This window comes from Gluconobacter sp. DsW_056, assembly GCF_002153595.1.
In the GTDB taxonomy this organism is placed as follows: Bacteria; Pseudomonadota; Alphaproteobacteria; order Acetobacterales; family Acetobacteraceae; genus Gluconobacter; species Gluconobacter albidus.
Genome location: NZ_JOPF01000010.1, coordinates 1 through 57,671 on the forward strand (window position 1 = coordinate 1; position 57,671 = coordinate 57,671).

The window sequence follows — 57,671 nt, forward strand, 5'->3', positions numbered from 1 at the left end:
GCCAGACAAGTGTCTCGGGGGCATGCCCCCGAGACACTTGTCATCCCATCAACCCAAAGCCATAAAAACACGAAAATGATGCTGTTCAGCATGCGACGGTCATGAACGCGAGGTTTACCGTGGCTCTTGGGAAAGAACGGTCGCAGGCGCTCCATCTGATCGTCCGTCAGTCAATACAGGTCAGTCATCTTCAGTCTCCTCAAGGAGCCTGAATCACATCCAACTACTCATATCAATGGCTCCTGAACCTAAGGACATATAATCCTAGATATCCTTCCTAGACGCTGGTCGTGGGTGAAGCACCTGTTTGCCGAGGGCACCGCTTTTGACATCTTCCAGTTGATGGACAAGGTCGCCTTTCTCGATTGCACAGTCGGAATTATCCGACGGTCAGATGCGACAAGAGGGCGCTCATTCTCACGAATGTTTAATTCTGAGAGGAAATAACTGAAACGCTTTTTTCTTCAACCTTCGCAAGAAGAAAAAGTATTTGCTTTCAAATTAATCTGGATCTTATTTTCATGGTTGCGTATTGTCACCTGAAATTATATTTGCCAGTATTTATAAAATTTAATTTCTTCCCCTGACAAACAAGGAAAAACTTAAATGATATGCAAGAATATCTCTATAAATGACTTAAAAAAAATCAAAGAAAGATTTTTTATCGACAATATAAATTATATAAAAAACAACTGCGATCGGGAAATTATACAATATGTAAATGATTTCTTAAGTAGTAATTACTATTATTTTGATTTTAATGAAGAAAATATAACACAAGAAAAGGATTTTTTTAATAAAAAAGTGATTTATGCCTGCTTTAGAGAAAAAAATAGACACTGGAAGGGTTTTTTTCAATCAATAAAAAAAGATATAATTGAAAAAAAATTATTAACAAACAAAAAAATATTTAAAAATACTCACGCGGAATGCATTGGCATAAGACAATGCCGTCCAGATAAAAAAGAATACACAATTGACCAATATCATAATGTTGGTTTTTATAATAAAAATCCTTTTTATGAATACATAAACTATGATGAATATAATGTATTTAGGTACCTAAAAAAAGAATTTGGAGATGTTGTTGTAAACAATTTTAATTATATAAAAAGCAACGAAGCGAAATCTGATTTCTTCCTTTCTGCCATTTTATATAAATCTGGTGGAATTTCTTCAGACGTCTGCTCTGTTGCAGAGTGTGATATCACACCTCTCATCGAAGGCGTGGATATTACTTTTGTTTACGACGAACAGGGAATAAATAAAAAATTCCTTTTTTCGAAGCCGTATGAAGATTTTTTTGGAAAATATTTCGAAAATCTGAACGAAAAATCTACCGTTCCAGGCATTCATGATCAGAGAACAGGCTTTTCCGACCGTGAACAGTTTAATAAATTTTTCTTGGATTACTTCTGCTTTTTTGGATTCGAAAATAAAAAAATAAATTTTATCCATAACTCTGTTTTTGAAGCGTTTGTTTCGCCATCCGAAGCAGAAGAAAATATTTTTGAAAAGCAGGAACAAAACATAAAAACAAAATCATTAAAGGGGATATTCCGAAACGATGCTTATGGTTTGCCAGAAGGAAAGAAGAAATATTCTGACCATAATAATTTCTTCATGCCCAAAAGCCATAATGTACAGCTTGTCGGCCTGGATGTGACGCCTCATATCTCCCAGAGACATACAAAAAGCTATTCTCTCTCCAGTCGTGATGTATTTGAGATGGCAAATGTAGCCCTCTCTGGACATGCATGCCTCTGGAACGATGGGTTTCTTTTAGATTTAGAATCCGACTTGTGTACTGTTGCCGAGAATGAAGCACATGCTGGATTTTGGAAAAAACCAACTTCTGACAATATCACAAAGAAAATAGAGGAAGATTGTATTATCGCTTTCAGCCCTGGTTACGGGTGCTACGGACATTATCTTGTTGATGATCTTCCGCGGATAGGACTCATACGGGACCATATTGGCCCTCAGGCATTCAAAGAAAAAAAATTCATTATCCCAAAGGCTACACCCTCGTGGGGCAGAGATCTTTTAAAATATTTCTTTGATCTATCAGAAGATAATTTTCTATTATTCGAGCACACACAAGAAATATGGGAAATTAACAGGGTTCTGATTTCATCTTATCCACATAAAAATTATAATTTCCATCCTTATATTAAGGAATTTTATGCTAAATATAAAATGAATACAAACAAACCTTATCGAAAGGTGTGCCTGTCGAGAAAAACCTGGGAACCAACCAAGCGTGGACAGCGAGTTTTTCGGCAACAGAAATTTTTCGAGGAAATGGCATTAAAGCTGGGTTATGAAATCATTGAGCCGGAAAAACTCAGTATTGCGGAGCAGATAAAGCTCATGCAGGAAACTGTTTGCCAGGTTGGCGAGCATGGATCTGCACAGCATTCTTCACTCTTCAATACAAACGGAATGACAATAGGAACAATTCATCCTCGTACGGAAGTCCAGATTGGAGTTGGTCGTATATACAACGATGATAACATCATATGTTATGCTGACTCCGAGAATACGGATCAGAACAACAACATATTCTATGATTTATCCGAGGAAAAAATAATTGAATTCTTCGATGCTGTGGAAAAAAAATACGTAGCCCGAATAAACAAAGATAAAGCTATGATTCCAGAGCTCTGCGGAGAACTATCCGATACACAAGAGCGCTAATCAAAGCAGTTTTTACTACCATTTAAAAAGATTGAAAAACCGGTAACGACCTTAATTGGTCGTTACCGGTCCATAAGTCTGCCTGATACGACGGGCCTGGTGAATGAAATAGAGCTTGGCGCCCGTCATGCGGACAGAACGAAACACCAGATAAAGCGGCGCCGTTAGGGCAGTCCGGGAGGACAGCGGGATATAGGCCACCTGTCCAGCATGATGCTGCTGCATGGACTGTGGGACGAGGGAGATCCCCAGTCCCCCAGCGACCAGATTGAGAGCTGCCAGAAGCTGCGGACCTTTCTGATGCACCCGTGGTGTAAAGCCCGCCCCCAGACAGGCATCAACGATCGTCTTGTACAGGCCGTTATTATATTGGCTCTGATACAGGATGAAGTCTTCGTTTTCGAGTTCAGCAAGTTTCAGCCCAGACGCCGGCGCTTCTTTCGCCAGACGGTGCGTCCGGGGAACCGCCACCACCATGGGTTCTTCCACGATCAGTTCGACCACAACATCCGACACATCTGGAATGGACGTCCGTACAAAAGCAACATCCACGGTGTCTTCACGCAAGCCTCCCAGAAGCTGACTGGAATTGCCCTCGGTCAGCGTCAGGCCAACGTCAGGCCAAGTTTCGCGGAACTGTCCCAGCATGTCCGGCAGGCTGGGATGACAGAGGGCTGAGTTGGTGAACCCGATCGACAGCTCTCCGGTCTCGCCACGCACAATACGGCGGACATCCTCGACCGTCTCATCCATACGCGCGATAACATCATACGCCCCCTTGAGCATGCTCCGCCCTGCGGACGTCAAGCGCATGCCTCTTGCGTGGCGCTCGAAGAGCTGCACCCCCAGTTCCTGTTCCACTCCCCTGAGAAGCCGGGTCAGCGGAGGCTGCTGAATTCCCAGCCGCTCGGCAGCCCGGGTGAGGTTGCGCTCCTCAGCGATGGCGATGACGGCGTGGAGGTGTCTGAGTTCGATCATTCCATACCTTTAAAGTATGATGAAACCCTCCCGCAAACATTGGTTCAGACACGGAACTTCTTTAAGGTCCGCCGCGTCACAGACACACTCCCAGCCACTCCTTGACCGGACAGGAACGCGCCATGACCAAGACCATTCCCGCCACACTCATTGCCGGTGACGGAATTGGCCCGGAAATCATGCAGTCGGTCACGACCCTCATGGACGCCCTTGAGGCCCCTTTCCTCTGGGATCACCAGAGCGCAGGCGTCGGCGCCTTCGAGGAGCACGGAACCGCCCTCCCCGAGGCTACGCTCGACAGTATCCGTCGCACTGGCCTCGTGCTGAAAGGCCCTCTGACCACGCCGGTGGGCAAAGGTTTCCGCTCCATCAACGTCACGCTGCGTCAAGCCTTCGACCTGTATGCCAATGTCCGTCCGACCCAGACGATCGTTCCCGGCGGACGGTATGAGAACGTTGATCTGGTCGTGATCCGCGAGAACATCGAAGGCCTGTATGCCGCGATGGAGCATTACATGGCCGTGGATGGGGACCCGGAAGCCGTGGCGTATGGCGCCGGGTTCAATACCCGCGCCGAATGCAACCGGATCGTCCGCTTCGCCTTCGAATATGCCATCAAGAACAACCGTAAAAAGGTGACGCTCGTCCACAAGGCGAACATCCTGAAAATCCTGAGCGGCCTGTTCCTGCATGAAGGCCGCAAGGTCGCTGCGGAATATGAAGGCCGCGTGGCGCTGGAAGAACGCATCGTCGATGCCTGTGCGATGGAGCTTGTGATCCGTCCGGAGAATTACGACGTCATCGTCACGACCAATCTGTTTGGCGACATCCTGTCCGATCTGACGGCCGGTCTCGTAGGCGGTTTAGGTATGGCGCCGGGTGCGAATATCGGCGAGAAAATGGGCATTTTCGAAGCCGTGCATGGGTCCGCGCCTGACATTGCCGGACAGGGCATCGCCAATCCGCTGGCGCTGATGATGGCGGGCAGCATGATGCTCGCCCATGTCGGACGGCTGGACCTGTCCGAGCGGCTGGACAGCGCGATGAAGCAGATCCTTCAGGTCGAAGGCCTCCGCACCCGCGATCTGGGCGGCAAGGCCACCACGCAGGACGTCACGCAGGCCCTTTTGCGCGCCATCCAGTAATTTTCTGACAGCCCTCCAAGGAATATTCCCATCATGAAACAGGTTGGACACGACCTTCTGGACTGCCAGCGCGACCTTTCGATCGAAGGCCGCTCCTATCGCTATTTCTCCCTGCCTGTCGCGGCTGAAAAGCTGGGCGACATCTCACGACTGCCCGTCAGCCTGAAAGTGCTGCTCGAAAACGTCCTGCGCTTTACGGATGGTTCGACCTATCGCGTCGAAGACGCACAGGCGATCGTTGACTGGACGAAAGCCGCGCACTCCACCCAGGAAGTTCCGTTCAAGCCCGCGCGGATCCTGATGCAGGATTTCACCGGCGTTCCGGCCGTCGTCGATCTGGCAGCCATGCGTGATGGCATCGTCTCGCTCGGCGGTGATCCGCAGAAGGTCAATCCGCTCGTGCCCGTCGATCTGGTCATCGACCATTCCGTGATGGTGGACGTCGCCGGACGCAAGGATGCACTCCAGCAGAACGTCTCGCTGGAATTCGAGCGCAATGGTGAGCGCTACGCATTCCTGCGCTGGGGTCAGGAAGCGTTCGACCAGTTCCGCGTCGTCCCGCCGGGTGCTGGCATCTGCCATCAGGTCAATCTGGAATATCTGTCTCAGGTGGTCTGGACGGGAACGGTCGGCGACGTCACCTATGCCTATCCCGACACGCTGTATGGTACGGATTCCCACACGACCATGGTCAATGGTCTGGGCGTTCTGGGCTGGGGCGTTGGCGGGATCGAGGCCGAAGCCGCCATGCTCGGGCAGCCGATTTCCATGCTCATCCCCGATGTCGTGGGCTTCCGGATGGACGGACGACTGCCGGAAGGCACGACCGCGACCGATCTGGTTCTGACGGTCACACAGATGCTTCGCGCCAAGGGCGTGGTCGGCAAATTCGTGGAGTTCTTCGGCCCGGCGCTGGATCACCTGCCGGTCGCGGACCGCGCGACCATCGCAAACATGGCCCCGGAATATGGCGCGACCTGCGGATTTTTCCCGGTCGATGCGCTGGCGCTCGACTATCTGCGCCAGACCGGCCGTGACGAACACCGCATTGCACTGACCGAAGCCTGGCTGCGCGCGCAGGGCATGTTCCGCGATGTCTCCACGCCGGAGCCGGTGTTTTCGGATGTTCTGACGCTGGATCTGGACACGGTCACGCCCTGTATTTCTGGCCCCAAACGCCCGCAGGACCGGATCGAACTCTCCGCCGCCACCCCCGCGTTCGAAAAAGCCCTGACGGACGCGCTGGGCGTCAAACCGGATGCTGTCCACAAGACCGCCCCCGTCGCTGGCACGGATTATACGATCGGACACGGCTCCATCGTCATCGCCGCCATCACGTCCTGCACCAACACGTCCAACCCGGCCGTTCTGGTCGCGGCCGGACTGGTGGCGCGCAAGGCCCGCGCACTCGGCCTGATGCCGAAGCCCTGGGTCAAGACGTCCCTCGCACCGGGATCGCAGGTCGTGACAGACTATCTGGATCGCGCCAATCTGAGCGCCGATCTGGACGCGCTGGGTTTTGAGACGGTCGGCTATGGCTGCACGACCTGCATCGGCAATTCCGGCCCGCTGGCGAAAGAGCTTGTGGACGCCATTGAAGGCAATGGTCTGGTCGCAACGTCTGTCCTGTCCGGTAACCGGAACTTCGAAGGCCGGATTTCACCCAACGTCCGCGCCAATTATCTCGCAAGCCCGCCGCTCGTCGTCGCCTATGCGCTGCTGGGAACGATGCGCGAAGACATTACGACGGCCATTCTGGGACACGCGCCCGACGGCACGCCGGTCCATCTGCGCGATATCTGGCCGACCAACCACGAGATCGCAGAACTCGTCGGCTCCGCCGTCACACGCGAAGCCTTCGTCGAGCGCTACAGCCATATTACGGAAGGCACGAAGGAATGGCAGGCGCTGGCCTCGGCCGGGACTTCGGCGACTTATGACTGGCAGCCGGGTTCGACCTATGTGCAGAATCCGCCCTACTTCGACGGTCTGACCGCCGAACCCGCGCCCACGAAAGACATTTCCGGCGCGCGGATTCTGGCACTGCTGGGCGACAACATCACGACCGACCACATCTCCCCGGCCGGTGCGATTGCGGCCTCTTCGCCTGCAGGTGTGTACCTTCAGGACCATCAGGTCGCGGTGAAGGATTTCAATTCCTACGGCTCACGTCGCGGCAATGACCGCGTCATGGTCCGGGGAACCTTCGCCAATATCCGCATCCGCAACGAGATGGCACCGGGGACCGAAGGTGGCGTCACACTGCATCAGCCCGATGGTGCGCAGATGTCCATCTATGATGCCGCCAGCCGCTACGCTCAGGACGACGTGCCGCTCGTGGTGTTCGGCGGTAAGGAATACGGGATGGGCTCGTCCCGTGACTGGGCCGCGAAGGGCACGCGCCTGCTGGGCATCAAGGCCGTCATTGCCGAGAGCTTCGAGCGCATCCACCGCTCCAATCTCGTCGGCATGGGCGTCCTGCCCCTGACCTTCGAACCGGGCACGACGCGCAAGACGCTGGGGCTGGATGGAACGGAGACGATCGCCATTCACGGCATCGAAACCCTCACGCCTCGCGCAACCCTGACCATGACGATCACCCGTCAGGATGGCAGCACGCAGGATGTCCCGCTGCTGTGCCGTGTCGATACGGTCGATGAAGCGGAATACTACCGCAACGGGGGCATCCTGCCCTACGTTCTGCGGGGAATGGCTTCAGCGGACTGAGAAATGGCGGGGCTTCGGCCCCGCCATTTTAATGATGGGCGATGCCGTAAGACAGGACGGCACAGGTTGCTCCCACGACGAAGCAGATCATGAAGAGATAGGCTTTGGTCATCGGTCAGGCCCGCCGGCTCAGGGCCAGTTTAAGACTGAACGCCAGAAAAATACTGCCTGTCAGCCGGTCCATGCGCCGCACAACCGTGGTGCTCGACAAGAACCGCCCGAGCGGTACGGTCATGGCGACAAGGAGTGCCAGCCACGAGAAGGACAGCACGGCCTGAATGGCCGTCAGGAGCAGCGAAAACTCTTTCACATTCACATGCGGCGGAATGAACTGCGGCATGAACGTCATGTAGAAAATGCCGACCTTGGGATTGAGCAGATTGGTCAGCAGTCCACGGCGGAAGGCCGCGCGGGCGTCATCATGCACCGGCGCTGCACCCGCTGTCCCCAGAGAGGCACGGGGATGCAGGATCAGCCCGATCCCAAGCCACGCCAGATAAAGCGCGCCGGCCCATTTGACGATGGTAAATGCCGTTTCGGACGCCGCCAGCAGGGCCGTCAGGCCGAAGGCCGCCGCGAGCCCCCAGATCCCCAGCCCCAGACAGATCCCCACAACAGCCGCCAGACCGGCCTTCCAGCCGGACGTCGTGGCGGTTCGCAGCGTCATGGCCGTGTCGAGGCCCGGCGTGATCGTAAAGACCGCAGCGGCAGCGGCAAAGGTCAGAAGCGGGATCAGATAAGGATGCATGATCGAAACCTACACCCGGTTTATCAAATCCCCAATCCCCCCTTTTTCTCAGGCCTCCTTTGCCGGAACCGGCAGACGGATCAGATAATCGAATGCTGACAGAGAGGCCTTCGCCCCCTCCCCCATCGCGATGACGATCTGCTTGTAAGGCACAGTCGTCACGTCCCCTGCGGCAAACACGCCGGGGACGGATGTGGCACAGTGATCGTTGATGACGATCTCGCCATAAGGGCTCAGTTTCAGCGCGCCTTTCAGCCACTCCGAATTGGGCAGCAGGCCGATCTGAATGAACACGCCATCCGTCTTGACCTGATGCAGGCCGCCATCGCCGTCGCTATAGGTCAGGCCGGTCACTTCCTTGCCGTCACCCTCGATCTTCGTGGTCAGGGCATTGGTCAGGACTGTGACATTCGACAGGCTCAGCAGCTTGTCCTGAAGCACCTTGTCCGCCTTCAGATGCGCGCCACGCTGAAGCAGGGTGACGTGCGACACGATCCCCGCAAGGTCGATCGCCGCTTCCACGCCGCTATTGCCGCCACCAGCCACCACAACCGGACGTCCTTTGTAGAACGGGCCATCGCAATGCGGGCAGTAGGCCACGCCCTTCGTGCGATACTCGTCCTCGCCCGGCACACCCAGATGCCGCCAGCGCGCACCAGTTGCAATGATGACCGTCTTCGAGCGCAGGGTGGCCCCGCTTTCCAGAACGATCTGGTGCAGACCACCGGCTTCCTCAGCCGGGATCAGCTTTGCCGCAAGCTGGGACGCAATGATCTGCACATCATACTGCCGCACATGGGCTTCAAGCGCGGCCGAGAGCTTCGGCCCTTCCGTTTCCTGCACGGAAATGAAGTTCTCAATCCCAGCCGTGTCCATGACCTGACCGCCAAACCGCTCCGCCACAAGACCCGTGCGCAGCCCCTTACGGGCAGAATAGATCGCCGCCGCATCGCCCGCAGGCCCGGCACCAAGTACCAGCACGTCAAACGGCGCCATATCGTTCAGCTTTTCCGCCGACCGGGCAACAGAAGCGGTGTCCAGTTTGGCGAGAATATCCGCCACTTCCATCCGCCCCGACGCGAAAGGCTCACCATTCAGATAAACCTGCGGGACCGAACGGATGCCGAGGCGTTCCACTTCTTCCTGAAAATCCGCGCCATCAATGGCGGTGTGATGGATCTTCGGGTTCAGCACACTCATGGCGTTGAGCGCCTGCACCACATCCGGGCAGTTCTGGCAGGACTGGGAGAAATACGTCTCGAAATGGAAGTCGCCGTCCAACGCACGGATCTGTTCGACCACATCCGCCTCAATCTTCGGCGGATGGCCGCTGACCTGAAGCAGCGCCAGAACGAGCGACGTAAACTCGTGCCCCATCGGCAGACCCGCAAAGCAGACCTGAATATCCGTCCCGGGGCGGCGAATCACGAAAGAGGGTGTCCGGGGGCCATGCCCCTTGTCCGAAAACGTCACCTTGGGGGACAGGCTGGCAATATCTTCCAGCAGGCCGCGCACTTCAGCAGAGCGGGCATCCGCGCCAAGGGTCGCCTCAAGCACGACCGCATCACGCAGGTACTCCATATAGGCGCGCATCTGGGTTTTCAGGTCGTCCTGAAGCATCTTTTCTCTCCGGATTTCGGAATTTGGAAATTTGGAACCGGAAGACTGTCCGGCTCAGCCGCCTCCATGAAAGGAGGCGGAGGGTGGTGGAACCGGAAGGTTCCACCACCCTCAGATCCGGGAAGGATCAGATCTTGCCGACGAGGTCGAGGGACGGCTTCAGCGTTTCGCCGCCTTCCTTCCACTTGGCCGGGCAGACTTCACCCGGATGGCTTGCGACATACTGCGCAGCCTGGATCTTCTCCAGCAGTTCGGTCGCGCTGCGGCCGACGCCACCCGCGGTGATTTCGATGTACTGGATCTTGCCTTCCGGATCGATCAGGAACGTGCCGCGATCGGCCATGCCGGCTTCTTCGATCAGCACATCAAAGTTGCGTGCAATCGCGCCCGTCGGGTCGCCCAGCATCGTGTACTTGATCTTGCCGATGGCCGGGGACGTGTCGTGCCAGGCCTTGTGCGTGAAATGCTTGTCCGTGGAGACGGAATAGATTTCCACGCCCAGCTTGTCGAAAGCGGCCTGGTTGTCGGCGAGGTCTTCGAGTTCCGTCGGGCAGACGAACGTGAAGTCGGCCGGATAGAAGAAGAAAACGGACCATTTGCCGCGAACGTCGGAGTCCGTGACCGTGAGGAACTCACCGTTGCGGAAAGCATCGGTGGAGAAGGACTTCAGCGGGGAGTTGATGCGAACCATCAGACTGTCTCCTGACCTTGGGTTGGTGTTGTGTTGCGGACTCTGTGTCACACAGAAAGAGAGAGACAGGAAACAGTTCCTGTCAATATGACTGATCGCTAAAACCGAACTTGTGAGATGAAGATATCAAGACTGCCGATCATGATATGGGCCATACCTTCAGGAAACGGCCTTTTGCGATGCAATTTTTCCCTGACAGGCAAAACCGGACTTCCCCATAACGTTATTCGATCCTATCTATAAAATATGAGCTATGTTCCCCTCTCCGGCCTGTCCCTGCGCGATATCGAATATGTGGTCGCGGTCGATGACCTGCGCAACTTCTCCCGCGCGGCCGAACGCTGCGGCGTCAGTCAGGCCGGGCTGTCCGAACAGGTCCGCAAGCTCGAACAGCTTCTGGACGTCACCCTTTTTGAACGCTCACGGCGTCACGTTGCGCCAACCCCCGATGGCGAGCGCCTGCTTGCACTCGGGCGCGAAGTTCTCGCGGCGGCGCGCAATCTTCTTGAAGTCGCCCGCGCCCAGACCGGCCCGATGGAAGGCGCGCTGCGGCTTGGCGTCATTCCCACGCTCGGCCCATATTACATTCCGGGCCTTCTGCCACGCCTGCGGGAGCATTATCCGGCGCTCAGCCTGCGCCTGCGCGAAAGCATGACAGACACACTCGTGCATGCCCTGCGCAACAGCGAGCTGGACGTCGCCCTGATGGCATTGCCCGCGCCTTCTGAGGCTCTGGAAAGCGCACCAATTTTCGAAGAGTCGTTCCTCGCCGTATTTCCCAACACGCATGAACTGGCCCAGAAGCCGAAACTCTCTCTCAGCCAGCTCGGCCGCCCGGATCTTCTGCTTCTGGAAGACGGGCACTGCCTGCGCGATCAGGCCCTGTCCATCTGCCCGACGGTTCCGCGCGAAGGCGAGCAGCGCCTGGCCACCAGCCTTGAAATGCTGTGGTACATGATCGGAGCCGGCGAAGGGTTTTCCCTCATCCCTCAGCTTGCGCTGCGCAACCGGGTGGATTTCGAGGATCTCATTACCGTCCGTCCGCTCCCCGAACCCGAAGCACGCCGCACGATCGGTCTGACCTGGCGCGCATCGGACCCACGGGCTCCAGTCTTTCGCGATTTCGCGGCATATCTTCGCAGCATCACACCAGAGCACTGCCACACCTGTGGCTGAAACCCTTGTGAAGCCTTCCCAATCCCCGGCTCCACGTTCCGCTGAACCGAACATCCTCGGAACAGCCTATGGCGTTGTCCTGTGCGTAATGCTCAGTGTCATCGCCCTGCAGGCCGCCATTCTCCCGGCTTCTGTCTGGCAGGGAGACGAATACGACTACTTTGCCAATATCCGGGAGCATGGTCTGGCCTTTCTGTCGGACAGACTGCTGCACTGGAGCCCACGTCCATTCTCGGAAATTGTCATATTCGCCTACGGAACGCTCGCCAACGCCGTGCATAAGCCACTGGCATGGGTCTTTCTGGCCCTCACATGGCTGTTTTGTGCTGCGATAGCCTTTGCTCCCTTCCTCCGTCGAAGCGCTGCACCTATCCCGATGCGCCTGCTGATTGCCGTGTCCCTCGCAGCCATTTTCATGCTCGGCCACCCTTCCGCAGACCTGTTCTACTGGCCGATGGGAACCATTGCCCATCTTCCCGTCCTTGCCGCCGCCTGTGGGCTGATCCTGCTGAAGATCAGCAATACCCTGTCTCTCCGGGCCGAGGCTCTGTTGCTGACCCTGGCTCTGGCATCAAGCGAAGCCGGAGTGTTTTTCGGAATGCTCTGGCTGGGAATGCGCGGATTTGAGAGCCTGAGCGGCCGTCGGACCTTCCCGCTGGGGCGGAGCAGATGGCTGCTCCTGCCGACGGGTGTTGGACTCTGTGTGTTTACGATGATGATTTTCAATCACAGAATGGGCGGCAGTGGATTTCCCTTCACGCCCACCCATGGACATATCAGAGCAAGCCTCGCTGCGGCATTTCGCCCGTTTCTGAAAACGCTGTTCGCCCTTCAGCCGGACGAAATGAGCTCGGGGAGCCTCTTCACCAGGAAAGCCCTTGCCAGCGGGGTGGTCCTGAAAGCCCTCCTGACCGGCGCATTTACTGCACTCTTCATGGTCTGTGGCATCCGACCGGCCTTGCGTACGCTTATGGCCCCAGCCCTTGCACTTTCAGGCACAATGTACCTGACGATCGCCGCCGCTTTTTACGCATTTGGCTTTCTCTGCTGTCAGCGCCATGAAACTTTCCGGCTGGACTTCTCCATCCTTCTTGTCCTGCTGCTTGCTGCGGGACTCAGCACGATTTTATCGGAAAAATTCAGGATATCTTCTGACGACCGAAAAAGAGAAACGACCCTCCAGATCTGCGCGCTCGCAGGGCTTCTGCTGTTTACAGGATGGACAATGCGGTGGCGCCTTTCGGACCTGTCACTGGCTCTCGCAGGTCTGCCGCTGGAAGAAGCCGCTCATGACCGCGTCTGGGCGTCAGGCCTGTCGGCAGGGACCGAGATGACCTATACGCAAGGCACGGCTTCACCCGCCTTCTACTATTGGCGCTGGGAGCCGGGCACCTACCATGTGGGTGGAAGCGGATGGGAAGTTCAGTCCGCGATGCGGTATTTCGGCAAGACAACGCTTCATGTCCTGCCGCCCGCCAGTCTGCCCCCCCCTTCCCGCCGTACCTTGAACGGGAAGGAAACAGGGTCTGAAAACCAGACCTTATTCGGCCGCGTTGCAGCGATGGGTCGAACCGGGGAAGTCTGAACACTCGCCCTTCACGGAATCCCAGCGGAAATCCATTTCGTCACCCGCCATGCCGTTCTTCTGGAACTCGGTCGTCACCGCGCTCACATTCGTGACATGGCCTTTGGTATAAACCAGTTCGACATAGCCGTTATAGAAACCCGGGATTTTGCCCACACCTTCGAAATAGGTCGGTTTTCCGTCTTTTCCCGGCACCGCGAACAGTTTGATGACCTGAGCCGGAGTGGCATGCTCCAGCTTGCGCAGGAATTCCGGCGACAGGGTCTGGCAGCTGATTTCCGGGCGCGGGTCCTCGCCGACATTCGACTGCCAGCAGGCCGTCTGGCCCGGCAGCGGCGTCGCGGACGCAAGATGCGGAGCAACAAGCGCCGCTCCCAAAGCCGCGGCTAACGTGACATGCTTCAAACGTACCATCTGTAAAATGCTCCAGCAGAACTCTCTGTTTTCCGAACCTATCACAGCCCTCTTTCGGAACCCACAGACCCTGCCCAACACCTTTTGCGGAGCTGGCGTTTCAAGGGGCTTTCAGGCAGGCGGCGCTTCATCAATGGAAGGCTTTTCGGGGTAGAGCCAGCGCACCACCCGCCCCATCGTCAGACCCTGAACGATGATCGTAAACACCACCACCCCGTAACAGACGGGCAACAATGTATCGCGTAGTTCTCCCGCCGGGAGCCCCAGCGCGAGCGCAACGGAAATACCGCCCCGCAGCCCACCCCATGTCAGAAGCCCAAGAGCGCGCCCGCGCTCGCCGGGTTGCAGATGCACGGGAATGGTCGACAGGAAAACACTTGCGCCGCGCACCAGAACCGACAGCGGAATTGCCACCAGCATCATCAGGAACGGCGCCAGATGCGGCCGGATTTCCAGCAGTTCGAACCCGATCAGCAGGAACAGCAAGGCGTTCAGGATCTCGTCGATCAGGTTCCAGAACCCCACCATTTCCTCACGGGATTTCTGCGTGATGGCGCGGTGCCCCGCCTTGCTGGCCAGGCTCATTCCGGCGACCACCACTGCAATCGGCCCGGACATGTGCAACCCGTTCGCAAGACTATACGTCCCGGCCGCGAGCGCCAGAGAGCCAAGCAGGTCGATCTGCGCGTCCTCCACGCCGCGAAGCAGCAGAAGCGCCAGCCAGCCCGTAAAAGCGCCGAACAGCCCGCCTCCCACGGCTTCAACTAGAAACCGCAAAACGAAATCACTGGCCGAAACGGACGCAATATCACCCGTGGCCAGCCCGATCATCGTTCCATAAAAAACGACACCCACGCCATCGTTGAACAGGCTCTCCCCCGCGAACGTCGCCTGAAGCGCGGGTGGCAGTCCCAGACGCCGCAGCATGCCCACCACCGATACCGGATCGGTCGGCGCAAGCATCGCACCCAGCAACACGCACCAGCTGAAAGGCACGGAAAGCCCGAATACAGGAAAAATAAACCACACCGGAACCGCCATCAGCGCCACGGCCAGTGACGTCCCGACGATCGCCAGCGCCGCGACCGACTTTCCGCGCGACACCAGCATCCCCAGATCAACCTGCATCGCCCCTGCAAACAGCAGGAAGGACAGCGCTCCATCCAGCAGGGTCCGGGGCAGGTTGATCGTTCCCAGAAGGTTCTGCGGAACCTGCTGAAGATCATATCCAGGAAACAAAGGGTTCAGGAGCATGACGATCAGGGAGATCACCATCGAAATCAGCAGAATTCCGATGGCCAGTGGAAGTCTGAGGGTCCGGTAATTGATGATTCCGAGCAGGGTCGCCACAGCCAGCAGCAGAGCAAACAGCCCCAGAGAATTCATGACCGCATTTCCTTCCCCGATCTCTGCTCCGGCAACGACTCAGGCCATGACAGGCCGCACGCAGACAGATCCACCCTACTTAACTGCTCGGGGTATACCGAAGTTTCTTCCGAAAACCGCAACAGCTCTTTCGGAGGTCACTTCTCACAGGCCGTACGCTTACGCTTCCTTACCGTTCCTGACATGACAGACGTTACGGCAGAACGCACTCTTCGGCATATCAGCAACCGGAGGAAACGGATTTCGTGAAAAAGACCTGCACCGTCGCCGTTTTCATCCTGCTCGCAGCCTGCGCCTCACACGCCCCGCCCGACATGACGTCGGCCAACGGTGACGACGATGATCCCGCCTATACGGTCAAAAGCGACCACACCCACGGTGGTGGTGGCATGGGCGGCAACGGCAATCTCTGGGGAGAAGTCTTCAGAACCGCTCTCCAGACCGGCATGGGCTTCGTCCACCACTAAGTCTCAGTAAACGAGACGCCACTCCGCCGGTTCGGCCTCGGCCAGCGCATACCATTCCCGCAGCAGCGGATGATCGAGCATCGTCCGCACCCAGGTCTTCACGACCGGATCAACAGCCAGTTCAAACGTGTGAATGCGGATGGCAACCGGCGCATACATGCAGTCCGCCACCGTCATCCGCTCCCCGAAGAGGAACGTCGTCGGCGCGCCAGAGCGGAGAAGCGCGTCCTTGAGCGTGCGGCTCAGCAGCGCCACATCGGCCGCAAGTTCCTCGCTGATTTCCGGCAGAGGCGCGGGAGTACGCTCAACATCCATGGAGCAGTTCTGGCGGATCGGGCGGAAACCGGCATGCATCTGCGCACTGATGCTGCGGGCATGGGCCCGCACGATCCGGTCTTCAGGCCAGAGCGAGGGTGCGATTTCGGCACAGTATTCGCAGATCGCCAGACTTTCCCAGACATCCGCGCCGTCATGTTGAAGATACGGCACCATCCGGTTGGGCGAGCGCGCATGGATCTCTGTCGTCCGGCCAGCGCCCTTGAGCGCAATGACCTCTTCCGTCACGTCCAGCCCCGCCAGCCGCACAGCCAGCCAGCCCCGCAGAGACCAGGACGAATACCGACGCGACCCCAGAAGCAGCATACCTGCCATCAGGCCTCTCCCGCAGTAATGAAGCCGCCACCCAGCACACGGCTTCCATCATACAGCACACAGGCCTGACCGGGCGCGGGCATCGCGGCCTCGTTCAGTTCCACCAGCGCACCACCATTCTCCAGCGGCTTCACAAGCGCCTCACGGAGCTTTTCCCGCGCGCGGATCTGTACGCCACAGCGCACGCCCTCAGCCGGGGCGTCGATCAGCCAGTTCATGTCGCGCAGGCGCACGGTCCGGCGACTATCGGCTTCCGAAAGCTGCACGCGCGGCCCGACCACGATGCGCCGCTTCGGGACATCAATGCGCGTCACCATCTGGCGCTCGCCCGTCGCGGTGTGGATGTCCCCCAGACGCTTGCTCTGCCCGACCGTATAGCGCGCCACGCCTTCGTGACGCCCCAGAACCTGGCCAGCCTCGTCTACAATCTCGCCCTCGCCCCGCACTTCCGGACGCAGCTTCTCGACCAGTTCGGCATAGGAGCCGGTGGGGACGAAACAGATGTCCTGACTGTCCGGCTTGGCGGCGATGGAAAGCCCCAGCTCTTCGGCCAGCGCACGCACATGCGCCTTGTCCGGCATTTCGCCCAGCGGAAAGCGCAGATAATCGAGCTGGTCTTTTGTCGTCGCGAACAGGAACCAGGTCTGGTCCCGCTCCGCATCGACGGGACGGTGCATTTCCGCCCCGTCAGGCCCTTCGATCCGGCGGACATAATGCCCGGTCGCCATGGCCTCGCAGCCCAGATCCCGCGCCATGCCCAGAAGATCCGTGAACTTCACGCCCTGATTACACGCCACGCACGGAACAGGCGTCTCGCCCCGAGCATAAGCGTCCGCAAAGCTCTCGACCACGCTGTCTCGGAAGCGGCTTTCCGCATCAATGACATAATGCGGAAAGCCCAGACGGTCCGCCACGGCGCGCGCATCCATGATGTCACGCCCCGCACAGCACGCGCCCGGCTTGGCCGCCTGCCCGTGGTCGTAGAGCTGGAGGGTGGCGCCAATCACCTCGTGGCCCTGCCGTTTGAGCAGCGCGGCCACTACGGAACTGTCCACGCCTCCCGACATGGCAACGAGGATCCGCATGGTGCTCAGCCCGCCTTCGGAAGGCGAACGGTCAGGCCATCCAGCGCATCCGTCATAACGATCTGGCAGCCCAGACGGGACGTCTTTTCCAGACCGAACGCCAGATCGAGCATGTCTTCCTCGTCATCCGTCGGCGTGCCCAGCTTGGCGGCCCAGTCCGGATCGACGACCACATGGCAGGTCGCGCAGGCCAGCGAGCCTTCGCAGGCGCCTTCAAGGTCAATGTCGTGCTTGTGCGCGATTTCCAGCACCGACAGTCCGACAGGCGCGTCCACGTCACGACGGGTTCCATCACGCTCGATAAAGGTCATCTTGGGCATAGTCGTACGCTTTTTCCGGTTTCAGTTGGTTTGGCACGTCCGCGCGGCTGCGATCAGAAGCCCGGCCGCACGGTCAATATCGGCCTTGGAGGTAGAGCGTCCGACCGACAGGCGCAAGCATTGCGACGCCTTCTGGGCAGAAAGTCCCATCGCCGTCAGGACATAAGAGGGTGCAATCTCCGCCGCCGTACACGCCGATCCGGTCGAAGCAGCAACATCCGGACAGGCTTCCAGCACGTCCAGCGCCCGGAGTCCCTCGGGCAGACAGACATTCAGCGCCCCCGCCAGACGCGGCACGGTGCGCCCGTTCAGGACAATCCCCGGCAGGCCGCCCTGAAGCTGCGCCCACAGATCATCCCGCAGCCCCGCCTGCCGCACAGCTTCTTCGGCCATGCTCACCGCAGCCAGCTCCGCAGCCACTCCAAACCCGACAACCAGCGGTGTCGGCAGCGTTCCGGAGCGGAACCCGCGCTCCTGCCCGCCCCCGGAAAACAGCGACTCCAGCCGGACACGCGGACGGCGGCGGACATACAGCGCCCCGATCCCTTTCGGCCCGTACATCTTGTGCGCGGACACGGACGCCAGATCCACATCCTTCAACGATACCGGCATTTTCCCGGCCATCTGCGCCAGATCGACATGCATCAGCGCGCCCGCCGCCTTCACGATCCCCGCAAGCTGCGGAATATCCTGCAAGACGCCGGTCTCGTTGTTAGCCGCCATGATACTGACCAGCAGCGTCGGCACCTCCAGCGCCTTGCGCAAAGCCTCGGGATCAACCCGCCCGTCAGCATCCACGCCCAGCACAACCGCCTCAAAGCCTTCAGACGCCAGCGCCCGCACCGATTCCAGAACGCATTTATGCTCGGTTGCGACTGTGATGATCCGCCGTCGCGGATCGCCCAGCCGCGCCAGATGCCGCGCCGCCCCCTTGATGGCGAGGTTGTTCGCTTCCGTCGCACCGGACGTGAACACGATCTCCCGCGCTTCCGCCCCGATGAGCCGCGCCACGCTCTCCCGCGCCCGCTCCACGGCCTGCGCCGCTTTCCGCCCCGGCCCGTGCAGACTGTGCGGATTGCCGAAATCCTCCCCGAACCAGGGCAGCATGGCCTTCACGACCGCCGGATCACACGGCGTTGTCGAAAAGTGATCGAGATAGATCATGCCCATTGCCCCGATCATTTCCGCAGACGACGCGCCATCGTCTCATACGCCTCACAGAACGCCTCGACCTGAGCCTCCTGCACATTCCAGGGAAGCGAAACACGGATGGCCTGCGCGGCACCCTCCGTCTCTCCCATCGCCCGCAACACATGCGAAGACGACACTTTCCCTGACGAGCAGGCCGACCCCGCAGACACGCAGAACCCTGCCAGATCCAGCGTCATGAGCTGCACCTGCGCCGCCACACCGTCCAGAATCAGACAGCTCGTATTCGGCAGCCGCGCCACCTCCTCCCCGGCAGCCCGCGCACCAACAGCTTTCGCCGCGGCTTCGACCCGATCCCGGAGACGCTGTATGGGAGCCCAGTCCTGCAGACGCGCCGCATCAAACGCCGCCGCCATGCCCAGAATGGCCGGAAGCGCCTGCGTCCCGCCCCGGCGGCCCCGTTCCTGACCACCCCCCGCCACAAGCGCATCCATGGGCTCATCTTCCGCCAGCAGCAGCGCGCCAGCCCCTTTAGCCCCCCCCATCTTGTGCCCCGACACCGCAACACTGCACCCGCCCAGCGCGAACGGCACCCGTCCCGCACTCTGCACAGCGTCCACATGCAAATGCGCACCCGAGTCGCGACAGACCGCCAGCACATCCTCAAGCGGCGAAAGCACCCCCGTCTCGTTATTGGCGGACATCACACAGACCAGTGCCGGGCCGCTCTCGCGCAGCCGAGCCCGGAGGTGTTCCACATCCACAATCCCGCCCCCGTTCACAGGCAGGATTTCAGCTCCGGGCGCGGCCTTGAGGATGGCATCATGTTCCGTAGCCCCAACAAAAATCCGGCGTCCCTGCCCGAAAGCATGAACCGCCATCGCATCGGCTTCCGTCGCCCCGGACGTGAACACGCAGGTGCCAGAAATCCGCCCGAAACCCGCTGCCATCCGGCTGCGGGCGTCTTCAAGGAACCGGCGCGCTTCCCGCCCTTCAGCATGGACCGAAGACGGGTTTCCCGACAGCATCATCCCCTCCAGCGCCGCCTCCTTCGCACAGGGGCGCAGCGGCTCGGTGGCATTGGCGTCCAGATAGGTCGTCCCGGAAACAGTTTTCAGCGCAGTCATCATGTTTTCCAGATTGGGCAAACGGGCGGAAATCGCAATGGCATGTCGATTTTGGTGGAAATCGGCTTTTGCGAATCGGTATACACAGCACCACCGGACGGCAGAGTTCCAATCCTGCCTGACACAGCGCGAGAGTATTCATGCCTGAAGTGATGTTCGCCGGCCCAGACGGTCGGCTTGAGGGTCGTTACCACCACTCCAGCGAACCCAACGCTCCGCTTGCTTTGGTGCTGCATCCCCATCCGCTCCACGGCGGCACCATGAACAACCGTATCACGTACACGATGTATCGCAGCTTCGAGAAAATGGGTTTCTCGGTCATGCGCTACAATTCGCGTGGCGTCGGCCGCTCCCAGGGCCGTTATGACGGCGGTATTGGCGAGATTTCCGATGCGGCAGCAGCCCTCGACTGGATGCAGATGGTGAACCCGAACTCCACCGAACTGTGGATCTCGGGCTATTCCTTCGGTGCCTTCGTCGGCATGCAGCTTCTGATGCGCCGCCCTGAAATCAGCGGCTGGATCAGCGTAGCTCCCCCGGCCAACGACTACGATTTCGGCTTTCTGGCCCCCTGTCCCTGTGGCGGCCTCATGATCGCCGGCGGCAAGGACGAAATGGCGCCCGAACCCGGCATTCACAAGCTGGTGGACAAGCTTAACACCCAGAAGAACGTCACCGTCGACTACCGCATTTTCGACGACGCCGACCACATCTTCGCCAAACAGGCCGACCGTGTCGGCGAAGCGCTTGAAGACCACGTCAACACGATGCGCGGCCGCAAGGCACTGGCTCTGGCCGCAGACTGATCCGGGACATAATTCCCGCCAGACACCTTCAAAAAGGCTCTCCCTCACGGAGAGCCTTTTTGATTCCGGCCCCCGGATTTTCTTGCCCTGTCCAGACAAATATGTAACCGGATATTTCATGCAAGACCGAAACATTCTGCACCCCGGCGCTCCCCTGTCCCTCCCCGTCGAGGTCTCGCACCTCACCAAGAGCTTTGGCAGTTTCAAAGCACTGGACGACGTCTCCTTCTCCATCGCGCAGGGCGAAACCGTGGCCCTTCTGGGGCGCAACGGGGCCGGGAAATCCACACTGATTGGCTGCCTCATGGGCTTCCTGCTCGCGGATGGCGGCAGCATCGACATTTTCGGTCACAGCATCGCAGCTCTCCCGCGTGAAATCCGGGCCAGAACCGGCTTCGTGCCCCAGACCATGACCGGGTTCGGCAATTTCCGCGTCGGCCAGCTCATGGACTATATCGCCGCGTTCTACGGCGAACTTCCTCCCGTTGATCCTGCCCTGATCGCCTGGGCAGACCTCGATCCGAAAAAACAGGTGCGCGCGCTGTCGGGTGGTCAGAAACAGCGTCTGGCCATCGTTCTCGCCATGCGTCACAATCCCGAATTTCTGGTTCTGGACGAACCCGTCGCCAGCCTGGACCCCCATGCCCGGCGCGACTTCATGAACCTGCTCGACGCCTACACGCAGCGGACGGGCGCGAGCATCCTGATTTCGTCGCATATCCTGTCCGATCTTGAACGTATGTGCTCGCGTCTGCTGTTCGTCCGGCAGGGTGGCGTGGTGCTGGACGTGCCGACCGGGACGTTCCGCGCCACCACACGCTGGCTCGAACACCCCGCGCCTGCCCAGCTTCTCGCGCTCCTCCCCCCGGACGTCCAGATCCTCGGAGAGCGCCCCGATGCGCTGCTGGTGCATGGCTGGACAGGAGACCTCAGTCTCCCCGAAAATACCCTGACAGTCGTGCCGGATTTCGAGGACGCCTTTCTGGAAATCACAGCCCCCCGCACGACCCCGGCCCATGCTGAAGGATCGGACAGCGCGGCATGATGAGTTTCCTGCCCTCGGGCGCACTGGAACGCAAAGACACGATCCGCGCGCTGCGGCTGTACGGCACACGCGTTTTTATCGTCGGCAATCCGATGGTCTATACGGCCGGATTCTTCATCTTTCTTGCGGGCATGACGGCCCATGATCTGCACACGGCCCTCCTGACGCAGGGGCTGGAAAAGGCGCTTAAACACGCCAACGTCTTCAACGCCGCCATCGCCGCAACCTTTATACAGAACTGCCTGCAAACCCATTCCGGCAACCAGATCGGCGCGTCCCAGGCCCCAGCCATCCCGGGCCTGCTTCACGCCGAGGCCCGCGCCGCAGCCCTGACGTCCATTGTGGCCATCATCGCCCTCGCAGGCCTGCTGGCCTGGAGCGGACTGCCCCTGCATGACACGCTGTTCTACACCCTTCTCAACACGGTTCCGGCCGTCGTCCAGTGGTACGCCCCGCCGCAGCAGACATCCCGCAGGGTCAAGGGCATCATGACGGTGATTGGCGTCACCCTGCTGCTCGGCCTGGTGCTCCTGACCTTCGCAACAGATTTTCCGCTCTGGGCACTCACGCGCCCGGCCGTCCTGACCATCCCGGCCGATCTCGCCATGATGAGCCTGCTGACGGCGGCCATCATGACGCTGCCCAACCGTCTGCACTCCCCGGCCATGCTGGCACCCACGGATGGCGTTACGGCATCTGCCCCGGAATTTGCGATGCCTGACAGCGCCCCGCGCGTCGCGCCGCAGGATCTCAGCTTCTATCAGCTCCGGCAGATGCTCCTCTCCCCAGCCTCCCCGACCAGCCAGCGCAACGACCTGCTGATCAGCCTGATCATGCCTGCCAGCATCATCCTGTTCATGGGCAGCCTGCCACTCGGACACGGCTCTTTCGGCACCCGGATTGCCCATCTGACGCCCGGCATGACGATCCTGATCGCCCTTCAGGACGGCTGGATCAGCAACCGCAAGCACTGGCCGCTGCTCCTGACGACGGGACGTTTCGGCAGCCGGCTCAGTTTCGTGCGCTCAGTGTTCGCCGCCAAAGCCAGCAGAATTTTCATGACGGCCCCGCTCCGGACGCTGAGCCTCATGCTGCCGGTCACGCTCTTCAAACCCCTTACCCCCACCCATGCCCTGCTGGACGGCGCGGAACTTCTGGTCGCAATGCTCGGGGTGACATTCTGCTGCCCGCTGCCGTTTCTCGTCATGAAGCAGCCTCCGCAGGGCATTATCGTTGCGGCCAGCATCGCCCCGGCCTTCCTGCTCCAGATCTGCAACCCGTTCATTCTGGGAACCCGCATCTTCGGGCCTATCGCTCTGGCTCTCGCAGCCCTTGGGGCGCTGTGCTTCTTTGTTGTTCCGTCGCGCATGGCCCGCTCCGACTGGCCTTACGAGACCGAGTAAGCGTCGAATAAGCGCCCGGCCCGATGCCTCGCCGGGCTCCGGAGTTTCCGCTCCGGTCCCGGTCATGCTAGGGTTTATGTCCCTTCTTTTCAGCAGTAGCGTAGCAAGACCGACCCATGACAAAGAGTCCGTTCCTTCTCGAAGCCCAGGCCCGCGGCCTGATCTTCCAGTGCACCGACCTCGACGCCCTCGACGAGGCCCTGCTGGCCGGACCGATCACCGCCTATGTGGGTTTCGATCCGACAGCAGACTCCCTGCATGTCGGCAATGCGCTCTCCATCATGGCGTTACGCCTGCTCCAGAAACATGGCCACCGCCCGATCGCCCTGATGGGCGGCGGTACGGCCAAGATCGGCGATCCGTCCTTCCGCGACGAGGCCCGCTCCCTCATCACGAACGAGACAATCGCGCACAACATTGCGGGGATCGAAAAGTCCCTGCGCCAGTTCATCACTTTCAGCGATGAAGACCCGTCCAGCGGCGCCATCCTCGCAAACAATGCCGACTGGCTGGACAAGCTCTCCTACATCGACCTGCTGCAGGATGTCGGCGCGCATTTCTCCATCAGCCGCATGCTGTCCTTCGACAGCGTGAAGCAGCGTCTGGAGCGGGAACAGGGCCTGACATTTCTGGAGTTCAACTACTCCATTCTCCAGTCCTACGATTTCCGCGAACTGAACCGCCGCCACGACGCTGTTCTCCAGATGGGCGGTTCGGACCAGTGGGGCAACATCGTCTCGGGCATTGATCTGGCCCGTCGCACCGATGGCAAGCAGATCTTCGGTCTGACCACGCCGCTCGTGACCACCTCCTCGGGTGCGAAAATGGGCAAGTCCGCCAACGGCGCCACATGGGTCCGGGCGGAGCGTCTGCCGGCCTTTGAATACTGGCAGTTCTGGCGCAACACCGAAGACGCCGATGTCGGCCGTTTCCTCAAACTCTTCACGGACCTTCCCGTCGAGGAATGCGAACGTCTCGGCGCGCTTGAAGGCGCGGACATCAACGAGGCCAAAAAGATCCTCGCAACCGAAGCCACCGCCATCTGCCACGGCCGCGCCGCTGCCGAAGAGGCCGCTGAGACGGCCCGGCGTGTGTTCGAGCAGGGTTCCACACAGGCTGCCCTGCCGGAGATCGACCTGCCCGCCACTCTGCTCGCCGAGGGCCTGCCCGTATTCCGCGTTTTTCAGGAAGCCGGACTGGCCGCAAGTGGCGGAGAAGCGCGGCGCCTGATCCGTGGCGGCGGCGGTCGCGTCAATGACGTGGTGGTCTCGGACGAGAACCAGACCTTCACCCTCGACGATCTGCGCGATGGCGTCCTGAAGGTGTCGTCCGGCAAGAAAAAGCACATCCTGCTCCGTCCGGTCTGAAACCCCTCATGACCAATGTCATCCGCCACTCCTGACAGGATACCCTGTTTTTTCTCCTTCGGAACGGGCATCCTCGCCGCAGGGTGCCCAACGGAGACACAGCGCGGATGATGACGGAACGCAAAAACTGGCGTGGTCTGCTGACTGACTGTGCAGGACTGGCCTTCGCCGCCGTCTGGGCCACGCGCGGCGCACAGGCGGCCAGTCTTCCCCCGGCCTTGACCGTCGCGCTCATCGCCATCCCGACGCTCCTTCTTGTCCTCGGGTTCGCCCGCCGCGACCTCATCCTCCGACGCCCCGAAATCTCCGTTGACCCGAAGCTGACCCGTCGCATCAAGATCCTGCGTTTCGTAGGGATTTTCGCTGCCGCATCATGGACCCATTCCCATCACCGGCTGGACCTGTTCTATCCGATGCTCGGGGCCATCATCGGCCTGTCCTACGTCCCGCTGGGCCGCGCCCTGCAAGAACCGGTGCATGTCTTCATGGGGGGCGCCATTGTCCTGATTTCCGGCCTTTCCATGCTTCTGCCCGAACCTCACCATCTGGAAATCGCAGGTTTTGGCACGGCCGTTGCCATCTGGGCCGGAAGCGCGGTGCGACTGTGGCGGTCCGGCCTGTTCCTGCCTGCGGAACCGGCTTCCATCACCGTCACCTGATGGCCGCGGATTCCCTCTCCCGCCATCTGGCGGATCGCAAGACGCCCTGGCCGCACTTCAACCATTATCTGGTGGCCTATCTGAGCTACCTGCTGTTCTATCCGGTTCCCTGGCTACTGGGCTATCACCGCCCCACACTTCCGGGCGTCCTGTTCTCGGCAGCGGCCATGCTGCTGTTCCTGCTGGTCTATTTCGCGCCCTACCGCAAAGACCGCTATTACGGCTATGGCGAAATCATCCTCACCGATCTGATCGGCTATGCCTGTGCCTGGACGCATGGCGACTGGGAAGTCTACTGCATTTTCGCCGCCGGAATGTGTGCCCGCCTGCCCGGAAGGCGGCAGTCCATCACGATGGTCATCCTGTTGCAGATCGTGCTCATCATCTCAGGCCATTTCCGGCACAAGACCACACTGGAAGTCATCCCCGGCGCCTTTTTCAGCATCATCACCTATATGGGCACGTTGGTGCAGTGGCAGCTCGGCATCCGCAATTTTGAACTTCGCGAGGCCCAGAACGAGATCCGTACTCTCGCCACCACCGCAGAGCGCGAACGCATCGCCCGCGACCTGCACGATCTTCTGGGCCATTCCCTGACCGTCATTTCCGTCAAGGCCGAACTCTCCGAACGGCTGTTCACGGCCGATCCCCCCCGCGCCCGGCAGGAAATCAACGAAATCAGCCAGATCGCCCGCACATCCCTGCGCGAAGTGCGCGAAGCCGTATCCGGCATGAACGGCGCGTCCCTCATGCGGGAACTGGACCGCGCCCGCAAGGCCCTGCACACCGCAGGCATCACACTCGCACTGACCGGACGCGCCCCTCCCGCCGACGCCCCACCGAACAGCGTGCTCGCCCTGGCCCTGCGTGAAGCCGTCACGAACGTCATCCGCCATTCCGAAGCCCGGACCTGCACCCTGACCTTCCTCCACGACGCCAGCGGACACATCCACACCTTCACCCTCGAAGACGACGGCCCGCTTCAGGCCACGCAGCCCGCCCGGACCATCGTCGAAGGCAACGGCCTGCGCGGCATGCGCGCCAGACTGGCCGCCTCGGGCGGTACCCTGACCATCTCTCCCCGCCCCCGGGGCTTCACACTGACTGCGACAACCCTGCCATGATCCGCCTCATCCTTGCCGAAGACCAGACCATGCTCCTCGATGCCTTCGAGGCCCTGCTGCATCTTGAAGACGATATCCAGATCGTCGGACGCGCCACTGACGGGCGCGAGGCGCTCGACCTGATCCGCGAGCACCGCCCGGATGTGGTCCTGACCGACATCGAAATGCCCCATGTCACGGGCATCGAACTTGCCGAGAAAATCCTTCAGGAAAATCTTCCCAGCCGCGTCATGATCGTGACGACCTTTGGCCGCTCCGGCTATCTGCGGCGCGCGCTTCAGGCGGGGGTGCGGGGCTACATGCTCAAGGACGCCCCCATCACGCAGCTTGCCGCCGCCATCCGCAAGGTCGCCGCGGGGGGACGGGCCATCGCTCCCGATCTGGCCGAAGCCGTCTGGGACGCCCTGCCTGATCCGCTTTCCGAACGCGAACGCACCATGCTCCGTCTGGCCGAAGCCGGGCGCACGAACCGCGAAATTGCGGAAGAACTGTCCCTGTCTTCAGGAACAGTCCGCAATTATTTCTCGGAAATCGTCCAGAAGCTGGACGCCCGGAACCGCATAGAAGCCGGCCGGATCGCCCGCGCGAACGGCTGGCTGTAAGCGCCCCGCCTCTATCCGGGCTGGAACAGAACGCTCAGAGACCGCACACCCTGGGCACCATGCACCAGAACGCCCTCAATATCCGCCGTCGCCGACGGGCCGCTCTGGAAAACGGCATAATGGGACTGCAACCATTCCGGACGCTGATAGGCATTGTGCAGGTTGTAAACGATCTGGGCGGGGTCCAGCAGGACGATCAGATGCTGCGGCAGAAAGCCCGTCGTGTTCACCTGAAGCTGCTTTTCCGTGAAACACAGCGACCCGGTCTCCGCCACGCCAAACGCCGCGCGCAGAACAGCATATTCGACCGGCGCGATATCCGTGGGCTTCGTCTGGGGCGTGATTTTCATATCCCCCTCAAACTCCGGCACGCACGATACGACAGGCCCCGGCTTGACGATGGCCTGCCGCACGGGCGCCATCGGATCAGCCGCATCCGGAATCAGCATTTTCCCGCCCATACGTTCCAGAGACTTCTGGAACAGAGCCTTCAGATCGGCTGGGGCTGCCTGATCGAACAGCGGCACGGCAGGACGGGGATACTCGCCCTGAAGATGAGTGCTGCGGATTGCTCCCAGAATGGCCTCGCGTGATCCACTCATGAGTTTTCTCCCTCGCCCTGCGACTTCCGGTTCCGCCGATACCATTCATTGAACGTCTGTTTGGGCGTTTCGGGAATGTCGCGCTTGCGGCCCCAGGTATTGAGCTTGTTGTACAGCATGAAATGCGGCAGGTGCCGCAGCGCGCTCCGCCCCAGAGGCAGGCTCGCCCGATAGACCACAGGCGATGCCAGAACCTCGCCCGCCGCCTTCATCATGACCTTCTTGACCGGAGAAATTTCCCCCTCGCCCGCCAGCGTCTTGCGCCAGTCCGCAATCTGTTCGTGAATATTGATCTTCACCGGACAGACATTGGTGCAGCTCCCGTTCATCGTCGAAGAGTATGGCAGGTTGCGGTATTTATGGACGTTGAAGGTCGGATCGATAATCAGCCCGATCGGCCCGGCATAGGTCGCGCCATAGCTCAGCCCGCCGCTGCGTCGGAACACCGGGCAGGTGTTCATGCAGGCGCCACAGCGGATGCATTTCAGCCCCGGCCAGAACTTCTCCATCCCCAGACGCTCGGAACGCCCGTTATCCACGAGCACGACATGCATTTCGCCCCCCTCACGCGGGCCGCGGAAATGCGACGTATACTGCGTGATCGGGGACCCCAGCGCGCTCCGCGACAGCAGCCGGATAAAGACCGGCAGTTCATTCAGGCCGGGAATGAGCTTCTCGATCCCGATGGACGCGATATGCAGCGGCGGCGTATTGGCGGACAGATCCGCGTTGCCCTCATTGGTGCAGACAACGAAGGTTCCTGTTTCCGCAACCACGAAATTACCGCCCGTCATCCCCGCCTGCGCCGAGAGGATCAGCGGACGCGTGGCTTCGCGCTGACATTCCGTCAGATAATGCGCATCCGCATTGTCTGGGTCAGAGCCGATCGTTTTGGCAAAAACACTGGCGACATCGGTGCGCAGCTTGTGCACGGCCGGAACCACCACATGGCTCGGCGCTTCGTCATCAAGCTGCTGGATGCGTTCGCCAAGATCCGTCTCGATGACCTCGACATTATTGTGGGCCATGAACTCCCGGAAGCCGCATTCTTCCGTCAGCATGGATTTGCTCTTGATCAGCCGTTCGACGCCCCTGCTCCGCAGGATCTCCAGAACAATGGCGTTATGCTCGGCCCCGTCCTTCGCCCAGTGAACCTTGATTCCGTTGGCCGTCGCATTCTTCTCGAACAGTTCAAGATAGTAATCGAGTTTCGAAAGCGTGTGTTCCTTGATGCCGGAGGCAAGGTTCCGGAGCTCTTCCCATTCCTCGATCCCATGCATTTCCTTGTCGCGCTTCTGGCGCAAATCCCACAGGCGCGCGTCATGCATGGCTTCGTGTTCGGTCGCGGCCATGAAGCGATTTGCGGCTTCGGACTGGTCAACAGGCCGGTTGCCACGGATTTTCGCGCCCCGCGGCTGGGGTTCCGAAATCCGGGACTTCAGAGGCCGGGACGAGGCGGCGCCGTGATCGAGCTGTTCGCCATGCAGGTCCGTCAGTTCTTCATGCAATTCGGCGGTCATGCGCGTGCTCCATTCAGGATCTGGGCGATGTGAATGTATTTGAGATTGGCACCCATCCGCCGCGCGCAGCCTTCCTGATGCATCATGCAGGAACTGTCGGACGACGTGACATATTCCGCTCCGGACTTCAGTTGGTCCGTGACCTTGTCCTGACCCATCTTGGCCGAGACGCCTTCCTCGAATACCGAGAACGTTCCGCCAAAACCGCAGCATTCGTCAGGGCGTGTCAGATCGGCGAATTCAATGCCCTTGACCATCCCCAGCAGGGCCTTTGGCTTGGAAAACGGCTCTTCCCGACGTTCGCTCATGCTGGCGATCCGCAGGTTCCGCAGCGTGTTGCAGTTGTTGTGCAGGGCAACACGATGCGGAAACTCGGCCCAGGGAAACGCATCGACCTTAAGGATGTCGTGCAGGAACTCCACCAGTTCATAGGTGCGGCTGCGAACATGTTTGACGGCGTCGGTCTGTCCGATGGCCGTCATGTTGTTGCGCACCTGATTGGTGCAGCTTCCGGAGGGCGTGACGATGTAGTCGTATTTCCCGAAATTGCGGACGAACAGTTCTTCCGTCTTAGCCGCCTCACGCTCGCAGCCGGTATTGGTCATGGGCTGGCCGCAGCATGTCTGATCGACAGGATATTCAACAGACAATCCGAAACGCTCCAACAGTTCCAGAGTCGCAATTCCTGTCTCGGGGTGAAACATGTCCACATAACATGGAACAAACAGACCGACCTTCATGGGAATACCTTTGTCTTCAGTCAACGCGTGTGATCACAGTCTCATGAAAACAACACAAAAACAAAAGACAAGTTTACGGGAGAATCGAAGTCATCATAACCAGAGTATTTTAGTCCTGATAGTAATACCAATATCTGATCGTGATTTGAAAAGATGATTTTCAAGTATTCATCAAAGAAAACTGGAAAAACAAAATAGTCTCAGGCTCTCTGGCCGCCCAGAGTATGCCCGGACGCCGTCTTTTCCATCAGGGCCACGACATGCCGGAGAATACGACGCTCGTCATAAGTCTCCAGCGCCAGTCGTCTTGCGGCTTTACCCATGGCGTCTCGCAATGCCGCGTCCGGCACCAGAAGACGCAGGGCGCGGGCAAGCGGGGCGGAGAGGCCCGGGGGCACCAGAAATCCGGTTGTCCCGTCCACGACCTGCTCTCTAGGTCCGCGAACATCCGTCGCCACGACCGGCAGCCCGCTCAGCATCGCTTCGATGACCGACATGGGCAGACCTTCAAAATGGCTGGGGAGTGCGAAAATATCCGCCGCCATCAGAAGCTCGGCCACATCCTCCCGATATCCAAGCATCCGCAGACGTGGTCCCAGACGCTCCCCTGCGCGCTCGAACGGCGCCGTCAGATCCGCCCCATGATCCGAAGGCAGACGTTCGCCAACCACCCAGAGTTCGGCATCCGGAACATCTTCCATCGCCCGCAGCAGTTCGGGATGACCCTTGTGCCGCACCAGACGCGACACCACGATAACCACCGGCCGATCCTGCGGAACCCCAAGCTCCTCGCGTATCCGGGCCCGGACGGCGGGGTCAGGATGAAAGCGTTCGGGGTCCCGGCCGTTGCCGATGGCGATGGGATGGCGGTTCAGATGCAGCCGGCGCGCATCCCGCGCTTCCTCGCGCGAGACGGTCATGTACAGATCCGTCATGCGCCCCGCCGCCCATTCCAGCATCAGAGACAGCATCCGGCGTCGCCAGGATCCCGGCTGGTTGAACAGAAAACCGTGGCAGGTATAGGCCACGATCCGCACCCCGCAGAGCCGGGCGGCAAACCGTGCCAGAATCCCGCTGATGGGCATATGGCCATGAACCAGATCCGGCTTTTCACGCCGGATCAGGCGCAGCAGCGCGACAAATGCCCGATACTGGGCAACCGGCGAGAGCGATCGCGCCATCGGAACGCCGTGCACCGTAAAGCCCTCGGCCCGCACGACCTGAAGATGGGCCCCTTCGGCACAGGCCCCCTGAACATCATGCCCGGCTTCGCGCAGTTCCCGCATCAGCGGCAGCAGGAACTGCCTAAGCGCGAAATCCACATTCGTGATTTCGAGGATCTTCACGCCTGCACCCTAGACACGAAACGGCCTATTCCGGAATGCGTTCGAGCAGCCATGTCACGCTCTGATGGGTCCGTTTGGCGGGCTTCTGCGCTGCGGCGGGTTTTTCAGGCTCGGGCGCGCTTTCACCCTCAGGCGGGGCCGCAACCTCAGCAACCGGCTGCGGCGTGATGATGATCTGGCAGCAGATTTCGCGTTTTCCACGCCCCAGATACACGTCGTTTTCCAGACGCACGACACCGTCTCGCTGCCTGAAACGCCAGATCGTCCCGCCGACCTGCAGGATGATGTCCTCGTCGTCCTGCGTCACCGTCACATCCGGGTGGATGTGAAAACGGATCGCAAAGTCGATATTGCGTTCGCCGTCGATCAGTTCCTGCCCCCGCAGGTCCTCACCATCAGCACCGAAATACAGACGCCGCGTCCATTTCGCGCCCAGAGGCGCATGATAGCCGTCATGCGACAGATCCAGCCAGTGTGCGGTCCCGTCCGTCTGATGGTCGCAGGAGACAGTGACCGGACGGCGCGTCATGCCGCCATCAGGCCCGAAATCCGCCGAAGACAGACCATCCGCGACAAGAACCGTATGGGCAGCACTGCTGCGCATGGCGTCCCGCCACGCCCCGATCACGGCACTGCCGCAATTGACGAACAGACGGTGCCGCTGATGCGAGAACTCGAAAGACAGCGTTCCGGCATGGGCGGTTGTATCGAAACCAGCCGGAGCAGGCGGTCCGCTATCGACAATCAGCAGCGATTTCCCGAGCGCAAGCCGCGTGAAGCGGCCCTGCGGCATGGCAGGCGCGATCAACTTTTGCCGCGATCCCTGCGCCAGAACATCCTCTACCGCCGCACTGTGCCGCTCGTTCGCCCCGTTGAAAACCGCAAGCCCCCCGTCTCCATGCCGCATGGCCCGCAGAACGGGACAGACCTTGTCCAGAGCCCGGTCGATGAACGGCGGAACAGTCGCATGGGCCGTGCGGAACATGACGGACATTTCCGCCAGCTCGCGCGCCACCAGAAACTGAGCCTCGGGACTGCGCTCGATCACGGTCCCATCGGCGAGAACGAGACGCTCCAGCTCCGCCGGAAGATAGCGCAGAAAGCGTGACATGAATCCCGTCTGCTCCGGCATCGCCATTGCGGCGGCCAAAAGCCCACGGAAGGCCATCAACCCGCGCGCACCCTGCGGCGGCAGCGGCAGAAGGGCCGCAATGGTCCGCCCCTCCACCAGCATCCGCTCCATCAGACGCTGCTGAAGCCGCGGATCGGCGGACGCCAGACAGAACTCATGGTTCGACAGCCACGACGCCAGACGCGATCCCGTCACACAGGCATCGCGGACCAGAGGATCGGTTGGCGGATGCGCCAGCCAGTCACTGACGAGTCCGCGCGCGGTCAGGCGGGCCCTGTCGCTCCCGAGTGTCCGCAGGTCCCGCAGCCAGCCGAACCCGTGCAGCCATTCCCGCGCCGGTTCGGGCCAGGGGCCACGCTCCCAGTTGCCGCTGGGCAGAACATAATCGTGCCGGTCGAAACGGAACTTCCCGCCAATCAGGCGCGCACCCTGCTCAGCATCCCCTTTCCAGGGATCACGAAACACGTGCACCGGCCCTTCGGAGGCAGGCGCACCAAACGGCAGACGGGCAAGGGAAAGACGAAGACCGCGAAGCCAGCGACTGCCTGTCATCCGGGCGTCTGTTCCACGAACGGTCCTTCAAGCGCCCGGATCGCCGCGTCCCGGTCTTCTTTTCCGAAAACCGCCGAGCCTGCGACGAGCATGGTCGCCCCTGCTTCCACAACACGTGGCGCCGTTTGCGGGTCGATGCCGCCATCCACGGCAAGGATGATCTCGCGGCCACTCTTGCGAATCATCTCCGACAGCGTACGGATCTTGGCGAGCTGGCTGTCGAGGAAGCTCTGTCCGCCGAAACCGGGATTGACGGTCATGACCAGGATGATGTCCACCAGATCCATGACTTCCGACAGCGCCACGGCAGGCGTCGCCGGACAGATCGCCACACCCGGACGGCAGCCCAGCGTGCGGATGGTCTGAAGCGAGCGGTGCAGATGGGGCGCATTCTCGACATGGACCGTGATATGGTCGGCACCGGCTTTCGCGGTCGCTTCCAGATACGGATCGACCGGATCAATCATCAGATGCACGTCGAATTTCGCATCCGTATGTTTGCGCAGTGCCGCAATCACCGGAGGGCCGAACGAGATGTTCGGCACGAAATGCCCGTCCATCACATCGAGATGGAGCCACGGCGCACGCGCGATGGAGGCGATCTCTTCCCCGAGGCGGGAAAAGTCAGCAGCCAGAAGGCTGGGGGCGACAATGATCGAAGAACGCTCAGTCATACTGTCATGTATCGGCAAAGCCATCGCGCGACGCAAGCCACATCCGCATCCGTGCGCATCTTCGTGAGGTTCATGTCTGTGTGTGCTGCTCCGGAACCCCGGCGCGTCTGAAACGTCCTGATGACTAAATCCGTAGACCTGCCCGGAGCGCCTCATGACCGATCGCCTTTCGCCCACCCTTCTCAGCCGCGACAGTTGGATCCGCCGCCCCTCACACCGGGCCTGGCTGGAAATGCAGGGTCGCCGCCTTCTGGACTTCAGCAAGGGCGGATGCGTCAACGGAGGTTTCGCAGGACTGGATCTGGAAGGCACCCTTCCCGAAAACGCCAAACCCGAAGCCACCCTGACCGCACGCTGCGTTCACGCCTATGCACTAGCCGAGCTTCAGGGCCTTCCCGGAAGCGCACCGCTTGTCGCGCATGGCATTCACGCCCTGCGCACCCATTTCCGTGATGACGACCACGGCGGCTGGCAGCATTTCGCGGACAAGGACAATGACCGCAAACAGGCTTATCTCCACGCATTCGTCGCCCTTGCCGCCTCTTCAGCCGTCCTGATCGGAGCGGAGGGCGCAGGCGAACTGCTCAAAGACGCCACCCATCAGATCGACACCCATTTCTGGAGCGAGGACGAAGGCGTCATGCGCGAGAGCTTCGCTCCGGATTGGTCGGACGAGGAAAACTATCGGGGCGCAAACAGCAACATGCACTCCACCGAAGCCTTCATGGCTCTGGCGGACGTCACCGGAGACGTGAAGTGGCTGCAGCGCGCCCGGCGCATCGTCACCCGCTTCGTGCATGAACTGGCCGCCGGGCAGGGCTTCGCCATGCCGGAGCATTTCGATCGCGACTGGACCCTCATGCGCGAGTACCACAGCGACAAACCCAACGACGACCTGCGCCCCTATGGCATGACGCCGGGGCATTTCGTGGAATGGGCGCATCTGACCCTGAAACTCGAAGCCGCCCTGCTCCGTCATGGCCTGGAGGCCCCGGACTGGATGCTGCACGACGCGCAGGCGCTGTTCGAAACGGGGATGAACACCGGCTGGAACGCCGATGGCCGACCGGGAATGCTCTACACGATCAACTGGGAGCATGCCCCCCATAACCGCAGCCGCATCCACTGGGCACAGGCCGAGGCACTGACAGCTGCCATCAATCTCTACAAGCGGACTGGAAACCCTCATTACGAGCACTGGTACCGCACGATCTGGGACTATATCGACACGACCCTGATCGACCGGGATTTTGGAAGCTGGTTCAACGAAGTCAGCCCTGAAGGCGAACCCACCGAGACGATCTACAAAGGCAAAGGCGATCTGTATCACGCCTATCAGTCCACACTGGCCCCCATGATGCCGCTGGCGCCTTCCCTTGCCACAGCCATCGAACAGATCGGCGTTCCCTACTGAGTCAGCCAGCCGGCGCTTTCGTCAGGACGTAGACCGGAAGCGCCACGGAATCCCGAAACAGATACCAGAGCTCCGCCAGCCGGAACCGGGACGGCGCCGCACCCGAAACCGGCGATACGCCCGCCCGGCCCAGCGCCCATTCCGCCCGCAGGATATGAAACCACTGCGTGACCACGACCGCGCCCTGCGGATGCAGACGCGCGACATGCAGGGCCGTCAACCAGGTATTGTTCCCGTGCGAATCCACAATGATGGCGGCCTCCGGCACACCCCGCTCCATCAGCCAGTCTGCCATGATCCGGGCTTCGTCACGATGATTGCCGCTCTCGATCGCCCCACTCACCATCACAGTCCGCACAAGCCCGGCGCGCCACAGCCGCAGTCCTTCCTGCAACCGTTCCTGCAACGCAGGGCGAGGCGTGCCTTTCGCAGTCACCGCCGTCCCGAAAATGACCGCCATCTCAGAACGCTCCGGTACGGCTGACAGCCCCCGAAACGCCACGAACCCCATCCAGAGCAGAAACAGACCCGGGAGAACCGCACCAAGCGCCAGCCCGCGCACAACCCAGCCCCTGCGCCCCATCAGGATACCGTCTCCTTCCCCGCCTGGGTACGGTGCAGATAAAGCAGCGCCACCCCTGCTGCCAGAATCCCGGACAAAGACCCTACACCCAGCGCCCAGCGCGGCCCCAGCGAATTGGCTACCATCCCAACCAGCGGCGCCCCCAGCGGCGAGGACCCCGCGAAAACCGCAAAACGGATCGACACCACGCGCCCCCGCATGCCCGGATCGGTCGCAAGCTGCATGTAGCTGTTGCTCACCGCCGTAAACGTCAGGGACGCCATGCCCGCCATGACCAGCGTGACCGCAAAGGCCCAGTATCCAGGCGCAAGCGCGCCCAGCAGACAGGCCAGACTGAACACCACCGCCCCCTGCGGCAGCGCCGAAAATTTCATGGTCCTGCGGCTGGCCGCGAACAGCGCGCCCGTAATCGTCCCCACCGCCATCGCCGAATTGAGAACCCCGTAACCATGCGCCCCGACATGAAAGACACTGACGGCCATGGTCGAAATATAGATCGGGAAATTCAGTCCGAAAGCGCCCAGCAGAAACAGCATGAACAAAATGGTCCGCAGATCATCGCGCTTCCAGACATACCGCACCCCCGACAGCAGATCCTGCTTTTCCTGATGCGCGCTTTCCGGCTTACGGGACGAAAGACGGTGCAGGTCCTGCGCCCGCAGGGACAGAAGCGACATCAGCACGCCGTAAAATGAAAACCCGTTGAGGATGAACGACCACCCCGAACCCAGTTCCGCAATGCAGAACCCGGCCACCGCGGGGCCGATCATGCGACCGGCATTGTACGACACGGAATTGAGCGCCACCGCATTCGGCAGGTCTTCCTCGCCCACCAGTTCACCAGCAAAAATCTGTCGGACAGGACTGTCAAATGCCGCAACACATCCGCTCAGGAAGGCGAACAGATCCACTTCCCACAACCGGATCATTCCGGTCACCACCAGAGTTCCGAGTGCGATGGCCAGTGTGCCCAGTGCGGCCTGCGTCAGAAGCAGGAAGCGATGTTTCTCCACCCTGTCGGCAATTTTTCCGGTCCAGAAAATCAGCAAAAGGGGCGGGGCAAGCTGAAGCGCCGTAACAATCCCGACTGCCGTTGCATCCTGCCGGGTCAGTTCCGTCAGGACCAGCCAGTCCTGCGTCGTCATCTGCATCCAGGTTCCGATATTCGAAACCAGAGCCCCCATGGCCCAGACGCGATAATTCCGCCGCCCCAGAGACCGGAAGGCCCCGCCCATCATGGGCAGGCCCCGTCATTCAGCGCAGGAAAAAAGAGCGGACTGACAACCATGGATGCCAGTGTCGGGAATATCGGCTCCGATGTCGAGACATGTCAGGAAAATGCGTCTTTCACTTTCCTGAAAAAGCCTCAGAAACCGGCCGGAGCCAGTTCACGGGGTATGGACCCCGGTCTCCTGCCTGCGGACTGTGCCGGGCTGAAACGGAATTTGGACAGTTCAGCGAACAGATCCTTCGCCTCGTTGCTCAGATTCCGGCAGGCCACGTTGACCTCTTCCACCATCGCGGCATTGCGCTGCGTCATCTGGTCCATTTCGTTGATGGCCTTGTTAATCGTCTCAAGGCTCTCGGCCTCGCCCGTCGTGGAGCGGGAGATGTCTTCAAGCAGCGACGTAATCCCGTCCACATGCTCACTGATGACCTTCATCGAGCGGTCCGCATCCCCGACAAGCTGGACACCCTCTTCCACCTGCCGGCCCGAAGACGTGATGATGTTGCGGATATCCTGCGCTGATTTGGCGGAGCGCTGCGCGAGAGCCCGGATTTCCTTGGCCACAACATCAAAACCCTGACCGGCCTCTCCCGCCCGGGCCGCTTCGATCCCGGCATTCAGCGACAGAAGATTGGTCTGGAACGCGATTTCCTCAATCAGGCCCAGAATACTCTCGACCTGCCGTGACGACGTCCGGATTTCGCCCATGGCCCGGTTGGCCGAATGCATGATCTCCGACACCACAACGGTTTGTCCCCGCGTTTCAAGAGCCGTTTCACGCGCCCTCACCGCAGAACGCGCCGTTTTTCCGACCGTCTGGGTGATGCTGTTGATGGAGGCCGCAGACTGGGCGAGGGTGATGGCCTGACGTTCCGTTCGTCCACTCAGCTCCGTAGAGGCTGACGCAATTTCGGAAGTGCCGTTGGCGATGACGGAGGTCGCATCGGAAATCTTGGCGATTGCCGTCCGGTAGATCTGGATGAGCGTGTTGAAATTCTGCCGGAATTCCTCGAACCGGTCCTGAAAACCGTCGCCAAACGTGAAGGTCAGATCCCCTTCCTTCACAATCTCCAGTCCGGCACAGATGGTTCCGATCGTCTCATCCTGCACCCTCCGGATACGCTCGCTCCGGCCGGACAGTTCCTTCTGGATCTGTGCTGCATCCCGTGCTTCTTCCGCAGAGTTTTCCTGAAGCTTCAACTGCTTCTGGCTGTTTTCACGGAACATCTGAAGCGAGCGCGCCAGCCGCCCCGCACAGTCATGGTGATGAAGGCACGGAATGGTGATGTTGAGAGCGCCGCCCGCGACCTTCTCCGTCGCAGCGGTAATCTGCTCGAAAGGCACGGCAATTACATGAATGGCGAACCGGGCGATCAGAAGTGTCAGTCCAACCTGAAACAGCAGCCCCATGCACTGCGACAGCATCTGTTCATGCCGGTAATGAATAAACAGATGCTCGCAAAACTGCTCCACCACGAACTGCACCAAGGCAATCATGACAAGAATCGCAAACAGTACTTTGATTTTCTGTCGGACGTAGGCGGTTTTTTCAATCCAGTTTAACATGATCGCCTTTATTGAGCTCAGCTCTCACGCACTGCTTGGACACTGGCGTGATGTTTTTTGAAAACTATACATGTCGTTATTAATAAAGAATGAAGAATGCTCTCGAAATTGTTTGCAACACTCCAACTGCACTGCGCGGACGGAATCTGCTCATATTGACAATTTTCCGTCCCCGGACGATCTGTGACGCTTCACCGTGGGGAGCCCCGGCAAGGGGCTGAGATTCTGCTGGCATGACGCTTGTCCGTCATAGGGCGCAGTGACCCATTGAACCTGATCCAGTTCACACTGGCGGAGGGATGGTGGTCGCTGCCTGACGGACGCATTCTCATGATCCAGCCAGCCAGCAGCTTGAACCTTTCCTGTCAGCGCTGAACTTCCACTGCTTGCAGGCGAGGCGCGTTCCATCATGGCCCACGGACACCACGGAAATTCTGCTGCGCCCCGCCTGCGGTCTCACGGCATCCTGCCGGCCCTGCTCGGCACCACGGTCTGCCTGTCCGTCGCCCATGCAGCCGATACGACCGGCCCGAAAACCCATCAGACAGCCCCCGCCTCCCCAGCCACGAATGCGCCCCGCACCGCCCCGGCCGAACACGTGGCCGAGCATATCGTCGTCCACCGAATTCCAGACAGCGCCCCCGGAAACCAGCCGGGAGGCGGCCTGATCCATCCGCAGGACGGCGTGAAATCAGTCAGTACCGTCAGTCAGGATTTCATTTCCAAACAGGCCCCCATGGCCACGGCCTTCCAGCTTGCCGCTATGCTGCCCGGCGCCAATGTGTCCTCGTCCGATCCAATGGGGTTTTCTCCCAATACCGACATCACCGTCCGCGGGCTCGATAACAGCGCCATCGGTTATGTGCTCGAAGGCATGCCGCTGAACGATGTCGCCGCCTATTCCGGCACGCCCAGCCAGTTCGCAGACAGTGAGAACTATCAGGAAATTGCCCTGTCACAGGGCTCGGCCGATCTGGATAGTCCGGTCCTGAACGCCGCCGGGGGCCTGATGAACCTGACCTTCCGCGACCCCGCCAAAAAAGCGGGGGGTGACGCCAGCGTGTCTTACGGGTCCTACAACACCAACCGCGAATTCATCCGCCTCGACACCGGCGACATCGCCCATACCGGCATCCGTGGCTTCGTCTCCTACTCCCACGGCGCGACCGACAACTGGCGCGGGCCAGGACGCGACGAAAAGCAGCATGTCGATTTCAAGTTTCTCAAGGAATGGGGGCAGGGCAACCGCGCCAGCCTCATCGGCACCTTCAACACAACCATCACGAGCTGGTATCCCGAACCCACCATGGACACATGGAAATCGGATGGGATCAAAGGCCAGAACAACCTGCTGGCCCATTATGACAGCAGCAATCCGGAAAACGGCGCGAATTACTGGCGTCTGTGGCGGGACGGAGAGCGCACGCTTTATGGCGGCGCGCCGGTCCATCTGACCCTGACCGACCATCTGACCCTGGACGTCACACCCTACGCGCAGCTTGCCTATGGCAACTGGCCGGGCGGAAGCACGCTGTCCGAAACCGGACTTTACCAAGGCACACAGGCCCTGTCGGGCACGCTGAACCTCCCCGGCGCGCAGGACGGCGTGGGCGTTGTTCGCGCGGATTACACCCAGCGCAGCTACCGCTCGGGCTTTACCAGCGCGCTTCACTACAAAACCGGCTGGAACGATTTCGTTCTGGGGTACTGGTACGATTACGGCGACGACAACGAACAGCAGCCCTTCACGGCCGTCCAGACCAACGGATATGCGCCGGACATCTGGGCGCAAAACGGCCGCGACGTGATCCGCCTGCCCAACGGCGAACGCCTTCTGGGCGGCAGCTTCCACACCATTTCACAAACCAACGCGCTGTTCATCGGCGACCACATGTCCCTGCTGCATGACCATCTGGCCATCGACCTCGGGTTCAAGGCCGTCATGATGAACCGCGATGGCACGAACAGCATGCCGGGCCCGCAATACCATGTCGGCTCCAATAGCATGGAGCCCCTGCCCCGCCTCGGCGTGCGCTGGCGCATTGACGCGGAAAACCAGATCTTCTTCAACGCCACGACCAATTTCCGCGCCCCGGATCAGAGCGCGCTGTACAACACCTATGACCCCTCTTCGGGCGAAATGTACGGAACCGGATCGGCCGATGTCCGCAACGAATATTCCATTTCCGAAGAACTGGGATACCGCCGCACGGGGCGCTGGATCATCGGCAGCCTGACGCTGTTCAACTACAATTTCACCAACCGCCAGATCTCCACGCAGGCCGTCCAGAATGGCTCCATCGTCAGCACGACGATGAACGCAGGTGGCCAGACCTCCCGCGGCGTGGACGTGGAAATCGGCCTGCGTCCCTGGCATCATTTCAGCCCCTATGTCTCGGGCGAGTACCTGCATGCCACGATCGACAATGACCTGATGTCGGGCGGCGACCTGCTGCGCACTCGTGGCCGCATCGCCGTACGCAGCCCGACCCTTCAGGCCGCGGCCGGGCTGAGCTATGACGACGGACACATCTTCGGCGTCGCCACTGTGCATTACACCGGCCACCAGTACGCGACGTTCACGAATGACGAGCGCGTTTCGGATCACACGACCGGCGATCTCGCCATCGGCTACCGCTTTTCGGACCATATCCATCTGCATCAGCCGACCCTGCGGATGAACTTCATCAACATCACGAACGAACACTACCTTTCCGGCGTGGCGAGCCCGACCATGAATGCAAAGGATACGACCGGCGTGTATGGCACCACCATCGCCGGAAGCGCCCCGAGCTACTTCATCGGGGGCGGGTTTGCGGCCCTGTTCACCGCTTCGACGGGGTTCTGAGCATGGCGGAGGCTTCCGGACAGTTCGGCGTCAATGGTCCCGAAAGCAGACGGGACTGGCCCGCACTGTCAGACGCCGAAGCCCGCGATGTTCTCTCCCGTTTTCCGCTTCCTTCCCCCGCGCGGCAGGTCATCTGGCACGGACGACGCCCCTTTTCCTCCACGGGCGTCGTTTTGCTGGAGGATAGCAGCCGCGTTTTTCTCAAACGCCACGATCATTGCCTGCGCGATGCCGCAGCGCTTGCGGAAGAACACCGCTTCATCACGCATCTGGCCGAACAGGGGGTTCCTGTCGGCCAGACATGGCGCACCAAAAGCGGGGAAGCCGCGCTCGATCTCAACGGATCGGCCTACGAAGTCTTTTCCATCATGCCCGGACATGACCTGTACGAGACCGTGCAATCCTGGGAACCGTTCCACAACGCCCGCCACGCCTTTTCCGCTGGCCAGCGTCTGGGCCAGCTTCACCAGGCGTCAAGAAGCTTCGACGCCCCTGCGCGCCCTGCCCGCCGCCCGCTTCTCTCCACCTTCGAGGTCATCACATCTTCCAACCTGATGACCGGGCTGGAACGCTGGATCCCCCATCAGGCCGGGCTTGCCGAAGCCCTGACACACCACCGCTGGCGTGACGATATCCCGCAGGCCCTCCTGCCCTTTCATGAAAAGCTGAAGCCGCATCTCGGCACAATCCAGCCGCGCTGGGGACATGGCGACTGGCACCCGTCAAACCTGTTCTGGACGGGCACCGACCCGGAAGCGCAGGTCTGCGGCATTCTCGATTTCGGCATGTCGGACCGCACCTGCGCCGCCTACGATCTCGCGGTCGCCATCGAACGCACCGCCATCGCATGGCTCGAACCTCAAAACGACTGTCCTGTCAGCCTCGACCGCCTCGAAGCCTTCCTGTCAGGCTATAAGACACACTATGCCCTTTCGGCGGAAGAACGCCGTCTAGTGCCCCTTTTCCTGCCGCTCGTTCACGTCGAATATGCCCTGTCCGAAGTCGCCTATTACGAGACACTGGTTCATGACAGGGCCGGAGTGAAAGCCGCCTATACGGACTATCTTCTGGGTCACGCCCACTGGTTCTCGTCCCCCACAGGCCAGCAGTTCCTGCACAAGCTGACGCACCTTCTCCAGACCACGCCATGTCCCTGATCGAAATTCTGGGCGCCGTCCTCAGCGCACTGGCCGTCTGGCTGACATCGCGGCGCAGCATGATCTGCTGGCCCGTGTCTCTGGCCGCGGCAGGGCTGTATTCCTGGATTTTCCTTCAGGCCCGGCTTTATGCCGATGCCGGGCTTCAGATCGCATTCTGTCTGTATGTCGTCTACGGCTGGCAACACTGGCGCCAGATGGCGAAACCGGATGGTCGGATCCACGTCCGCCGTCCGACACGCCCCACACTTCTGAAAGGGCTGCTCTGCGGCGCGGCAGGAAGCGCTGTCTGGGCATTCATCCTTGCCCGCTTCACCAACGATCCCACACCCGTCACGGACGCCACCCTCACGGCCTACAGCATTCTCGCCCAGTACTGGGACACCATGCGCTATCGTGAAACCTGGCTGTTATGGATCGTGGTGGACAGCGCCTATGTGGCCCTGTTCCTCAGCCGCGGTCTTTATCCGACAGCCCTGCTTTATGCCGGTTTTATCGTGCTGGCGATCAACGGATACCGGCTCTGGAAACCCGAAGCCTCTGGCTGAGCGGCATCCAGTCCGCCCTCTGAACCTCCATCAAAAAAAAGCCGCCCTGACTTTTCAGAGCGGCTTTTTTCAGGCCAGAACATTAATCAGCCGGCTCATCCTCCGGCAGAGGCTGGATCTGACGCAGCTTGCCGTAGCGGTCGTAATAAAAAACAGACGTTCCCCGCCGCTCGGCATAACCGTCCGGCTGACCGTCCTTCGTCTGGAACAGCAGCCGGAAGGCATCCGGCTGCTCGATCACCCTGTCCCCTGCCGGGCGATACCGATACCGGCTGAAATCGGCATGGCTCTTGGGCAGCGACGAGTTGTGATACAGGTCGTGCATGCTCGGCTTCTTGGGACCGTCATCCGCATCCTGCGCCACGGCCGTACCAAGGGCCGCGCCTGAAACGGCAAGAACGGCCAGTACTGGGACAATCAACCTGCGCATGATGCTCTCCGGTCAGTGCGTTTGTGCGGGCACCTTAGGCGAAACTGTCTTCTGGCTCCAGCCACCCCCGAGTGCGCGATACAATGTTACAATATTCTGGAACCTTGCGGCCTTGACCATGATGTCGTTCTGCTGCGCCTGATAGAGGGTGCGCTGCTGCGTCAGGGTGGTCAGATAGCTGTCGATACCGGCCTTGTAGCGCATGTTGGCCAGATCGAATGCCTGCTGCGACTGCGCCACCAGCTCATCCATGTGGCGCTGCTGGGTCGTATAGGTTTCCCGTGCCGTCAACGCATCCGAAACTTCACGGAACGCCGACTGTACGGTCTTTTCATACTGCGCCGCATTCTGACGGGACTGCGCCTTGGCCATCATCAGGTTCCCTTCGCTCTGCCCCCAGGTCAGCAGCGGAATGCTGATGGACGGGGAAATGCTCCAGGTTTCGGCACCCGGCGTGAACAGCTTGCGGAACTGAAGCGAACTGGTGCCTTCCGAAGCCGTCAGCGTAAAGCGGGGGAAGAACGCCGCGCGCGCTGCACCCACATTGGCATTGGCCCCCAACAGGGTATGCTCTGCCGCACGGACGTCCGGCCGCTGCTCCAGCAGATCCGAAGGAAGGCCCTCCGGCAGATCCGTGATCATGGTCTGCGATCCGAAGGGCGCCGGTTCCGGCAAGGTCGAGGGCAGCGGCGAGCCGACGAGAAGCTGAAGCGCATGCTCGTCATCCGCCAGAGCGCGCGTATATTGCGCCTCGTAGGCGGAAGCCTGCTCGACCTGCGTCTTGACCTGCGCCAGCGTCAGCGCATCTGTTTCGCCATTGTCATAGGAAAGCTGGGTCAGCCGCAGGGTATCGCGCTCGGACGCCAGCGTGGCACGCGTCACCCGGAGCTGCTCGCGATCAGCCAGCCACTGGATGTAGGTCGTCCCGATCTGCGAGACCGTCGTGATGAGAACGTTCCGCGCGTTCTCGACGTTGTTCAGCACCGTTTCCTTCTGCTGACGCGTCAGGTTGCGGATGCGGCCCCACAGATCAATTTCGTAAGACGAAAACCCGATCGACGTCTGATACAGACGCAGGGTTGAGATATGCTCGCCAACGCCAGGCGCAAAGGAGAAACCTGCCGTATCGGATGGCGCCATGAACATCCCCTGTCCGCCAGCCGAGATGATCGGAAACAGCGAGGCATTCTGGATCTCGTACTGGCCGCGCGCCACGCCCACAGCATCAAGCTGCGCTGCGATGTCGCGGTTGTTTTTCAACGCCAGCGCCACGAGCGCCTTCAGCCGCGGGTCGGTGAAAAAATCCTCCCACCCGAGATTGGACGCGGCCTGAGCCGCAGGCGTGTTCCTCGATGCCGTATCCGCGGGGTAGCTGTTCTGGATGGCCTGCGTGGGCCGGTGGTAAACCGGCGCCATGTTACAGGCCGAAAGCATCAGCATTCCGGCAAATCCGGAAGTCAGTCCGAGACGGGCCTTCATGCTCCGTGCTCCCCTTCGGCGACAGGCGCCGCCTTGTTGTCCAGATGGGCATACGGGTCCTTGCGGTCCCTGACCCGGCTCACACGGAACAGACGCAGCACCACAACGAAGAAGACCGGGACGAAATAGACCGCCAGCAGCGTTGCCGAGAGCATGCCACCCACGACACAGGTTCCGATCGCCACGCGCGCTGCCGAGCCGGCCCCGGTCGCGATTGCCAGCGGAAACACACCACAGACAAAGGCGATCGACGTCATGAGGATCGGACGCAGACGCTCACGCCCGGCTTCCAGAACCGAGTCTTCCAGAGTTTCGCCACTTTCGAAGAAGGCCTTGGCGAATTCCACGATCAGGATCGCGTTCTTCACCGACAGACCCACCGTCGTGAGCAGCCCGACCTGGAAATAGACGTCGTTGGCCAATCCGCGTCCCAGCGTTGCCGCAATGGCACCCAGCACGCCGAGCGGAAGCACGAGCAGCACCGCGAACGGAATGGCCCAGCTCTCATAAAGCGCCGCCAGACAGAACATGATGACCACAACGGCCAGAGCATAAAGCGGCCCGGTCGATCCACCCGAAGCAAGCTGCTCGAACGACAGACCCGTCCACTCATAACCGATGCCGCGCGGCAGCTTGGCCAGAAGCTTCTCCATTTCCGTCATCGCCTGACCCGAGCTTGCGCCCACGGCCGGCTGTCCCTGGATTTCGTAGGAGTTCAGACCGTTATAGTCCTCGACCTTCTGCGGACCGTTGACCCAGAGCCCGGAAGCAAAGGCATTGAACGGCACCATCGTTCCCGTCGCATTGCGGACATACCAGCGGTTCAGATCCTCCGGCGTCATGCGCGCCCAGGGCTCGCCCTGGATATAGACCTGCTTGACGCGGTCATTGCGCATGAACTGGTTGACGTAGATGGAGCCAAACGCACCTTCAATCGTCGTGTTGATATCCGCATTCGTCAGGCCGAAAGCGTTGGCGCGCTCACGGTCGATATCAAGCTTGAACTGCGGCGCATCCTCCATACCCAGCGGACGAACAGCCATCAGAAGCGGATTTTTCGCTGCTTCGCTCAGGATCTGGTTTCGCGCGGCCAGCAGCGCTTCATGACCCAGATGCCCGGTGTCTTCCAGCTCCAGATCAAAGCCGGTCGCATTGCCCAGCTCCATCACAGCAGGCGGATTGACGGCAAAGATCTGCGCTTCCGGATCCATCCAGAAATGCATCATGATCTCGCGCGACACGGTCATGGTGGTGTGCGCAGAGCCCGGACGCTGGTCCCAGGGTTTCATACGGACGAAGAACGCACCCGCACTCTGCCCCTGACCCGCGAAGCTGAAGCCCGTCATGGTGAAGACGGATTCAACATACGGACCGTAGGTCTTGAGAACGTAGTCGGTAATCTTGCGGTTGACGGCCGCCGTCTGCGCTTCGGTCGCCCCGTTGCGCATTGTGACCTGTCCGAAGATGATTCCCTGATCCTCGTCTGGAAGAAACCCGCCCGGCACGCGCATGAACAGGAACCCGACCAGCGCCGTGAGCAGGACGAACCCGAGCATGCTGACGACCGGCACGCGGATCAGCCATTTTACGCCCCCGATATAACCGTTCGTCATACGATCGAACGTCCGGTTGAACCAGGCTGCGGGTCCACGATCATGCCCCTTGTGGGTCGGCTTGAGCATGGACGCACAGAGGGCCGGCGTCATGACCATCGCCACCAGAACCGACAGCCACATGGCCGCAACGATCGTGATGGAGAACTGGCGATAGATCACACCCGTGGAACCGCCGAACGCTGCCATCGGCAGGAACACCGCCGTCAGCACCAGCACGATGCCCACAAGCGCACCCGAGATCTCGTCCATGGAGACACGGGCCGCTTCTTTCGGTGACAGCCCCTTGTCCGTCATCACACGTTCGACGTTCTCGACCACCACGATCGCGTCATCGACCAGCAGACCGACCGCCAGCACCATGGCCAGCATGGTCAGCGTGTTGATGCTGTAGCCCACAATGGACATCAGCCCGAACGTTCCCAGAAGAACCACCGGCACGGCGATCGTCGGGATCAGCGTGGCGCGGAAGTTCTGCAGGAAGATCAGCATCACGATGAACACGAGGACGATCGCCTCGATCAGCGTCTCGACCACTTCATGAATGGAGAGCGTGATGAACGGCTCGGTATCCAGCGGATAAACGAGCTTCAGACCCTGCGGGAAATAACGGCTCAGCTCACCCAGACGCGCACGAACGGCAGCCTCGGTCTTGAGCTGGTTCGCGCCTGGCGCCAGCTTGAGCGCCATCGCGGCGGCCGGATGGTTGTTGTAAGACGATCCCAGAGCATAACTCTGCGCCCCCAGCTCGACCCGCGCCACGTCCTTCAGACGCACCTGGCTGCCATCCTGCTGCACCTTGAGCAGGATTTCCTTGAACTGGTCAGGCGTGCTCAGACGGGTCGGACCGATAATCGTGGCATCGAACCCGATGCCCTTTTTGGCCGGAAGACCGCCAAGCTCACCCGAAGAAACCTGGATGTTCTGCGCCTGGATGGCGGACTGGACATCGCCGACCGTCAGGCCGAAATTGTAGAGCTTCGACGGGTCCAGCCAGACGCGCATCGCATATTCTGAGCCGAACAGCGTATGATCGCCCACGCCCGAAACGCGTGACAGCGGGTCGGAAATGTTGGACGCGACATAATCCGAGATGTCCTGCCCGGACATGCTGCCATCTTCGGAAATGAAGGCCACGACCATCATGAAGTTCTTGGTCGCCTTCGTGATGCTCAGCCCCTGCGCTGTGACTTCCGCCGGCAGACGCGGCTGGGCCAGCTGGAGCTTGTTCTGGACCTGAACCTGCGCGATGTCAGGGTTCGTACCCTGCTCGAACGTCAGGTCGATCTCCATCTGTCCGCTCGCATAAGACGAAGCCGACAGATACTCGAGATGGTCCAGACCATACATCTGCTGAAGGATCGGGCGGACAACCGTATTGTTCACCGTCTCGGCAGATGCACCCGGATACATGACCGAAATGGCAATCTGGGGCGGTGCAATGTTCGGATACTGCGCAATCGGCATGCGCGTGATCGCAACACCGCCAACGAGCATGATAATCAGACCGATAACCCACGCAAAGATGGGCCGGTCAATGAAGAAGCGGGACAATGACATGCGGGGTTACTCCGCCTTTCCCGCAGGAGCTGCAGGAGGCGCTTCATGCGGCGCCACCTTTGCACCCGGCTGCACTTTCTGCAGACCGCTTACGATCACCTTCTCGCCTTCCTTCAGCCCGTCCGAGACGAGCCAGGACTCGCCGACCGTCCGCAGGACCTGAATGGAACGCTGGCTGACCTTGTTCTCGCCATCCACGACCATGACGTAGGGATTGCCCTTGGCATCCCGCGCAACCGCAACCTGCGGCACCAGCATACCGTGCGGATCAATGCCTTCCTGAATATGGGCATTCACAAACATGCCCGGCAGCAGCAGATGATCCGGGTTCGGGAAAACGGCGCGCATGACAAGCGTTCCGGTCGCCGGATCCACCGTGACTTCGGAAAGCTGAAGCTTGCCACGCACCGGATATTCAGTGTTGTCTTCAAGACGCAGGCCTACCGCCGCCGCATCCGTGCCATTCCGCTCAAGCTGCCCGTCCGCCAGCTCACGCTTCAGGCGCAACATGTCAGTAGCAGCCAGATTGACGTCCACGTAAATCGGATCAAGCCGTGTCACAACTGCGACCGGCTGGGTCTGCCCCGCCGTCAGAAGCGCACCAGCGGTATAAAGCGTGCGGCCAATACGCCCGCTGATGGGCGCACGAACATGGGTGTAATTCAGGTTGACGGCTGCCGCTTCCAGCGCTGCCTTCGCCTGTGCCACCTGGGCCTCGGCCTCACGCGCCGTGGCCAGCGTATTGTCGAAATCCTGTGAACTCACGGCATGAGCCGCCACCAGCGGACGATACCGCTTGAGCTGCCCGTTCGCCCGCGCTGCCACGGCCTGTGCGTTCAGAAGCTGTGCTTTCGCCTGATCGTAAGCTGCCTGATACGGCGCGATGTAGATCTGGAAAAGCTGCTGTCCGGCCTTGACGTCCGCACCCTGTTCGAAATCACGCGAGACAATGACACCATTCACCTGCGGACGGATCTGCGCCTGCTCATAGGCATCCGTCCGTCCGGGCAGGGACGTCTCAAGCGTGACCGGCTGCGTCTTCAGCGTCACCACATCAACAGGCTGGGGCGGCATCTGGGGAGGGGGCGTTTTTTTCTGACACCCTGCCACCAGCAGCGGGAGTGCCAGAAGCAGCACCAGAAAACTGCCCCTCCCACCCCACGAACCGACCGGAGACAGGGCAGCAGAACAATTCAACGATATTTTCTGAAAAGAAGGCATGATACGGCCGCTATCCTGTGATACAGAAACCCGCTAGTTTCCCGCGAGGACGGAAACTAGCGGGTTTCTTTGACAGACGTCAATTCGGTCTGTGAAATAATATCGGAGTTCATCTTGCCCAGTCAGTCGAGCAGCCAGCCTGAAGACCGGAAACAGTCCTGCTGTGGCCGCCCCGTGCAACTCGACGAAGCGGAAAGACGCAACCGGATTCTCGACGCCGCAAGCTCGGTCCTGACCACGCACGGCTATCACGCAACGTCGATGGACAGCATTGCGTCGTGCTCGGGAATGTCCAAGAAAACCCTCTACCAGTTTTTCGACTCCAAACAGGTCCTGTTCGAAACACTGATCCTCGAACGCCTGTTCGCCCCCATAAATTATACGCCGGCCCCCACGGATTCCATGGAAAAACAGCTTCTGGGCCTGATGACCAGTATTGCTGCCTGCATGTTCTGTGATGAACGTCTGAGCCTGCTCCGCTCCGTCATTACGGAAACGAGCCGCAATCCCGCAGTCCGGCAACTGGTCGCAGACCTGTTTCAGCTCTCGGGACGGGTCCTGCCCATCCAGAACTGGATGGCTATCCAGTCCGAAGCAGGCAGACTGGACATTCCCGACATTACGGAGGCCTCGGACCTTCTTTTCGGCATGACGCTCGGCGGCCCGACGCTGGGGCGCCTCACACATTGCAAACCGAGCCGTTCAAAAGAAAAGCTCGAAGAATTCATGGCTTACGGCATCAGGGTTTTCCTGGAAGGGCATCGCCCTGTCACCCCTCCCCTGAACAGACACTAGCCACCAGCAGAAACAGGGGGCGTCACAACACCGTCCCTGCTCCCCGTCAGCAACCTGAAAACACCCTCCGAAGGTGTCCCCGTCATCATCGCCCCAAACCGGTCCTGAAGACTTCTGAGCGTCTGCTGATCCTGCGCTCTGGACGCATCTCCCCCTACCCGGAGAATGAGAGCCTGCTGATCAGGAGAGAGTGGCGCCTTCGCCGTTTCGCCATTCCCCGGAAGCGCGTCCAGCATGGGGGTCAGTGCCTCCACCGCCCGGGACCACTCTCCCGCCTTTTCCGCCATCTGGGCCCGCAGCGTCCAGGCCCGCGGATCCCGAATGGTGGCAAGTTCTCCCGCGGCCTCATCCGAACGATGATCGGCCAGCGCAATCTGCGCGCGCAGAAGCGCAACCTCCACAGACTGGCTGCTGCTGCCTCCCGGCAGAGCCAGCGCAGCATCAGGAGAGCCTTCGGCAAACGCCGAAAGTTCCTGCCGGGCCGCCTTGGCATCTCCCATATCGAGCTCAAGCCTGGCCAGCCGGATGCGGACAGCCATGCCCTGCGCACCACCCTGAATGTCCACAAGCTTCCTCAGAGCGTCCCGCTCCTGATCCGGCAGCCCCATGGCTTCGTAACGACGCGCCAGACCGTCGAGGATATCCCGCTGTAACGACCCATTCCCTGAAGCTTCGCCCAGCGCGTCCTTCAGAAAGGCCACTTCATTCAGAGCCTGCCTCCCATCTGCAGAGACAGTCTGGGCCATCCGCCGTATAATATCCGTCTTCTGCGCTTCAACATCGGTCATATCCTCAGGATACAATCGGTTCCATTCCTGAACTGCCGTCGCAGCAGCGGCGAGATTCCCACCCCTCATCAGTGCCTCGATCTGCAGAAGCCGGACACTTTTTTCCCTGCCTGCAATCCGAAGAGCCGGCAGGATGCCATCAACCTGATCGGCGACAGCCTGCGGGGACAGCGTTTTCTTCTCCAGCGCCCGTCGAAGGAGCGCTTCCCTTGCCACCGGCCAGACCAACGGCGATGTTTCATGTGAGAGCGCTTTCAGCTTCTCTTCTGCATCCGGCGCATCCCTACGAGCCGCCAGAAGCGCTTTTGCCAGAGCCACCTGCGGTCCCTCGGGCAGCTGATCGAGAATTTTCGTCGCGCTTTCATTACCATAACGCGCGACCCACTGGGCTGCAGACGGCAGAAGACGGTCCCGCAAAGGCGCTGCATACGCCTGAAGAACAGGTAGCCCTGTCGCAATCAGGTCTGCCGTATGATTACGGTCGCTTTCCACAGACCCGGACGCGCTCTGCCCAACACGGCTGGCGGATGGCATAAGCATACGCATCATTCCACGCCAGAGCTGATCTTCAGGAGTACTGCCTCCATCCTCGGTCAGATAGGAGGAAACTTCGCGCTGGTTCAGCACGGCAGATATCTGTTGCAGGCGGCGCGTCTCAGGTTTTTCCGCGCCTTCAGGCCAGTCCTGCAAGGCCACCTGCATGACCTCTCCCAGAAGCGGTCCATTCCCGGCGCGTGCCGCCGCCTGCGCAACCCGCATGCGCGCCTCGAACCGATCAGCCGATGGGGCCAAGGCGGCAGCAGCCACACTCCGTCTGAGGGCCTCGCGAAGCTCTTGCGGGGTTCCGCCTCCCAGACTGACACCACTTAGAGACGATCCATAGGGCTGAAGCCGGTTGGAAGCCATCAGGGGGAAACTGTCCGGCCCCATCGTATCCAGAACCAGCCTTCCTGCCGCCTGACGCAGTTCGATATCATCAGAATCGGCCGCCACCACCACCCCCATCAGACTGCTTCGAACCGAAAATCCGGTTCCCTGACGGCGCATGGGCTGCCCGATGCGTCCAGAGCGCGTCATTCCCAGCAGAAGCCTCCGACCCGAGGACGGATCATCCAATGCAACAACCTGAGGCAGTCCTTCCTGCACAGGCGGCGTGAACGTCAGTGCGTTTCCGTCCTGCCCCAGAAGCATATCGGCCTGAGGCTTCACATCCGGGGCGACAGATACCGTCCATCCCGCTCCAACCGGACGCAGGACCGGATCACGATCAGTAGACACCCCAATGGTGATAACCGTTACGTCCGGAAGAAGTCTGCTGGACACTGACGTGAAAGGCCCGACCCCGGACAGGCCTGCCGTATCGAGAGCATGCCGTCCGGCCGCCACAAGCACGATATTCTGCCCGTTTCGAAAGGCTGCAACAGGCGTCAGTTCTCCAAGCGGCAGCCAGAGCCCGGTCGCGTCGGGAACCTGCATGGGCGTTGCGGGAGACGCATTGACAACCTGCGGGCGAGGTTCGGACACCGGAGCGGAATTCGCCGAAATCCGTTTCTCCTGCACAGCTTTTTCCGGATGCGGGAAAAGGGGCGCAGGATCGTTCAGAAACAACCATCCAGCAGGCAGCAGCTTGTCGTCTGGTGCCGGTCCGGCATGGGTTTCCCCTCCTCCGGGTTTCACACTGGAGGCCCTGGTCTGTGCGGCCACCGCCGTTCCAAGCGATGACAGCCCCAGAACTGCAGCCAAGATTACCCTTTTCATCCGTTGCCGCCAATCCGGGCAGCGGGTCGCGCGTGGGAGTTGGCAAGAAGCTGTGTCGCCAGAATGGCGCGCTGAGGCGACATTGCTTCCATGATGGCCGAAGCCTTTCGCGGGTTCATCCTGTTCAGCAGCGCCACTCCAACGCGCAGGTCCAGGATATTAAAGATCGCGGCTGCATCCTCCGGTCGCATCGCCTGATAGATCTTGACGAGGCGATCCGCATCATCGTTCCGGAGCTGATCAGTGTGCTGTTCGGTGCTTTCAAGTGCGGTCCGGGAATTCTCAAGCGCAGTCATGCGACGTTGCAACTCTTCCTCCGCAGCATCAACAAGACGCTGGCGGTCATTCAGCGCTGTATCCCGTCGATCCAGTTCTTTCTCCCGCGAGGCGAGCTGTTCCGCAAGCGCAGGATCGGCAGGCTGAGCCAAGGCAGGCACATTTGCGGGTGCAGGCCCCTTGCATCCCCCTTTGGCACACAAATCGTCAACCTTCGGAGATGCCGCAACTGCAGAAGAGGGGGTGTCAGCAGCTTTGGGAGGTTCAACCGGCGTAGGCGCAGATACCGGTGCGACGGGTTGGGGCTGGGCCATGGCAACAGCCGTCAGAGCAGACGAGGAGCTGTCGGCGTCTCCCATAAGATCGCCCGCAATCGCGTAGACCTTGACCCCGAGCAGAACAATCATCAGGCCGCAGGCCAGATGCAGAAGACGGAAAAACATGTCCGGTTATCCCTGCTTCTGACGTAACGCGCGGAGAAGTTCACGCTCGGCAGCGCTCTTGCTGCCACTGGGCTTCATAGTCCGCACCTCATCCGGCTTCAGGCGAAGCGCCGAGCGGAAGGACGTTTCTTCAGGTATTTCTTCAATCCGAGGCGCTGCCTTTGCTGCAACGCGACCAGCGGGCAGCAGCGATTCCAGCTGCTGGGCGAGGGTCTCCGAGCGGTCACACAGCATGGCCAGATCCCGTTTCAGACTTTTCCCAGATTCGACCGTCTTTCCCAGAGCACGGCCTACGAGTTCCGTCGTCTGGCGCAGATGGTCAATGCCGGACTGAGCCTGGGCACTGCTGGACTGAAGGCTGGAGATCAGGGCATCGAGCTGCCCACGGTCCCGCCGCAGCACGGACAGTGCGCGGCCCAGATACAGGCTGTAAAAAATGGTCACCAAGAGCAGGACTGAAAGGGCAATCTCGATCCCAAGCTGAAATCTATCCATGAAATATGCTCCGGTCAGCTATAGGATGTGGCACGATCCGTGCCGGGTTTCTGGTTGAGGACTTCTTCAATCTTAACGGCAACCTGTCCCTGCTTTCGTCCAACCCGTCCCTTGAAAAGGGCATGTTCGCCACAGCGCAGGGTGACGAGAGCATCCGGATTTCGACGCAGGACCAGCTGATCGCCGGGGGCGAGCTTCATGATCTCTTTGAGGTTCACGGTCTGCTCTTCCAGAACGGCATCAAGGGTCAGATCCGTGCGCCAGAGTTCCTGTGCCAGGTGGCTTTCCCACATCCCGTCATGGCCGAATTTCTCACCCATGAACTGCTGAAGCAGAATGTCCCGGACCGGCTCGAGCGTGGCGTGCGGCAGCACAACGTCCACGTCCCCACCCCGACCTTCCATATCGATACCAAAACGTGCGGTAACAACGCCGTTTCCAGCGCGACAGATCATTGCGAAACGCGAGTTCATTTCGAGACGCTCGAAATGAAAATTAACCGCACAGAGCGGGCTGAAGCTTGTTTCCAGATCATCGAGAATGATCCTGACCATAGGCTCGATCAGGGCGCGTTCAATGGCGGTGTGGTGCCGCCCTGTCTGTCGGGCAGCGGTCGGACCGTCGCTGCGGACGTGGCCTCCGAGAAGTGCGTCGACGATGCTGTAGATCAGAGAAGAGCTCAGAACGAGAATACCGTAATTGTCCCATTCTTCCGCCTTGAAGACCGCGAACATGGCCTGGCCCGGAACGTTTTCGAGATAATCTCCAAAGCGCTGGGAACCCAGCCGGTCCATGGACGCTTCAACATTGTCGCTGGTAAAATTGCGCAGGCTCGTCGTCAGAATCCGGGTGAAACGGTCAAAGACCACTTCGAGCATAGGTAGCCGCTCGGACGATATGCCAGACGTACTGACCACGCGCTCGATACCACTGCTGTTCGACGGACCGCTGACTGCGGAATCCTTCCCAAAAAAGCTGTCGATTTCGGCCTGGCTGAGGACGTGATCATTGTCGGCCCCAAAACCGGCCATACCGTTTCCGGCGAGCGGAAAGGCAGCCTTAGGCATGCCGGTATCCTGATCCGCAAACGTGGTGTCGGCCTGTCGGTCGTCGGTCACTGCACCAGCACCTCTACGAAAAAGAGATCCCTGACCCGGAGGGGCGCCACGATGTTGGTGATCTGCGCCAGCATTGTTTCCCTGAGTCGGTAAATGCCGCTTCCGGAAAGCTCGGAGGGCTGCATACCGTGCAGACAGGTCTGGAAAGCGTCCTGGATCTGAGGCATCAGGGCGGCGACATTCTCGGCGTTTTTGCCGTCTTCAACTTCAAGCCGCGCGCCGATCCGGACATATCGCGTCCGCTCAGACCCCGAATCAAGATTGGAGAGAATGGTCGGGATGGTGATGGTCGTCCATTTTACGGGCTGGGCAGCAGTCTTGGTGGCCGGGGTTGCCGCGTGATGAAAATGCTTCCATGCAAAGGCTCCACCGCCAGCCAGAAGCAGGCATGCCAGCACTGCAAGGATGATGATCTTGCGCTTACCCCCCTTCTCGACCGGGGTTTCGTTTTCCGGAGTCTCCGTCGTCACCGTTCGTCTGCCTTCTCTTTCGGACAGCGCTCATCATCTGCGTAAAAGATTAACAGTGGGTTTATGATGCTCAGGAAAAGGCAAGTCTTCCTTCAGACGGGAACCATGTTTCTGAGCCTCGTGGCCCTTGCAGGCTGTGCGTCCCAGCGTTCTCCCTACAACCGGTATTATTCCTCAAGCGGGGCCTATCGCGCACCCGGCCCGGCCGGAGATCCCTGGCGGCCCTATATCCTGCAGGCCGCCAGCCGGTTTTCGATTCCGCAGGACTGGATCCGGGCTGTCATCCATCAGGAATCGGGCGGTCACCAGTTTCTGGACGGGCGGCCCATCACCTCCCATTCCGGTGCGATGGGGCTGATGCAGCTCATGCCCCAGACCTATGCTGACATGCGCGCGCGGTATGGCTTGCGGGCCGATCCTTACGAGCCTCATGACAACATCATGGCAGGGACCGGCTATATCAGTATCCTTGCCCGGAAATACGGAGCCCCGGCCTTTCTGGCGGCTTACAATGCCGGTCCGCAGCGACTGGAAGAGTATCTCTCCGAAGGGCGACAGCTTCCCAACGAAACCGTCAATTACGTTGCGAGCATCACCCCCCATCTGGGTACGCAGATTGCCCTGACAGGCCCTCTGGCCGCCTATGCCAGCGCCGATCAGCTGAATGCATCGCAGTCCGGAGCCTCTTATGCCGGGCTGCCCGCAGCCCAGACCGCTCCGGCGCCCGTCATGACGGCATCGCGCAGTGTCGGACAGGTCTGGGCCAGCCGACACGTCACGAGTGCTGCCGCCCAGACACCGATTACAGGACCGATCGCCGCCCCCAGCGCCGTGCCCTGCAATCCGGATGACGCCTACGATCCAGACGTGCCCTGCGCCGTCCAGCCCGCGGGCGAATCACAGCTTCCTCCCCCGTCCGCCACAGCCACGTCCCGGCCGCTTCCTCCCCCTCCCGTCATGCCGTCACCGCATACATTGCCGGTTCAGCCTACGGAATCGAGAACCGTGGTCGTGGGCTATCACCGGCCGGGAAGCTATGGGTCCTGGGCCGTTCAGGTGGGAGCGTTTGGCAGTATCGGACAGGCCAAATTCGCCGCTACCATGGCACGGCAGGCAGCCTTCACACCGCTTCAGTCTGCCCGAATCGAAGTCCATCCCACACCGAGCCACGGCACCACGGTCTGGCGCGCGCGTCTGACGGGCATCAGCCGGGTGGGAGCCGCGGAAGCCTGTTCAACTCTTTCCGGACAGGGAATGGCCTGCATGGCCGTTCCGCCGGGGCATTGAAGGCACAGTCGGCAGCCAGTTTCGGCCATGCCAGCAATCCGCGTTGGCAATGCGGCGACTTTCGCTTATGTTCCCATGCATGAGACACATAGCTGCCGCGCATGAAGCGTAGGCCCTCCCCGCCGCCGCTCGTCACGCCCCTTCAGCCTCACCGACACCTTTCCCGACGACTTTTCAGGACGCGCAGATGACGACAAGCCCGGCTCCCGATCATACCCCCACCCACCATACAGGGGCCATCAGCGAGGAAGGCTATCACAAGGATCTCGGCCGCCGTCACGTCCAGATGATCGCCATCGGTGGCGCCATCGGTACGGGACTGTTCCTTGGGGCGGGTTCACGCCTTCAGATGGCTGGTCCCTCTCTTGCGATCATCTATGCGGTCTGCGGCGTCTTTTCGTTCCTGATCCTGCGCGCCCTGGGCGAACTGGTCATGTATCGTCCGACCAGCGGCAGCTTCGTGACCTATGCGCGCGAGTTTCTCGGGGAGCGGGCGGCCTATATGGCAGGCTGGCTGTCCTTCCTGAACTGGGCCATGACCGGCATCGTCGATATCACGGCTGTCGCCCTGTACATGCATTACTGGGCGGTTTTCCTCCCGGTTCCGCAGTGGGCTTTCGCACTCGTGGCGCTGGCGATCGTCGGCACCATGAACATGATCGGCGTGCGCTATTTCGGCGAAATGGAGTTCTGGTTCTCCCTCATCAAGGTGGTGGCTCTGGCGCTGTTCCTCGTGGCAGGCGCTCTCATTCTCGGCATTCGCATGCCAGTCGCCGGACATACGACCGGCTTTCACCTGATTACCGAAAACGGCGGCATCTTCCCGCACGGGCTGTTTTCGGCGCTCATGCTGCTTCAGGGGGTGGTGTTCGCCTATTCCGGCATCGAACTGCTGGGCACGGCGGCAGGTGAATGCGAGGACGCCCGCGAAATTCTCCCGCGTGCCATTAACAGCGTGATCTGGCGTATCGCCCTGTTCTATGTGGGGTCCGTCATCCTGCTGGTCTGCCTGCTGCCCTGGACCGAATATCACGCGGGCATCAGCCCGTTCGT

General features: G+C 60.2%; 49 protein-coding genes, 1 pseudogene and 1 riboswitch (1 of these 51 running past the window's edge). Of the genes and pseudogenes, 20 read left to right on the plus strand and 30 right to left on the minus strand.

Annotated elements, in window-relative coordinates:
• Positions 1–68: 68 nt before the first annotated feature.
• Positions 69–155, minus strand: a pseudogene (locus HK22_RS09700) (IS5/IS1182 family transposase); the annotation flags it as partial.
• Between the two features lie 451 nt (positions 156–606).
• On the opposite strand from HK22_RS09700, the gene HK22_RS09705 reads away from it, so the two are divergent.
• Positions 607–2,700, plus strand: coding sequence for a glycosyltransferase 61 family protein (locus HK22_RS09705; protein WP_086649132.1), 2,094 nt, complete (start codon positions 607–609; stop codon positions 2,698–2,700).
• A gap of 51 nt (positions 2,701–2,751) precedes the next feature.
• Here the strand turns inward: HK22_RS09705 and HK22_RS09710 are convergent, their stop codons facing one another.
• The gene (locus tag HK22_RS09710) at positions 2,752–3,678 is read right to left on the minus strand and encodes a LysR family transcriptional regulator (RefSeq protein WP_062027114.1); all 927 of its coding nucleotides are present in this window, start codon (positions 3,676–3,678) and stop codon (positions 2,752–2,754) included.
• 122 nt (positions 3,679–3,800) lie between these two features.
• Here HK22_RS09710 and HK22_RS09715 point away from each other — a divergent pair, with 122 nt between their 5' ends.
• Both HK22_RS09715 and acnA read left to right on the plus strand, forming a co-directional pair.
• Positions 3,801–4,823, plus strand: coding sequence for an isocitrate/isopropylmalate dehydrogenase family protein (locus tag HK22_RS09715; RefSeq protein WP_086649133.1), 1,023 nt, complete (start codon positions 3,801–3,803; stop codon positions 4,821–4,823).
• A gap of 33 nt (positions 4,824–4,856) precedes the next feature.
• A complete protein-coding gene (acnA, locus tag HK22_RS09720; RefSeq protein WP_086649134.1) occupies positions 4,857–7,550 on the plus strand; it encodes an aconitate hydratase AcnA in 2,694 nt (897 codons plus the stop codon).
• Between the two features lie 115 nt (positions 7,551–7,665).
• Here the strand turns inward: acnA and HK22_RS09725 are convergent, their stop codons facing one another.
• The 3 genes from HK22_RS09725 to ahpC form a co-directional block, all read right to left on the minus strand.
• Positions 7,666–8,298 (minus strand): LysE family translocator, encoded by a 633-nt coding sequence (locus tag HK22_RS09725; RefSeq protein WP_086649135.1) that lies wholly within the window; start codon positions 8,296–8,298, stop codon positions 7,666–7,668.
• Between the two features lie 48 nt (positions 8,299–8,346).
• Positions 8,347–9,918 (minus strand): alkyl hydroperoxide reductase subunit F, encoded by a 1,572-nt coding sequence (gene ahpF / locus HK22_RS09730; RefSeq protein ID WP_086649136.1) that lies wholly within the window; start codon positions 9,916–9,918, stop codon positions 8,347–8,349.
• A gap of 127 nt (positions 9,919–10,045) precedes the next feature.
• The gene (ahpC, locus tag HK22_RS09735) at positions 10,046–10,609 is read right to left on the minus strand and encodes an alkyl hydroperoxide reductase subunit C (protein ID WP_062027347.1); all 564 of its coding nucleotides are present in this window, start codon (positions 10,607–10,609) and stop codon (positions 10,046–10,048) included.
• 246 nt (positions 10,610–10,855) lie between these two features.
• Here ahpC and HK22_RS09740 point away from each other — a divergent pair, with 246 nt between their 5' ends.
• A complete protein-coding gene (locus HK22_RS09740; protein WP_062106122.1) occupies positions 10,856–11,785 on the plus strand; it encodes a hydrogen peroxide-inducible genes activator in 930 nt (309 codons plus the stop codon).
• Positions 11,778–13,370, plus strand: coding sequence for a hypothetical protein (locus HK22_RS09745; RefSeq protein ID WP_086649137.1), 1,593 nt, complete (start codon positions 11,778–11,780; stop codon positions 13,368–13,370). Before HK22_RS09740 ends, HK22_RS09745 begins: the two co-directional genes overlap by 8 nt.
• On the opposite strand, the gene HK22_RS09750 is transcribed toward HK22_RS09745, so the two are convergent.
• Together HK22_RS09750 and HK22_RS09755 are read right to left on the minus strand one after the other, a co-directional pair.
• A complete protein-coding gene (locus tag HK22_RS09750) occupies positions 13,326–13,784 on the minus strand; it encodes a hypothetical protein (RefSeq protein ID WP_086649138.1) in 459 nt (152 codons plus the stop codon). The two genes, HK22_RS09745 and HK22_RS09750, sit on opposite strands and share 45 nt — an antisense overlap.
• 111 nt (positions 13,785–13,895) lie before the next feature.
• Positions 13,896–15,170, minus strand: coding sequence for a sodium:proton antiporter (locus tag HK22_RS09755; RefSeq protein ID WP_062027353.1), 1,275 nt, complete (start codon positions 15,168–15,170; stop codon positions 13,896–13,898).
• A 245-nt stretch (positions 15,171–15,415) separates the two neighbouring features.
• Between HK22_RS09755 and HK22_RS09760 the strand changes: the two genes are divergently transcribed.
• On the plus strand, positions 15,416–15,637 hold the full coding sequence (locus HK22_RS09760; RefSeq protein WP_086649139.1) for a hypothetical protein: 222 nt from the start codon (positions 15,416–15,418) through the stop codon (positions 15,635–15,637).
• Between the two features lie 3 nt (positions 15,638–15,640).
• On the opposite strand, the gene HK22_RS09765 is transcribed toward HK22_RS09760, so the two are convergent.
• From HK22_RS09765 to HK22_RS09785, 5 genes are read right to left on the minus strand one after another with little or no spacing between them, the layout of a single operon-like run.
• A complete protein-coding gene (locus tag HK22_RS09765) occupies positions 15,641–16,288 on the minus strand; it encodes a glutathione S-transferase family protein (RefSeq protein WP_086649140.1) in 648 nt (215 codons plus the stop codon).
• Complete coding sequence (gene mnmA, locus HK22_RS09770; protein ID WP_086649141.1) at positions 16,288–17,373, minus strand: tRNA 2-thiouridine(34) synthase MnmA; 1,086 nt, start codon at positions 17,371–17,373, stop codon at positions 16,288–16,290. The genes HK22_RS09765 and mnmA overlap by 1 nt, the downstream gene beginning before the upstream one ends.
• A 5-nt stretch (positions 17,374–17,378) precedes the next feature.
• Entirely contained in the window at positions 17,379–17,693 is a 315-nt protein-coding gene (locus HK22_RS09775) for a ferredoxin family 2Fe-2S iron-sulfur cluster binding protein (RefSeq protein ID WP_062027361.1), read from the minus strand.
• 21 nt (positions 17,694–17,714) lie between these two features.
• On the minus strand, positions 17,715–18,857 hold the full coding sequence (locus HK22_RS09780; RefSeq protein WP_086649330.1) for a cysteine desulfurase family protein: 1,143 nt from the start codon (positions 18,855–18,857) through the stop codon (positions 17,715–17,717).
• Positions 18,858–18,871: 14 nt separating this feature from the next.
• Complete coding sequence (locus HK22_RS09785) at positions 18,872–19,972, minus strand: cysteine desulfurase family protein (protein ID WP_233142553.1); 1,101 nt, start codon at positions 19,970–19,972, stop codon at positions 18,872–18,874.
• Between the two features lie 137 nt (positions 19,973–20,109).
• On the opposite strand from HK22_RS09785, the gene HK22_RS09790 reads away from it, so the two are divergent.
• The 7 genes from HK22_RS09790 to HK22_RS09820 all read left to right on the plus strand — a co-directional run bounded on the left by HK22_RS09790 (position 20,110) and on the right by HK22_RS09820 (position 26,975).
• Entirely contained in the window at positions 20,110–20,775 is a 666-nt protein-coding gene (locus HK22_RS09790) for an alpha/beta hydrolase (protein ID WP_062028603.1), read from the plus strand.
• Between the two features lie 118 nt (positions 20,776–20,893).
• Positions 20,894–21,820: an ABC transporter ATP-binding protein gene (locus tag HK22_RS09795; protein WP_086649143.1), complete on the plus strand. Its 927-nt coding sequence runs from the start codon at positions 20,894–20,896 to the stop codon at positions 21,818–21,820.
• Positions 21,817–23,223 carry a hypothetical protein gene (locus HK22_RS09800; RefSeq protein ID WP_077803387.1) on the plus strand — a complete coding sequence of 469 codons (1,407 nt, stop codon included), beginning with the start codon at positions 21,817–21,819 and terminating at the stop codon, positions 23,221–23,223. The genes HK22_RS09795 and HK22_RS09800 overlap by 4 nt, the downstream gene beginning before the upstream one ends.
• A 116-nt stretch (positions 23,224–23,339) precedes the next feature.
• The gene (tyrS, locus tag HK22_RS09805; protein WP_086649144.1) at positions 23,340–24,590 is read left to right on the plus strand and encodes a tyrosine--tRNA ligase; all 1,251 of its coding nucleotides are present in this window, start codon (positions 23,340–23,342) and stop codon (positions 24,588–24,590) included.
• Positions 24,591–24,697: 107 nt separating this feature from the next.
• Complete coding sequence (locus HK22_RS09810) at positions 24,698–25,249, plus strand: hypothetical protein (RefSeq protein ID WP_198945531.1); 552 nt, start codon at positions 24,698–24,700, stop codon at positions 25,247–25,249.
• On the plus strand, positions 25,195–26,373 hold the full coding sequence (locus HK22_RS09815) for a sensor histidine kinase (RefSeq protein WP_233142555.1): 1,179 nt from the start codon (positions 25,195–25,197) through the stop codon (positions 26,371–26,373). Before HK22_RS09810 ends, HK22_RS09815 begins: the two co-directional genes overlap by 55 nt.
• Complete coding sequence (locus tag HK22_RS09820) at positions 26,370–26,975, plus strand: response regulator transcription factor (RefSeq protein ID WP_062028613.1); 606 nt, start codon at positions 26,370–26,372, stop codon at positions 26,973–26,975. The genes HK22_RS09815 and HK22_RS09820 overlap by 4 nt, the downstream gene beginning before the upstream one ends.
• An 11-nt stretch (positions 26,976–26,986) precedes the next feature.
• On the opposite strand, the gene HK22_RS09825 is transcribed toward HK22_RS09820, so the two are convergent.
• The 6 genes from HK22_RS09825 to rpe form a co-directional block, all read right to left on the minus strand.
• A complete protein-coding gene (locus tag HK22_RS09825; protein WP_086649147.1) occupies positions 26,987–27,577 on the minus strand; it encodes an LUD domain-containing protein in 591 nt (196 codons plus the stop codon).
• Positions 27,574–29,097: a lactate utilization protein B gene (locus HK22_RS09830; protein ID WP_086649148.1), complete on the minus strand. Its 1,524-nt coding sequence runs from the start codon at positions 29,095–29,097 to the stop codon at positions 27,574–27,576. Before HK22_RS09830 ends, HK22_RS09825 begins: the two co-directional genes overlap by 4 nt.
• Positions 29,094–29,837, minus strand: a complete 744-nt coding sequence (locus HK22_RS09835) for a (Fe-S)-binding protein (protein WP_086649149.1) — start codon at positions 29,835–29,837, stop codon at positions 29,094–29,096. The genes HK22_RS09830 and HK22_RS09835 overlap by 4 nt, the downstream gene beginning before the upstream one ends.
• 200 nt (positions 29,838–30,037) lie before the next feature.
• Positions 30,038–31,183, minus strand: coding sequence for a glycosyltransferase family 4 protein (locus HK22_RS09840; protein WP_086649150.1), 1,146 nt, complete (start codon positions 31,181–31,183; stop codon positions 30,038–30,040).
• Positions 31,184–31,208: 25 nt separating this feature from the next.
• Complete coding sequence (locus HK22_RS09845; RefSeq protein WP_086649151.1) at positions 31,209–32,867, minus strand: heparinase II/III family protein; 1,659 nt, start codon at positions 32,865–32,867, stop codon at positions 31,209–31,211.
• Positions 32,864–33,541, minus strand: a complete 678-nt coding sequence (rpe, locus tag HK22_RS09850) for a ribulose-phosphate 3-epimerase (protein ID WP_086649152.1) — start codon at positions 33,539–33,541, stop codon at positions 32,864–32,866. Before rpe ends, HK22_RS09845 begins: the two co-directional genes overlap by 4 nt.
• 154 nt (positions 33,542–33,695) lie before the next feature.
• Here rpe and HK22_RS09855 point away from each other — a divergent pair, with 154 nt between their 5' ends.
• Entirely contained in the window at positions 33,696–34,955 is a 1,260-nt protein-coding gene (locus HK22_RS09855) for an AGE family epimerase/isomerase (protein WP_086649153.1), read from the plus strand.
• A 1-nt stretch (position 34,956) separates the two neighbouring features.
• Here HK22_RS09855 and HK22_RS09860 read toward each other — a convergent pair whose 3' ends face one another.
• The 3 genes from HK22_RS09860 to HK22_RS09870 form a co-directional block, all read right to left on the minus strand.
• On the minus strand, positions 34,957–35,538 hold the full coding sequence (locus HK22_RS09860) for a YdcF family protein (RefSeq protein WP_086649154.1): 582 nt from the start codon (positions 35,536–35,538) through the stop codon (positions 34,957–34,959).
• Positions 35,538–36,776, minus strand: coding sequence for an MFS transporter (locus HK22_RS09865; RefSeq protein ID WP_062028628.1), 1,239 nt, complete (start codon positions 36,774–36,776; stop codon positions 35,538–35,540). The genes HK22_RS09860 and HK22_RS09865 overlap by 1 nt, the downstream gene beginning before the upstream one ends.
• Before the next feature lie 128 nt (positions 36,777–36,904).
• A complete protein-coding gene (locus HK22_RS09870) occupies positions 36,905–38,332 on the minus strand; it encodes a methyl-accepting chemotaxis protein (protein WP_086649155.1) in 1,428 nt (475 codons plus the stop codon).
• Between the two features lie 187 nt (positions 38,333–38,519).
• Positions 38,520–38,649, plus strand: a riboswitch (TPP riboswitch).
• Between the two features lie 92 nt (positions 38,650–38,741).
• On the opposite strand from HK22_RS09870, the gene HK22_RS09875 reads away from it, so the two are divergent.
• The 3 genes from HK22_RS09875 to pnuC are packed head-to-tail and all read left to right on the plus strand — an operon-like array spanning position 38,742 to position 42,885.
• A complete protein-coding gene (locus tag HK22_RS09875) occupies positions 38,742–41,180 on the plus strand; it encodes a TonB-dependent receptor (RefSeq protein WP_086649156.1) in 2,439 nt (812 codons plus the stop codon).
• Between the two features lie 2 nt (positions 41,181–41,182).
• Positions 41,183–42,337, plus strand: coding sequence for a phosphotransferase enzyme family protein (locus HK22_RS09880; RefSeq protein WP_086649157.1), 1,155 nt, complete (start codon positions 41,183–41,185; stop codon positions 42,335–42,337).
• On the plus strand, positions 42,328–42,885 hold the full coding sequence (gene pnuC, locus HK22_RS09885) for a nicotinamide riboside transporter PnuC (protein ID WP_086649158.1): 558 nt from the start codon (positions 42,328–42,330) through the stop codon (positions 42,883–42,885). Before HK22_RS09880 ends, pnuC begins: the two co-directional genes overlap by 10 nt.
• Before the next feature lie 82 nt (positions 42,886–42,967).
• Here pnuC and HK22_RS09890 read toward each other — a convergent pair whose 3' ends face one another.
• From HK22_RS09890 to HK22_RS09905, 4 genes are read right to left on the minus strand one after another with little or no spacing between them, the layout of a single operon-like run.
• Complete coding sequence (locus HK22_RS09890; protein ID WP_086649159.1) at positions 42,968–43,315, minus strand: hypothetical protein; 348 nt, start codon at positions 43,313–43,315, stop codon at positions 42,968–42,970.
• A gap of 12 nt (positions 43,316–43,327) precedes the next feature.
• Positions 43,328–44,794, minus strand: a complete 1,467-nt coding sequence (locus HK22_RS09895; RefSeq protein WP_086649160.1) for an efflux transporter outer membrane subunit — start codon at positions 44,792–44,794, stop codon at positions 43,328–43,330.
• Positions 44,791–47,967: an efflux RND transporter permease subunit gene (locus tag HK22_RS09900; RefSeq protein ID WP_086649161.1), complete on the minus strand. Its 3,177-nt coding sequence runs from the start codon at positions 47,965–47,967 to the stop codon at positions 44,791–44,793. The genes HK22_RS09895 and HK22_RS09900 overlap by 4 nt, the downstream gene beginning before the upstream one ends.
• A 6-nt stretch (positions 47,968–47,973) precedes the next feature.
• Positions 47,974–49,188, minus strand: a complete 1,215-nt coding sequence (locus tag HK22_RS09905; RefSeq protein WP_086649162.1) for an efflux RND transporter periplasmic adaptor subunit — start codon at positions 49,186–49,188, stop codon at positions 47,974–47,976.
• A gap of 114 nt (positions 49,189–49,302) precedes the next feature.
• Here HK22_RS09905 and HK22_RS09910 point away from each other — a divergent pair, with 114 nt between their 5' ends.
• Positions 49,303–49,983, plus strand: a complete 681-nt coding sequence (locus HK22_RS09910; protein ID WP_231878074.1) for a TetR/AcrR family transcriptional regulator — start codon at positions 49,303–49,305, stop codon at positions 49,981–49,983.
• Here the strand turns inward: HK22_RS09910 and HK22_RS09915 are convergent.
• From HK22_RS09915 to HK22_RS09935, 5 genes are read right to left on the minus strand one after another with little or no spacing between them, the layout of a single operon-like run.
• Positions 49,980–52,514: a lipopolysaccharide assembly protein LapB gene (locus tag HK22_RS09915; protein ID WP_143412399.1), complete on the minus strand. Its 2,535-nt coding sequence runs from the start codon at positions 52,512–52,514 to the stop codon at positions 49,980–49,982. The two genes, HK22_RS09910 and HK22_RS09915, sit on opposite strands and share 4 nt — an antisense overlap.
• Positions 52,515–52,525: 11 nt before the next feature.
• On the minus strand, positions 52,526–53,248 hold the full coding sequence (locus tag HK22_RS09920; protein ID WP_086649164.1) for a MotE family protein: 723 nt from the start codon (positions 53,246–53,248) through the stop codon (positions 52,526–52,528).
• 6 nt (positions 53,249–53,254) lie between these two features.
• Complete coding sequence (locus HK22_RS09925; protein WP_062028648.1) at positions 53,255–53,743, minus strand: DUF6468 domain-containing protein; 489 nt, start codon at positions 53,741–53,743, stop codon at positions 53,255–53,257.
• 14 nt (positions 53,744–53,757) lie between these two features.
• Positions 53,758–54,861 (minus strand): flagellar motor switch protein FliM, encoded by a 1,104-nt coding sequence (gene fliM, locus HK22_RS09930; protein WP_233142557.1) that lies wholly within the window; start codon positions 54,859–54,861, stop codon positions 53,758–53,760.
• Entirely contained in the window at positions 54,858–55,331 is a 474-nt protein-coding gene (locus HK22_RS09935; protein WP_062028650.1) for a flagellar basal body-associated FliL family protein, read from the minus strand. The genes fliM and HK22_RS09935 overlap by 4 nt, the downstream gene beginning before the upstream one ends.
• A gap of 63 nt (positions 55,332–55,394) precedes the next feature.
• Here HK22_RS09935 and HK22_RS09940 point away from each other — a divergent pair, with 63 nt between their 5' ends.
• Together HK22_RS09940 and HK22_RS09945 are read left to right on the plus strand one after the other, a co-directional pair.
• Positions 55,395–56,618: a lytic transglycosylase domain-containing protein gene (locus tag HK22_RS09940; RefSeq protein WP_062108087.1), complete on the plus strand. Its 1,224-nt coding sequence runs from the start codon at positions 55,395–55,397 to the stop codon at positions 56,616–56,618.
• A gap of 187 nt (positions 56,619–56,805) precedes the next feature.
• Positions 56,806–57,671: the 5' portion of an amino acid permease gene (locus HK22_RS09945; RefSeq protein ID WP_062108084.1), read on the plus strand. 553 nt of this gene lie beyond the right edge of the window; 866 of the gene's 1,419 nt are visible here — the first part of the coding sequence; its start codon is at positions 56,806–56,808; its stop codon lies off the right edge, out of view.

Coding starts and splice junctions, on each gene's coding strand:
- HK22_RS09895 (WP_086649160.1), bottom strand. CDS start 44,794: ATGAAGGCCCGTCTCGGACTGACTTCCGGATTTGCCGGAATGCTGATG.
- HK22_RS09790 (WP_062028603.1), top strand. CDS start 20,110: ATGCCTGAAGTGATGTTCGCCGGCCCAGACGGTCGGCTTGAGGGTCGT.
- HK22_RS09755 (WP_062027353.1), bottom strand. CDS start 15,170: ATGAATTCTCTGGGGCTGTTTGCTCTGCTGCTGGCTGTGGCGACCCTG.
- HK22_RS09940 (WP_062108087.1), top strand. CDS start 55,395: ATGATGCTCAGGAAAAGGCAAGTCTTCCTTCAGACGGGAACCATGTTT.
- HK22_RS09780 (WP_086649330.1), bottom strand. CDS start 18,857: ATGATCTATCTCGATCACTTTTCGACAACGCCGTGTGATCCGGCGGTC.
- acnA (WP_086649134.1), top strand. CDS start 4,857: ATGAAACAGGTTGGACACGACCTTCTGGACTGCCAGCGCGACCTTTCG.
- HK22_RS09830 (WP_086649148.1), bottom strand. CDS start 29,097: ATGACCGCCGAATTGCATGAAGAACTGACGGACCTGCATGGCGAACAG.
- HK22_RS09880 (WP_086649157.1), top strand. CDS start 41,183: ATGGCGGAGGCTTCCGGACAGTTCGGCGTCAATGGTCCCGAAAGCAGA.
- HK22_RS09775 (WP_062027361.1), bottom strand. CDS start 17,693: ATGCCCAAGATGACCTTTATCGAGCGTGATGGAACCCGTCGTGACGTG.
- HK22_RS09900 (WP_086649161.1), bottom strand. CDS start 47,967: ATGTCATTGTCCCGCTTCTTCATTGACCGGCCCATCTTTGCGTGGGTT.
- HK22_RS09825 (WP_086649147.1), bottom strand. CDS start 27,577: ATGAGTGGATCACGCGAGGCCATTCTGGGAGCAATCCGCAGCACTCAT.
- HK22_RS09705 (WP_086649132.1), top strand. CDS start 607: ATGATATGCAAGAATATCTCTATAAATGACTTAAAAAAAATCAAAGAA.
- HK22_RS09740 (WP_062106122.1), top strand. CDS start 10,856: ATGAGCTATGTTCCCCTCTCCGGCCTGTCCCTGCGCGATATCGAATAT.
- HK22_RS09905 (WP_086649162.1), bottom strand. CDS start 49,188: ATGCCTTCTTTTCAGAAAATATCGTTGAATTGTTCTGCTGCCCTGTCT.
- HK22_RS09750 (WP_086649138.1), bottom strand. CDS start 13,784: ATGGTACGTTTGAAGCATGTCACGTTAGCCGCGGCTTTGGGAGCGGCG.
- HK22_RS09875 (WP_086649156.1), top strand. CDS start 38,742: ATGGCCCACGGACACCACGGAAATTCTGCTGCGCCCCGCCTGCGGTCT.
- ahpF (WP_086649136.1), bottom strand. CDS start 9,918: ATGCTTCAGGACGACCTGAAAACCCAGATGCGCGCCTATATGGAGTAC.
- HK22_RS09715 (WP_086649133.1), top strand. CDS start 3,801: ATGACCAAGACCATTCCCGCCACACTCATTGCCGGTGACGGAATTGGC.
- HK22_RS09855 (WP_086649153.1), top strand. CDS start 33,696: ATGACCGATCGCCTTTCGCCCACCCTTCTCAGCCGCGACAGTTGGATC.
- HK22_RS09890 (WP_086649159.1), bottom strand. CDS start 43,315: ATGCGCAGGTTGATTGTCCCAGTACTGGCCGTTCTTGCCGTTTCAGGC.
- HK22_RS09870 (WP_086649155.1), bottom strand. CDS start 38,332: ATGTTAAACTGGATTGAAAAAACCGCCTACGTCCGACAGAAAATCAAA.
- mnmA (WP_086649141.1), bottom strand. CDS start 17,373: ATGCGGATCCTCGTTGCCATGTCGGGAGGCGTGGACAGTTCCGTAGTG.
- HK22_RS09865 (WP_062028628.1), bottom strand. CDS start 36,776: ATGATGGGCGGGGCCTTCCGGTCTCTGGGGCGGCGGAATTATCGCGTC.
- ahpC (WP_062027347.1), bottom strand. CDS start 10,609: ATGGTTCGCATCAACTCCCCGCTGAAGTCCTTCTCCACCGATGCTTTC.
- HK22_RS09835 (WP_086649149.1), bottom strand. CDS start 29,837: ATGAAGGTCGGTCTGTTTGTTCCATGTTATGTGGACATGTTTCACCCC.
- HK22_RS09765 (WP_086649140.1), bottom strand. CDS start 16,288: ATGGCAGGTATGCTGCTTCTGGGGTCGCGTCGGTATTCGTCCTGGTCT.
- HK22_RS09795 (WP_086649143.1), top strand. CDS start 20,894: ATGCAAGACCGAAACATTCTGCACCCCGGCGCTCCCCTGTCCCTCCCC.
- tyrS (WP_086649144.1), top strand. CDS start 23,340: ATGACAAAGAGTCCGTTCCTTCTCGAAGCCCAGGCCCGCGGCCTGATC.
- HK22_RS09860 (WP_086649154.1), bottom strand. CDS start 35,538: ATGGGGCGCAGGGGCTGGGTTGTGCGCGGGCTGGCGCTTGGTGCGGTT.
- HK22_RS09920 (WP_086649164.1), bottom strand. CDS start 53,248: ATGTTTTTCCGTCTTCTGCATCTGGCCTGCGGCCTGATGATTGTTCTG.
- pnuC (WP_086649158.1), top strand. CDS start 42,328: ATGTCCCTGATCGAAATTCTGGGCGCCGTCCTCAGCGCACTGGCCGTC.
- HK22_RS09800 (WP_077803387.1), top strand. CDS start 21,817: ATGATGAGTTTCCTGCCCTCGGGCGCACTGGAACGCAAAGACACGATC.
- HK22_RS09785 (WP_233142553.1), bottom strand. CDS start 19,972: ATGATGACTGCGCTGAAAACTGTTTCCGGGACGACCTATCTGGACGCC.
- HK22_RS09810 (WP_198945531.1), top strand. CDS start 24,698: ATGATGACGGAACGCAAAAACTGGCGTGGTCTGCTGACTGACTGTGCA.
- HK22_RS09925 (WP_062028648.1), bottom strand. CDS start 53,743: ATGGATAGATTTCAGCTTGGGATCGAGATTGCCCTTTCAGTCCTGCTC.
- HK22_RS09820 (WP_062028613.1), top strand. CDS start 26,370: ATGATCCGCCTCATCCTTGCCGAAGACCAGACCATGCTCCTCGATGCC.
- HK22_RS09710 (WP_062027114.1), bottom strand. CDS start 3,678: ATGATCGAACTCAGACACCTCCACGCCGTCATCGCCATCGCTGAGGAG.
- HK22_RS09725 (WP_086649135.1), bottom strand. CDS start 8,298: ATGCATCCTTATCTGATCCCGCTTCTGACCTTTGCCGCTGCCGCTGCG.
- HK22_RS09845 (WP_086649151.1), bottom strand. CDS start 32,867: ATGACAGGCAGTCGCTGGCTTCGCGGTCTTCGTCTTTCCCTTGCCCGT.
- rpe (WP_086649152.1), bottom strand. CDS start 33,541: ATGACTGAGCGTTCTTCGATCATTGTCGCCCCCAGCCTTCTGGCTGCT.